Origin of the sequence: Flavobacterium mesophilum (assembly GCF_039581405.1) — a bacterium.
Lineage (GTDB): Bacteria > Bacteroidota > Bacteroidia > Flavobacteriales > Flavobacteriaceae > Flavobacterium.
This window is the reverse complement of the sequence record NZ_JBCPXZ010000003.1, coordinates 115,344-173,014: the sequence shown is the minus strand read 5'-3', so window position 1 is coordinate 173,014 and position 57,671 is coordinate 115,344. Positions and strand designations below refer to the sequence as shown.

Here is a 57,671-nt window from a genome sequence, read left to right as displayed (position 1 = left end):
TATACTTGCAAAGATTTTTCCATATAAAAAGCCAGAAGGTAATTTAAACGTTGATATAAATACGTTAAGAGGTAAGTATCAAATTTGGGATTTATTTTCTGCGGTTTTGATATTTATATTAATTCCAGGAATAACATATTTAATAGGTTCGCTGTTTTCGATTATTTTTTATTCGACTAAAGTGAACAATCCTGAAATTATATATCATATTGGTACAAGTAGGTTAATGTGGTATATGCCAGCATTAGTTTTGTCTTTTGGATTAATTAGAATTCCAATGACGTTAATTTATAAACTTATTTTTAAAGAAGACTATAATCAATTTATGTTGTATTCAGATTTAAAAACGGGTGTTGATGGTATGCGAGTATTAAATTATATGACTTGGATATCAGGAATAGGATCGGTTTTGCTTTTGATTTTACTATCCGATTATTCGGTTGATATTTATAAAGAAAAGATTGTATTAAATGATTTTTTAACTTTTTCAGATAAGTCATATTCATTGTCTGAAATACAGTCTATAAATTATATTCAGCCTATAAATCCAAATACACAACAACCTGAAAAAGAATCATATTTTATTAGATTTAATGACGGTGGGCATTGGGATACAGCTAGAGGTCTTGAAGATGATAATAATAGACAGAGTGAAATCATTAATTTTTTATCTGAAAAAACAGGATTAAAAATTAACGAGTTGCAAAAGAATCCAGAATAATAAAATAATTATCCTTAGGGTTTTGGAAACCTTGCAGGAAAGAAATAAGAATAAAAAAACTTAGAACCTAAGCCTCTCAGAAGCTTAGCAACTTTAAAGAAAATGACTGAAAAAAGAAGAGACCTTGTATTATCAGGATTAGAACCTTTGATTATTACGCCAGAAAGCGTTTTTGTAAACGTTGGAGAGCGTACGAATGTAACGGGTTCGCGAAAATTCCTTCGATTGATCAAGGAAGAGAAGTATGACGAGGCACTTGATATTGCAAGACAGCAGGTAGAAGGAGGAGCGCAAATCATCGATATTAATATGGATGAGGGAATGTTGGATGGTGTAAATGCCATGACCAAATTCCTAAATTTAATTGCTGCAGAACCAGATATTTCGAGAGTGCCGATTATGATCGACAGTTCGAAATGGGAAATTATCGAAGCAGGTCTGAAAGTAGTACAAGGAAAAAGTGTTGTAAACTCGATTTCGTTAAAAGAAGGCGAAGAAGCTTTTATTCATCACGCTAAATTAATCAAACGTTACGGTGCGGCGGCTATTGTAATGGCTTTTGACGAAGTAGGTCAGGCTGATAATTACGATCGTCGTGTTGAAATTTGTGCGCGTTCTTATGATATTTTGGTCAACAAAGTAGGTTTCCCTCCGCAGGATATTATCTTCGATTTGAACATTTTCCCAGTGGCAACAGGAATGGAAGAACACCGCCTGAATGCATTGGACTTTTTTAGAGGAACAAAATGGGTTCGCGAGAACTTGCCACACGCACATATCAGCGGTGGTGTGAGTAACGTTTCGTTTTCGTTTAGAGGAAATGACGTTGTTCGTGAAGCAATGCACTCGGTATTTTTATACCACGCAATTAAAGAAGGAATGACGATGGGAATCGTAAATCCGGAGATGTTGACGATTTACGATGATATTCCGAAAGACTTATTAGAGCACGTTGAAGACGTAATTTTAGATAGACGTGATGATGCTACGGAAAGACTTTTGGATTTTGCAGAAAATGTAAAAGGAGAAGTAAAAAGCGACGAAAAAGCGGTTCAGGAATGGCGTTTAGGATCGGTTCAGGATCGTATTACGCATTCATTGGTAAAAGGAATCGATGCTTTTATTGAAGAAGATGTTGAGGAAGCACGTTTAGCAGCAACAAAACCAATTGAAGTTATCGAGATCAATTTAATGGCCGGAATGAATGTCGTTGGAGATTTGTTCGGAAGCGGAAAAATGTTCTTGCCTCAGGTAGTTAAATCGGCTCGTGTAATGAAAAAAGCAGTTGCTTATTTATTGCCATTTATTGAAGCAAGTAAACAAGCTGGCGACAAACAAGGAAACGGAAAAATCCTGATGGCGACTGTAAAAGGTGACGTTCACGATATTGGAAAAAACATCGTTTCGGTAGTTTTGGCTTGTAACAATTACGAGATTGTAGATTTAGGTGTAATGGTTGCTCCAGAGAAAATCATTGCAGCAGCTATCGAACATGAAGTAGATATTATCGGATTAAGCGGATTGATCACGCCTTCGCTTGACGAAATGGTGTATTTGGCCAAAGAATTAGACAAGCAAAATATTAAAATCCCGATTATGATTGGTGGGGCAACGACTTCACGCGCGCATACAGCTGTGAAAATTGCACCTCAATACAGAGAAACTGTAATTCACGTAAACGATGCTTCGAGAGCCGTTACGGTTGCAGGAAATCTTTTAGATCATAATCGAAAAATATATGCTGCAGACATTCGTGCAGAATACGATTCTTTTAGAGAAACGTTTTTAAATCGTTCAAGAGATAAAAACTTCTTAACGATTGAAGATGCGCGTAAAAATAAATTACCATTGGATTGGAGCGAATATACTCCAGTGAAACCAAAAGTAATCGGCGCACAAACTATAGAAGTAGAATTGGATGTTTTGGTTCCATACATCGACTGGACGCCATTCTTCCAAACTTGGGAATTGTACGGGAAATATCCAGCGATTTTAACGGATGAGGTTGTGGGTGAACAAGCGACTTCTGTTTTTAATGATGCTCAGGCAATGCTGAAAGTTATTTTAGAAGAGAAAAAACTAAAAGCAAAAGGTATTTACGGAATTTTCCCTGCGAATCAGGTAAATGATGATGATATCGAATTGCGTGATGAAAACGGAAAAGTTTTAGAGAAATTCTTAACGCTTCGTCAGCAGTCACAAAAAACGAAAGGCGCACCAAATATCGCTTTAGCCGATTTTATTCTGCCAAAAGAAAGCGGAATAGAGGATTATATGGGAGCTTTCTGTGTAACCACTGGTTTTGGTGTAGACGAATGGGCTGCAGAATACGAAAAGAATTTAGACGATTATAATTCGATTATGGTTAAAGCGCTTGCGGATCGTTTTGCTGAGGCTTTCGCCGAATATCTTCACGAGAGAGTACGTAAAGATTTCTGGGGCTATGATTCTGAAGAATCTTTAACTAATGAAGAATTAATTAAAGAGAATTATAAAGGAATTCGTCCCGCTCCAGGTTATCCAGCTTGCCCAGATCACTTAGAAAAACCAACGATTTGGAAACTTTTGGATGTTGAAAAACAAACAGGAGTGAAGTTGACAGAAAGTATGGCGATGTGGCCAGCTTCATCGGTTTCAGGATATTATTTCGGGAATCCAAAAAGTAGATATTTCGGATTAGGAAAAATAAAAGAAGATCAAGTTACAGATTACGCAAAACGCAGAAATGTACCGCTTGATTACGCAATGAAATGGTTAAATCCTAATATAGCGGATTAATTTGGTTGATGGTTTTTGGTTGATAGTTGATGGATTGACCAGCAAGACTAACAACCATCAACTGACAACAAACAACTAAAACAAAAATGGAATACAGTAAATTGGATGTGTGGCTGGAGGCGAGGAAGTTGGTGAATTTGTTGTATGATTTTTCAAAACTGTTTCCAAAAGAAGAATTGTTTGGATTGACGAATCAAATGCGAAGAGCATCAATTTCAGTACCTTCAAATATCGCAGAAGGGTGTGGAAGACAGACGTCAAAAGAAACAATACATTTTCTTCATATTTCAAGAGGCTCGCTATATGAATTGGAAACTCAATTTTATTTGGCCTTTGATCAAAAATATATTGAAGAAAATAATTTTAACATCGCACTTGCACAGATTGAAACCTGCAAGAAGTTATTAAATGGATTTATTAATTATTATAAAAAGATAATGTAGTTGAAGTTGTGATTGTAAAGTTCCACAAGAACCATCAACCATCAACCATCAACCATCAACCAAAAATAAATGAAAGTAACAGAACATATAGAAAACGCCAAAGGAAAAACATTATTCTCATTTGAAATTATTCCGCCTCAAAAGGGGAAAAGCATTCAAGAATTATACGATAATATTGATCCGTTGATGGAGTTTAATCCGCCGTTTATTGATGTAACGACTTCTCGTGAAGAGTACATTTATATTGACAAAGGGAATGGACTTTTGGATAAAAAACTAACTCGTATGCGTCCGGGAACGCTTGGAATTTGCGCTTCTATAAAACACAAATACAATGTGGACACAGTGCCGCATTTGCTTTGCGGTGGTTTTACAAAAGAAGAAACTGAGTACGTGCTGGTTGACTGTCATTATTTAGGAATCAACAATGTAATGGCACTTCGTGGAGATGCCATGAAAGACGAGCAGTCTTTTGTGCCGAAAGCAGGTGGAAATCATTATGCAATTGATTTGGTAAAACAAATTAAAGATTTAAACTCTGGACAATATCTGCATGAAGTAATCGATACTGATAACAGAGCCGATTTTTGTATTGGAGTTGCAGGTTATCCGGAGAAACATTTAGAATCTCCTTCTTTGCAATCCGATTTAAAAAGATTAAAAGAAAAAGTAGATGCAGGAGCTGATTATGTAGTAACGCAGATGTTTTTTGATAATGCTAAATATTTTGCTTTCGTAGAAAAAGCGAGAGAAATGGGCATCACGATTCCGATTATTCCTGGAATTAAACCAATTGCAGTTCAAAGACATTTACAAGTATTGCCACAAATTTTCAGAATCGATTTACCAGAAGATTTAATAGATGCAGTTGACAAATGCAAAAATAACGCTGAAATCAAACAAGTCGGAATCGAGTGGGCGATTCAGCAGTCATTAGAATTAAAAGCGGCCGGAGTTCCGTTTTTACACTATTATTCAATGGGGAAATCTGAGAATATCCGTCAGATTGCTAGTCAGGTTTTTTAATGACACACGCATAGAACTTTGTCAAAGTTTTAAACTTTGACAAAGTTCTTCACGTTTTGTTTGTAAATTGGAATTTGGATTTTTTTTAAATTTGGAATTTAAATCTTGTTATCATGAAAAATGAAGAATTACAAGCCATTGCCTCTCAATTAAAACATCCATCAGGAGAAAAAGGAATCGAAATGGGAAATATGATGAACGAAACGAACATCAATATGACCAAACATTCCATTCAAAATCTAAATATTTCGGCAGCAAATAAAATTCTAGAATTAGGTCACGGAAACGCAGGCCACGTAGAATTTCTTTTCGAACAGGCAGATAACCTAAAATATTACGGACTTGAAATGTCGGAATTGATGTTTCAGGAAGCGCGCCAGATCAACAGAAATTTTGTTTCTCAAAAACAGGCATTCTTTTCGCTTTATGACGGAAATAAAATTCCTTTTGAAGATGAATCTTTCGATAAAATTTTCACAGTTAATACCATTTATTTTTGGCAAAAGCCAGAAGAGTTGCTTTCAGAAATCTACAGAGTTTTAAAACCAAACGGAAATTTTTGTCTGACATTTGCTGAAGAAGATTTTATGAAAACGTTGCCCTTTACTCAATTTGAGTTTGAGCTTTACAGCACTGAAAAAGCAAAGAATTTGATTGAGAAAACCACTTTTAAAATTGTTTATACCGAAATGCAGACCGAAAAAGTGAAAAGCAAAACTGGAGAACTTGTCGATAGAGCTTTTACCACATTTGTTCTCGAAAAATAATAAAAGAAAGAGTATTAGTTTTAGTACTCTTTTTTATTTAATTTTAATTCCAGTCTCTAATGCCTTTTTACAAATAATGGAAGTCAAAAAAATTAATTTTATACAAAGTTACAGCAGTATTTTAATGCTTCTTGGCGGTATTATTATCGGCAGTATTTTTGGTTTAATTTTCAAAGAAAAAGTTGAGGTTATAAAACCTTTAGGAGATATTTTTCTGAATTTGCTTTTCACAGCAATTATTCCGTTGATTTTCTTTACAATCGGTTCTTCAATTGCAAATTTGGAACAGAAAGAAAAGTTAGGGAAACTGTTTTTTATTATGGTTTTGGTTTTTCTTTCAACGATTCTTATTTCTGCAATCGTAATGATTTTTGCCGTTTATCTTTTTCCAATTCACCAAGATATTGCTGTTGCGAAAGTTCCGTTTGAAAATATTCAATCTGGATCTGTCGGCGATCAAATTGCTAAGTTGGTTACGACAAATGATTTCTTCGAATTATTGTCCAGAAAAAGCATGTTGGCACTGATAATATTCTCGTTTTTAATTGGTTTTGCGACTTTACAATCAGGAGAAAAAGGAAATGCTTTCAAGAGTTTTCTGGATTCTGGAAATGAAGTCATGAAGCAATTGCTGAATATCATCATGAAATTTGCTCCAATAGGTTTAGGAGCTTATTTTGCGTATCAAGTTGGTATTTTCGGGCCACAATTATTTGGCGTTTATGCAAAACCTATGGCGGTTTATTATGCAGCTTGTGTGTTTTATTTCTTTACATTTTTCAGTTTGTATGCGATTGTTGCTGGTGGAAAAAGAGCTTTCAAGGTTTTTTGGAGCAATAATATTACGCCATCTTTAACTGCAATTGGGACTTGTAGCAGTATCGCAACCATTCCTGCAAATCTAGATGCTGCACAAAAAATGGGAATTCCAGCACATGTCCGAAATCTAGTAATTCCGCTTGGAGCGCCTTTGCATAAAGATGGTTCGAGCATGTCATCTATTTTAAAAATTACTTTTCTGTTTGCCATGTTTGGAAAAGATTTTACAGAACCTTCAACGATTCTTCTCGCCTTAGGAATTACCATAATTGTTTCGATTGTCGAAGGCGGAATTCCGAACGGCGGTTATATTGGAGAAGTTTTGGCCATTACCGTTTATGGTTTTCCGATGGAGCAAGCTTTGCCGGTTGCGATGATTTTAGGTACTTTGGTTGATCCAATTGCCACTTTACTGAATGCAAATGGTGATGTAATTTCATCGATGTTAGTCTCTAGATTTTCTGAGAAAACGAAATGGTAGACAATTTTGATTTATAACGAAATCTTTGGTAGATAATAGATTTAAATACATCGATTCTTTCTTGGGATTAGTATAAAACTTTAAGCCGTTATTTTATTATAAAGTAGTTTTACCGAGACAAAAACATTTGGTTTTGAATCGTAAAGCTGTCTTATTTATAATTTTATTTTTTCTTGTATTAAAAATACAGGCACAATTGTGTACCGGAAGTTTAGGTGATCCTGTTGTAAAACTTGATTTCGGAACAGGAACGGCTTCACATGGAACTGCACTTGGAACAAGCATTACGAGTTATAATTGGACCACTGCAGACTTTCCAAATGATGGTTCTTATACCATCGAAAAAACAACGAATACGCCAGGGACTTGGTGGACAACGACTGACCATACTGGCGGTGGTTATATGATGGTGGTAAATGCAAGCCTTTCTACAACCGATTACTTTTATAAAAATACTGTCACTGATCTTTGTCCTGATACAACATACGAGTTTGCAGCGTGGATTATGAATCTGTTGCGTTCAAATGATACTAGCCCGCCAAATATTACTTTTACGATTGAATCAACTTCTGGAACTATTTTAGGAACCTATAATACTGGAGATATCGGCTTAAGTTCAAGCGCGGTTTGGAAACAATATGGTTTCTTTTTCACCACTCCAGCTGATATTTCTACCGTTGTTATCAGAATGCGAAATAACAAAGCGGGTGCAGCACCCGGAAATGATATCGCCTTGGACGACATTACTTTTCGCGCCTGCGGTCCAACAGTTACTTCATCTGTTCAAAATAATACCAATACTAGTTTAACAATTTGTCAAGGTGATTCTCAAAGTTATACTTTGACAGGAACCGTTTCTTCAGGTTATTCGAATCCGGCGTATCAATGGCAAGTAAGCAATGATAATGGAACGACCTGGTCTGATATTTCTGGAGCAAATTCATTAACGTATTCTTTTGTCCCAAATGCCGCAGTTGGCACCTATTTATATCGCATGGCGGTTGCGCAAAGCGTGAATATTTCCTCGGCTTCTTGTAGGGTCGTATCAAATACTATCAGCTTTAAAGTAAATGAAAGCACCGTAGTTCCAACTTTCACTACTGTGCAGCCCACATGCGATGTGCCAACTGGAACTATAACTATTACTTCAACAGCAAATACTACTTACAGTATTGATGGGACAAATTATCAGGCATCGGGAATATTTTCTGGTTTGGCTGGTGGCGATTATAATGTTACAGCAAAATTAAGTTCAGGTTGCGCGTCAACGCCTGCTATAGCACATATTAATTCTGTTGCTTCATCAAGTGCAACACCATCATATTCAGTTATTCAACCTGTGATTTGTTCAAATCCTTTGGGTACAATTACGATTACAAGTTCAGATTATGAATACAGCTTTGATAATGGATCGACTTGGTCAACAAATAATGTGAAATCAGGTTTGGAGGCTGGCGATTATCTAATAAAAACCAGAAATAGCTCAGGTTGCGAAACAACAGCAGTTTCTGTTGCTGTTTTAGTGCCACCAGGCTATCCGCCAACGCCGACCGTTTCTATTATTCAGCCCGATTGTTTGTCCTCGACGGGAACAATTACAATTTCTGATTCGGCGTCATCATATAGTTTTGATAATGGGGCAACTTGGATCAATTCAAATTCAAAAAATAATTTAATAGCGGGAATTTATAAAGTTCTTATAAAGAATAATTTAGGCTGTGTTTCTTTACTGCCGAATGAAGCCGAAATCAAGGCTTACATTAATACGGAGCCACTTCCTTCAGCAACAAGTCCGCAGGCTTTTTGTGTACAACAAAATGCAAGCTTGCAAAACATTTCAATCAGTGGGCAAAATATAAAATGGTATGATGCGCTGGTAAATGGAAATCTTTTGTCAGATGCTACAATCTTAGAAAACAAAACTTATTACGCATCGCAAACAGTTAATATCTGTGAAAGCGAGCGAATTCCAATTATTATAAATATTCAAGATACACCAGCTCCAACAGGAGATTCAAATCAAAATTTTTGTACTTCTCAAAAACCGACAATCGGAAATTTAATTGTTGAAGGAACAAATGTTGTTTGGTATGACAATATAGTCAATGGTGCTATTTTATCGGCATCAACAAGTTTGGTAAATGGGGCAACTTATTATGCTTCGCAGACCCTCAATAGTTGCGAAAGTGTAAATCGTTTGGCAGTTTCGGTTTCTATAGTTGCTCCAAGTTTACCATTAAATGATGTTGCTGCAAATGTTTGCGATGAAATAAATGATGGAACAGAAGTCATAAATCTCGCAGATTACAATTCACAATTAGTAACATGTACTTCTTGTGTTTTCAATTATTATACAACATTGGCTGGCGCCGAAAATCAAACTTTAACCGATCAAATTACAGCCGTTTCCAATTATAATTTATTGGCTGGAACAACTACAATTTATGTGAGAATTGATTCTTCGGATAAGTGTTTTCAAGTAGCAGAATTGAAATTGACTTTGGTAAATGTCCCCGTAATTTCAATTTCAGATGTGGTTTCATTGTGCCAAAATAAAGATGTTGAAGTTCACGCAGGAGTTGGTTTCGACAGCTATTTATGGTCGAATGGAGCTATTTCAGAATCAATTGTAATTACAGAAGCTGGATCTTATTCAATAACTGTGACTCAAAATCATGGAAATGTTGTTTGTACTTCAACAAAAGATTTTGAAGTAAAACTCTCGAATAGTGCCACAATTCAGAATCTTGCCATTCAGGATTGGACGGATTCAGAAAATGTGATTGAAGTTCAGTTGGCAGATATGAGCCTTGGAAATTATGAATATTCAATTGATGGAACGTCTTATCAGGACAGCAATATTTTTTCAGGTTTAGAAACGGGCGATTATGTGGTATATGTGCGCGATAAAAATGGCTGTGGTATTGTAAATCAAGAGGTATTTCTACTCAATTATCCCAAGTTTTTTACTCCGAATCAAGACGGTTTTAATGATACTTGGGGAATAAAATTCTCTGAAACTGAACCAACAATCAATACTAAGATATTTGATCGTTATGGCAAGTTTTTAAAAGAATTAAATGCATACACTACTTGGGACGGTACTTACAATGGAAAAGAGCTTCCGGCTTCCGATTATTGGTTTGTGGTTACACGCGCCAATGGGAAAATTTATAAAGGGCATTTTAGTATGAAGAGATAGGGTTTTTTGGCTTTTTTTATCAGAAGAATCGAGATTATTCCTTAAATTCGAGAAAACATTTTAACGCAGAAAAAATGAACTCAGCATTACAAAATGATCTTAACAATTTTGAGAATATTTTAGAAAAAACAAAACAACAAGGGATTGATTTTTTGAATAACCTTGATACTATTCCCACTTCAAATAAAAATACAATTGATCCCAAAAGCATCTTAAATGAATTTGGTTTAGGCTCGATTGAAGTTTTAAAAGAATTCAATGAACGATTAGCTCCATTAATGGTTTCATCTTCTGGACCTCGTTATTTAGGCTTTGTAACTGGAGGTTCTACACCGGCATCTATTGTAGGTGATTGGCTGGCTTCGGTTTATGACCAAAATACGCAGGCGGTGAAAGCGCAAGGAGGTGTGTCGGCATTGATTGAATTTGAAACTATTAATTTGCTTTTGCAATTGCTGGATTTGCCAGATTCATTTCTTGGCGGATTTGTAACGGGAGCAACAATGTCGAATTTTACCTCTTTAGGTGTCGCCAGACAGTGGTTTGGAAAGCAATTAGGAAAAGATTTTGCTAAAAACGGAATCTCAGAAAACATCCATATTCTTACTGCAACGCCACATTCTTCTTCAATTAAATGCTTGTCTATGCTTGGAATTGGAAGCCAAAATTACACAACTTTAAAAACAATGGAAGGCAATCGTGAAGCCATTGATATTGCAGATTTAGAAGAAAATATTAAAAAATTAGAAGGCAAACCTTTTATCCTGATTTCAAGTGCCGGAACTGTAAATACCGCAGATTTTGACGATTTTGATGCTATTGCTTCGCTAAAAGAAAAGTATAATTTTTGGTGGCATATTGATGCGGCTTTTGGCGGTTTTGCGGCAGTTTCAGAAAAATTCAAACATTTGGTTGAAGGTTGGGAAGGAGCAGACAGCATTACAATTGATTGCCACAAATGGCTGAATGTTCCTTATGAAAGTGCTTTTTATTTGATCAAAAAAGAACATGTTAATTTACAGATTGAAACATTTCAGAATTCAAATGCGCCTTATTTAGGAAACCCGCTGGAGAATTTTAATTATCTAAATGTTCTTCCTGAGAATTCACGTCGTTTGAGAGCGCTTCCAGCTTGGTTTTCGCTTAAAGCTTATGGAAAAGATGGTTTTAAAGATATTGTAGAGAACAGTGCAGCATTGGCAATGCATTTTGCAAATTGCTTAATTGAAACTGGAAGTTTTGAATTGCTGGCTCCAATCAGGCTGAATAATGTTTGTTTTACTTTAAAAGGAAATCATAATCAAGATAAAGTAAGCGAGTTTTTGACGATTTTGAATGATAAAGGGAAAGTTTTTATGACGCCAACAGTTTATGAAGGCCGAAAAGGAATTAGGGCTTCCTTTGTGAATTGGCGCACAACAGAAGAAGACGTGAAAATTATTATAGAAGAATTAAAGGCGTCAATTCTAGACTTAGAAATATAATTGAATGTGAACTGAAATATAAAAGAGCCTGCTAACTACAAACAGGCTCTTTACTAACACAAAAAAAAACAAAAAACAAGAATCGAAAGGTTGATTAACGTATGAAATTATGACGTTTCCGGATGCAAATATAATACTATTTATATCAAGTCTAAATAAAAATAGTTAAAAATAATCAATAAAATGTTAATCGTTTGAATACGAGTTGATAAGAAATGCTTGAAATAGTGGAAAAAGAAAAGCCTATTTATTCTCTTTAGAATAAATAGGCTTTGTTCGTATAGATAGTAAAGATTTTATTTGGTAATTTCTCTAAAAACAGCTTCCAGATTTTTGTTCTTCTGATTTAATTGAAGTGTTTTTAAGCCATTTTCATTAGCAAAATCAAATATTGCCGGACGCATATCCTTTTCGGTTACAAAAGTAAGCTCCCATGTCATGTCATGGGTGTTTACGTATGAAGTAATGTTTTCGAGTCTAGCCAAAAGTTGTTGTTCAACTTGGTAATCAAACTCAACTTCAATTACTTGCTCTTTTGTATCGGCAACTAAATGATCTAATTTATTGTCGGCAACTATTTGTCCTTTGTCAATAATTATGACACGATCGCAAATCGCTTCAACTTCTTGCATGATATGTGTTGATAAAAAAACGGTTTTGTCTTTCCCGACATTTTTAATCACATTTCGAATTTCCATTAACTGATTCGGATCCAGACCGGTAGTTGGTTCGTCCAAAATTAAAACATCAGGATTATGTAGTAAGGCATTCGCAAGTCCAACGCGCTGGCGGTATCCTTTTGACAATTGGCTTATCTTTTTATGGCTTTCCGGTGTCAGTCCTGTCAGTTGAATAACCTCTTCAATTCTTGATTTAGGAACATTATAGACATCGGCATTAAAAGCCAAATATTCACGAACATACAAATCCAAATACAACGGATTATGCTCAGGCAAATATCCAATTGAGCGCTGCACTTCTTTAGCGTTTGTCATGACATCATGGCTATTTACAAGGGCTGAACCGCTATCGGCAAGTAAATAAGTGGTCAAAATTTTCATTAATGTAGATTTTCCGGCTCCGTTTGGGCCAAGAAATCCCACGATTTCTCCTTTCTCAATTTTAAAAGAAATTTCATTTAAAGCTTTTTGCGCTCCGTAACTTTTTGAAATACTGTTTACTTCTATCGACATGGACATTTTATTTCCTGCAAAAGTAACGAGAAATAGTTTCGATTGCTACAATTTGTCTTTTAAAGTATTTATAAAAAAAATCGAAAGGCCTGAATTCACGGCATTGTTGTTGTTAAAGGAAACATAAATTTTAAAATAAACCCAAATCATGAAAAAAATTTTAGTGATGGCTGCTTTAGCTATCTGCAGTTTTGCAAACGCACAAAAAGGTACAATCTTAGTTGGTGGAAACATTGGTTATACTTCTGAAAAATCGGAATACCAATTCAGCGAAACAAAAACAAGCACTTTTAGCTTTTCTCCAAAAGTAGGATACCAGTTTAATGACAACTGGACTGTAGGGGGAGAATTTACTGTTGCTTCGTCTAACGATGACAACGGAAACATTGAGTACAAAGATAATAGCTTTAAATTAGGTGCATTTGTACGTTATTCTGTGCCATTGAGCCAAACTTTCTCTGTTTTCGCAGATATGGGAGCAGGTTTCCAAAACTTAAAAAATAAAACTTACGGTCCTGGAAATGCTTATTCAAAAGATAAAGCTGACGGAATGTATGTAGGTGTTACTCCAGCTCTTTTCATCAATATGAAAAAAGGTTTCGGATTAAACTTCAGTATTGGTGGTTTAGGATACGAGACTTTAAGCTTTGATAATAACGGAGCAGATTACAGCAAATTCTACTTCAACTTTGGTCAAACATTTAACATTGGAGTTTCTAAAAACTTCTAATCTTAAAGTTTATATTCAATTTCAGAAAGCACTCCAATTTGGAGTGCTTTTTTTGTTTTGTAAGATTTAAAAAGTTTGTAATGTATTGTTTTTTAGTGTTTTTGTTAAAAAAATAGTGGAAAATCTTATTGGCATCTTTCTTGTTAAATTGATTCTAAAATTTAACAAATATCACTTATGAAAAAAATTCTAGTTATTGTTGCGCTGGCAATGTCCAGTTTTGCAAATGCCCAAAAAGGGTCGGTTTTGGTTATGGGAAGTTTTGGTTATAATTCTATAAAAAGATCAAATATCCCGGGTGATAATAAGTATAATACTTTTAGTTTTTCGCCAAAAGTTGGATATCAATTTCATGAAAACTGGACGACCGGTATTGAAAGCGGAATGTCGATCGTAAAAGATGAGGTTCCAAATTCGTATTATAATAAAACAAATGCTTTTACTATTGGAGGTTTTTTGCGTTATACTAAAACTTTAAATCAGACTTTTTCAGCTTATGCTGATTTGGGTTTGGGTTATCAAAATACAAAATCAACTTACAACAATGAAGTAGTCAATGTAAATAGAATTGATAAAGGAAATGGATTTTACACGCATCTTACGCCAGCAATTTTTATTAATGTTCATAATGGTTTTGGCTTGAATTTTAATATTGGAGGGATTGAATATGGAAGCTTGAATTATGATGGCGATAGTGGATCAAATAGTGCGAAAAATTTTAATATTACCTTTGGACAAGCTTTTTCTGTGGGGATATCAAAGAATTTTTAATATCGAAATCATATAAATATAAAAGCACTCCATTTGGAGTGCTTTTTTGTTGGATAAAATCTATTGAAAATAAAAACTTCTCGACTAGCCCCGATAGAAGCGGCATCCTTTTTCTGGCTTCTTTAGCCAGGAAAAGATACAGCGGATAGCGGGACTGAACTTGTTTTGAAAACAAGAATTTCTGCTTCTAAATTTTCACGAATTAATTTAAGCACAACAATTTGTGAAAATTTGTGAAATTCGTGGCGAACAAAACAGTTAATATTTTAAATCAAATTAATCTGTGACCTATTTTTATTCAATATTATCCTAAAATAAAATGTATTTTTGGACTGAAATCTAAAATCAGAAATCTGCAATTAAAATGAACTGGGAGCAACTTTTATCATTAAAACGACAAGGCGATACAAGCAAAAGATTACGTGTAGAACAAGATGACACGCGATTGGGTTTTGAGGTCGATTATGACCGAATCATATTTTCGTCGGCATTTAGAAGTTTACAGGATAAAACACAGGTTATTCCGCTTTCAAAAACAGATTTCGTGCATACGCGTTTGACGCACAGTTTGGAAGTTTCTGTTGTAGGACGTTCGCTTGGACGTTTGGTTGGGAAAAAGATTATTGAAAAATATCCTTATTTAAAAGAAGTCCATGGGTATCATATGAATGATTTTGGGGCAATTGTTGCGGCCGCATCTTTAGCACACGACATTGGAAATCCACCTTTTGGACATTCAGGTGAAAAAGCAATTGGAGAATATTTTTCAAGCGGAAAAGGTTTAAAATACAAAGACAAACTTACTGCAAAACAATGGCAGGATTTGATTGATTTTGAAGGAAATGCCAATGGTTTTTCAGTGCTTACGGCAAGTCGTCCAGGAATCGAAGGCGGACTTAGAATTTCGTACGCAACGCTTGGTGCTTTTATGAAATATCCAAAAGAGAGTCTTCCAAAAAAGCCTACAAACAAGATTTCGGATAAAAAATACGGCTTCTTTCAATCGGATAAATTATTTTTTGAAGAAGTGGCTCAGGATATGGGTTTGATTGCTAATAAGGAAGATGGCGATATTGGTTTTGAAAGACATCCGCTAGCGTATTTGGTTGAAGCTGCAGATGATATTTGTTACACAATTATTGATTTTGAAGACGGAATCAATTTAGGTTTGGTTTCTGAAGATTATGCTCTGGAATATTTAATCAAACTGGTAAAGGATAATATTGGTGTTGCCAAATATAAATTGTTAGAAACAAAAGAAGACCGAATTAGTTATTTGCGTGCTTTGGCAATTGGCGCTTTGATCAATGATGCAGTTGATGTTTTTATTGAAAATGAAGAAGCGATTTTGGCTGGTGATTTCCCTTTTGCGTTGACTGACAAAAGTAAATACAAAGCGCAGATGAACGATATTATCAAATTAAGTATCGAAAAAATTTATCAGAGCCGTGAAGTTATTGAGAAAGAAATTGTGGGTTACCAAATCATCCAGACTTTATTGGATAAATTCATAACAGCATTTAATAACAAATATGAAGGAACAGCATCAAATTACGATAAGCTGATTCTGAAAATGCTTCCTGAAAAACATCATTTAGAAAAAGGTAATTTATACGAGCGTTTGCTTCATATTTGTCACTATGTTTCGCTATTGACAGATGGAAATGCCTTAGAATTATATGAGATGATCAGCGGTCGAAAAAAACGCTAATTCAATTATTGGAAAGCGTAAACTAAACCAACGCCAAGAACTTGACGTAACTGCATTCTTGGTCCATCGTTAACTTGTGTTTTTGCGCCAGTTGTTGGGTCGATAACATCTTTTTTGGTTTTGATATCGTCGTCATAAACAAGATGGATGCCGATATTAGCTTTCACATAAGCATTTACGACAAGATCTAATTTAGTGTCATAGTCGACATCGACATTTCCAAATTTATTTAAATAATCGGTATATAAGCTTAGACGGTTTTCGTAGAATACATTTTTGTAAATTTCACTTTTCATGTAACCTGTGAAAAGAATACCAAATTCGGCTTTTACTTTCTGGCCTTCTTCCACCAGAATTTTATTGTTTGGATCAGCAGGATCAGTGATATAAACGGCTTTTTTAACCCCAAATGCTCCTTGATTTGCTAAATCTTGGTCTAAAACCAAAGTAGTTTTTAACGTAATTGGTGAGAAATAAAAGGTTCTATTTTTCTTTTTGTTTGAATTCTCAGCTCCGGCTCCAAGGAAAATATAAGCTGGTGCAAATGGTTTAGAAATTGCTACATCTCGGTTTGGATAATTGTAACCGTTTGTAAACTGTGTGTTGAAATTTAATTTTGAAGAATAATACCAGTTTGAAATCGTATCTTTTCTAAAACCGTAAGTAGAGTTGAACTGCAAGGCGTCATCGGTTTTTCTTAATTCAATTCCGTCTTGTTTATTTAAACCGTATTTTACGATAAGTTCGTTAACCCATTTATGATTTCGCTTGATGTATGTTCGCCCAAATTCGCCTTTAAAAAGTCCTGAAATTGAGCTGGTTCCCCCCGCACTCCAGTTTACAAAAGCAATCTCTGAAATGTCAAAACCAAGCTGATTTTTTTTAGTCCAATAGGTCGGCAATTTTGGAAGTTGCGATGGATCTAAAGTAGTTTGGATGATCTGGGCAAAGTTATTTGACGTACTCAGTAGCAATAACAGCAAAAGGGTAGAACGCAATAATTTCATTAGGCTAATTTTTGGTTTTTTTGGTTGTGCAAAATAATTATTTTGGACCGTTAGAAAAAAGATTTACCAAACTTTTAACGTCTATTTTACACAAATGTTGTAGCTGAGACACGCTTCCATGCTCAATAAAATGGTCAGGAATTCCTAAAATTTCAACATTTTTTTTGAAATTTTGTGATGCTGCATATTCTAAAACAGCACTTCCGAAACCGCCATTTTTCACCCCATCTTCTATTGTAATTACGCCCTCAAATGATGAAAATATATGGTTTAATGTGTTGATGTCTAAAGGTTTGATGAAGCTAAAGTTATAGTGGGCAAATTTGTCTGCGTTGTTGCATTGTTTCAGAGCCTCAATAACATTATTTCCAATCGTTCCGGTCGAAAGCACAGCAATTTTCGTACCATCTTTTAAGCATTTTGCCGGACCAATTTCAATTTTTTCATAATGTCCGAAATTTTCTACTTCCCAATTTGGCAGAACACCTCGCCCGCGCGGATATCGAATTGCGATTGGATGATTCAAGCCTAATTGCGCTGTGTATAGTATATTTTGAAGTTCAATTTCGTTGAGTGGTGCATGAATAATCATGTTTGGAATTGCTCTTAAATAAGCAATATCAAAAACACCATGATGCGTCGCGCCATCTTCGCCAACTAAACCTGCTCGGTCTAAACAAAATATGACTGGCAAATTTTGTAAAGCCACATCATGAATAACTTGGTCGTATGCTCGTTGTAAAAAAGTCGAGTAAATATTGCAAAATACAATCATTCCTTGAGTCGCCATTCCTGCAGAAAGCGTTACAGCGTGTTGTTCAGCAATTCCAACATCAAAAGCGCGTTCTGGCAATTCATCCATCATGAATTTTAATGAGCTTCCAGATGGCATTGCGGGCGTGATTCCGATTATTTTTTCATTCTTTTTAGCTAAATCTAAAATGGTCAAGCCAAAAACGTCCTGATATTTTGGAGGAAGATTTTCTTCTGATTTAAAATGAATTTCGCCAGTCGAAGCATCAAATTTTCCAGGCGCATGATATTTGACCTGATTTTCTTCTGCTTGTTGCAAACCTTTTCCTTTTGTGGTTACAATATGAAGGAATTTTGGGCCTTTTATCTTTTTTAAGCGATTTAATTCTTTGATTAATTTTGGAAAATCATGCCCGTCAATTGGTCCGGAATAATCAAAATTCAGGGATTTGATGATGTTATTCTGCTTCGGATTTTTTCCGTTTTTAACTGCAGTCAAGTATTTTTTCAAAGCCCCAACGCTCGGATCAATCCCGATTGCGTTATCGTTCAAAATAACCAAGATATTCGCATCTGTAACTCCGGCGTGATTTAAACCTTCAAAAGCCATTCCGCTTGCAATGGACGCGTCGCCAATTACGGCAATATGTTCTTTTTTAAAATCGCCTTTTAGTTTAGAAGCAATCGCCATTCCGAGTGCCGCAGAAATAGAAGTAGAAGAGTGGCCTACCCCAAAAGTATCATAAATGCTTTCGCTTCTTTTCGGAAATCCAGAAACGCCATCTATTTGTCTGTTTGTGTGGAAATTTTCTCGTCTTTCGGTTAAAATTTTGTGTCCGTAAGCTTGATGTCCAACATCCCAAACCAATAAATCATCAGGCGTATTAAAAACATAATGCAAAGCAATTGTCAATTCTACAACGCCCAAACTTGCACCCAAATGACCTTCTTTTACAGAAACAATATCAATGATAAAATCTCGTAATTCTTTTGCCAGTTGTGGCAATTGACTTTCGTCTAGTAAACGTAAATCGGCTGGATTGTATATGTTTGAAAGTAAATCGCTTTTCATTGTAAGGTAAAAAGCAAATTTACGGTTTTAAATTTAATTTTGTTGTGACGATCTATTCTAATGTAATTGGCAAAGAATATTGCCTTGTGATTTTTTTTCCATTTGATGTCCCAGGTTCCCATTTCGGACATAATTTTAAAACTCTAACAATTTCGTTTTCTATAGTTTTATCAACTTCTGGATCAGATTGAAGATAAGATACAGATCCGTTTCGTTCTACTGCAAACGAAAGTCTGATTTTTGTGCTATTCGAACCTTGAGGCATTTTAAATTCTTTTCCAAAAAAAGTATAAAATTGGTCAATACCGCCAGGGAAATCGGCATTGGTTTCAATAGCGACTCCACCGTTATAAACGGGTTCTTCAGAAACTTGATTTTTCTTATTTTTTGAAGATGCGTCTGTTGTTTTGTTACTGGTTGCTTTTTCTTTTGGCATCACAAATTTAACTTGATCCGTTTTTGGAGGCGGAGGCGGAGGTGGTACCTTGTGCAAAGTATCTTTTGGATCATATTTTGGAGTAGGAGCGCTTCCTACAATAACTTGTTGCATTTTTGAAGTGTCTTCAACAACTTCAACAGCTTCAATTTTTTTCTTTTTGCCCTCTTTATCGGCACAACTAAATAAAGTTGTTCCCATAGTGATAAACAGCGCTAATAAAAATATTTTGTGGTAATGCATTTGTGTATATAAAATTTTACTTGGAATTTGAATTGTGATGGTATCTAATTGTGATTTTCGAAATCTGCCACAGATTTTCTCGTTTTGATTTTGGGTGAAAAAATGCTGAATTTCTTCTGGAAGCATTTGCGTAAAATCAATAACCGTTTTAGAACAACTCGCACAAAAACGACCATTTTCATTTGGCGTCATTTTGTCCCAGTTTTCGTGGCAAGGTTCCGGAATGGTTATTTTGTGTTTCATTTTTTATTGCTTAAATGGAATTTCTAAAGTATAAGTAGATCGAACAACTCGGTCTTTTTGTTTGCCAGGATTCCAATTTGGTGCTTTTTCTAAAACTCCGATAATATCTTTTTTGCTTGCAGAAGTTGTATTTTTAAGGATATTAAAATTACTAAGACTTCCATCGCCTTCAATTACAAATAAAATCGATATTTCTCCTTGTTTTGCAGTAGTTAGATTTTTTGAAAAATAAGAATAGAATCTTTTCATTCCTTTTTTTGCAGTAGGTAAAACATCTAAATGACTTGGGTCATGAACAATTCCATAAATTCCGTATTCCCTAGGTTTGGCGTTTAGTGTGTCCCTATTAATTGCAGGAAGTCCTGTAAGAACTTGTGGTTCAGGTTTGATATCTTCTACAATTTCAACCTTGTCAATTTTTTGTTTATTTCCGTCTTTATCTTGACAGCTAAATAATGTTGTTCCCATCGCTATAAAAAGCGCTAATAAAAACATTTTTCGATAATGGATTTGGCTATATACTATTTGAGACGGAATCTGAATATTTATCTCACTTAATTGTTCACTTTTGAATCTTCCACAAACATTTTTATTTGAAATAAAATAATGCTGAATTTCATCTGGTAGCATCGACGTAAAATCAACCACGGTTTTTGTACAGCTGAGGCAAAATCGTCCATTTTCATTTGGCGTCATTTTATCCCAGTTTTCGTGGCATGGCTCAGGAATGGTAATTTTCAGATTTTTTTCCATATTCAAATTTCAGAATTTAAATGTAATAAAAATAATGTGTAAAGTTTTACTTTTGCACTTATGGAAAATCCTTTCACCGACGAATATTTTATGAAAAAAGCACTGCAGGAAGCAGAAGAAGCCTATTTAAAAGGTGAAATTCCTGTTGGAGCTGTAATTGTGGTTGCTGATAAAGTTATTGCAAGAAGCCACAATTTAACCGAATTATTAAATGACGTGACCGCTCACGCCGAAATGCAATCGATAACTGCGGCGGCAAATTTTTTGGGTGGAAAATATTTGAAAGATTGCACGCTTTATGTCACTTTAGAGCCTTGTCAAATGTGTGCTGGAGCTTTGTATTGGAGCCAGATTTCGAAAATTGTTTTTGGCGCGCGCGATGAACAACGCGGATTCCTAAATATGGGAACAAAACTGCATCCCAAAACTACAGTTGTTTCGGGTGTAATGGCAAATGAAGCTGCCGATTTAATGAGACGTTTTTTTCTGGAAAGACGTAAGTAGTTAAAACAAATAGCCTCCCAGATAAAAACAAATAAATATCATAAAGGAATTAAAACAAACAATATTGTAAAAGGTGTTTTGCGAAAAACCTTTTTCCGAAAGCATTATTTTTAGGCTTATTCCTAATGAAAAAAGTAGGATAATAAATGAGTAAAATGAAATTCCGTTGATGCCTAATCCGCTAGAAAGTAAGTCGGTATAGTCTTTTTTGTCAGACTTTACAGTTGTTACAAATTTAAACAATAAGGAAGTTTCAATTGAAATGTTGCCTTCTTCAATAAATTCTTTTGTTGTAGAAAAGGTATATCCTTTTTGTGTAAAATAATGATAAGAAACCTTTTCTTTTGATTTTCCAGAAGTTCGAACTAAGTACTGGGTTATTATATCATTTGTCTTTGAAGAAGGCAAAACATAATAATCTGCAAAAGCGATCAGAATAAAAAATGATACTGCACCCAACAGATAAATAATGATCTTTTTGTTTTTTACAATAAATTCATTTTCAGTAGAATATGCATTCGAATTGTTTGACATTCTTTTTTAAATTTAGAAGTATGAATATAGCATTTTAAAAATTTGTTTTTTGCAAAACTTCAACAAAAGTTAAAAATCAATAGTAAAGAAAATTCTTCTTAAAACGACACAAAAAATATTTTATATTTACTACAATATAACTATGATTTGTTAGTTATGGTTTTAACAGTCAAATGTTAAAATGTTCTCTGATTTTTTAAATTTTGTAACCCATTAACTCTAAATAAAAGTGAAAGCAAAAGGATTAGTTTTCGTGTTTTTTGTGTTTTTTATTTTTCAATCTTGCGGCAGAAAATCAGCAGCCGATTTTAATTCTGATTTTTCATTATTTAAAGAGTATATAGTCAGTTTCACGGGAGGAATAGTCTCGTCGGAATCTGATATAAGGGTGGTTTTGGCTTTTGATAAAAAAGAATGGAAAGCCAATCAAGAATTAGACAGCGATTTATTTGATATTTCGCCAAGCGTTGACGGAAAAGTGGTGGCACTTTCACCAAATACAATTGCATTTATTCCAGAAAAAAAGTTGAAACCCGGCACCGAATATCAGGTGACTTTGAAATTGGATAAATTGATTACACTCCCAAAAGAGAAAGAAAAGACACTTTCCGAATTCAATTTTACTGTCAAAACCATTAAGCAGGATTTTACGATTAATACGGCAGATATTCAGTCGTACAGCAAGGAATATCAATATTTGAACTGTGTTTTGAAAACAGCTGATAATATTGATATTGAAACGGCAAAAAAGTTAGTTGAAGCCAAACAAAAAGGGAATAATCTTAAAATTAAGTTTGATAACAGTCCAGCTTCGGGCAAGGAATTTCATTTTATCATTGATAGCATTCAGCGTTTTTCTGAAGTTTCAAATCTGGAAATTTTATATGATGGAAGCGATTTTGATATTGAACAAAAAGGGCAAATCGATTTTCCGATTACCAATATAAATGAGTTTAAAATTGTAAAAGTTGAAGTCCCAGAGGGAAGCAATCAATCGGTTTTGATAAATTTTTCTGAACCGTTAGAAAAAGGACAAGATTTTAAAGGTTTGGTTTCGATTCAGAATACTAATAATCTAAAATTTTCTACTGATGGAAATTTGTTGAAAGTGTATTTTAATAATGAAAAAGAAGCTCCTGCCAAAAAAGAAGAAGTTATTCCGGTTGAAGAAACGGCAGTTTCACTTGTAGATTCAACTGTGGCTATAGTTGATAGTGCTGCGGCGGTAGTTTCGGAGCCAGTTGAAGTGGTTCAAGAGGAAGAAGCTGAACCGGAACCAGAACAAATTACGGTTGGTGATTTATTGATAGAAGTTTTTCAAGGAATTGAAAGCCAGTATGGCAAAAAAATGGATGCAAATTATTCGGAGAAAATTTCTTTTGATCAAATAAAACCAAGCGTTCGTTTTATTAAAAACGGAACAATTCTGCCAAGTTCAAACAATTTGAAATTGAATTTTGAAGCCGTAAACTTAAAAGCTGTTGATGTAAAGGTTTATAAAATTTATAAAAATAATATTCTGCAGTTTTTGCAATACAACGAATTGAATGGAGGCCAAAATCTCAAGAAGGTCGCCCAGCCTGTCGCAAAAACAACGCTAAATTTGGTTGAAAGCAAATTAACGAATCCAAGTAAATGGAATACTTTTGCATTGGATTTATCCAAAATTATAAAACCAGAACCAGGAGCAATTTATAGAGTTGAATTTGAATACAAAAAGAAATATTCGCTTTATAAATGTGAAACATCCGATGGCGATCAAGACGAAAGTGAAGACGAGGAAGAAGTTGATGAAAATGATGTAAACTATAGCGGAAACTCGTACGACGACTACTATTATGATGATTATGAGTGGAGAGAAAGCCAAGATCCTTGCTCGAATTCCTATTTTTATAATGCAAAAATTGCGACCAATATTTTAGCTTCAGATTTAGGAGTTATTGCCAAAAGAGGAGAAAATAAATCGTATTTATTTGCCGTAAATAATATCGTTACGACAGAACCAGTTTCGAATGCGAGAGTTGATTTGTATAATTTCCAACAACAAAAAATTGCTACAGAAGCGACAAGCAGTGAAGGTGTCGCGTCTTTTCAATTGAATAAATTCGCCTATTTTGCAATTGTTACTTTAGGCGATCAATCGACCTATGTGAAATTAGATGACGGACTTTCATTGTCGGTAAGTAATTTTGACGTTGCGGGTGAGACTTTACAAAAAGGCTTAAAAGGATTTATTTACGGAGAAAGAGGTGTTTGGCGTCCGGGGGATAATTTGTATTTGTCATTTATTTTGAATGATGTGGCAAATAAACTTCCGAAATCACATCCGATTAAATTCAGATTAAACGATCCAAACGGAAAAACGGTTTATCAAACAGTTCAGAAAACAAACGAACTGAATCATTATGCTTTTACAGTTCCAACAAATCAAGATGCGCCAACAGGAAACTGGGAAGCGATGGTAAGCGTTGGAGGCGCAAAATTTTATAAAAGTATCAAGATTGAAACGATAAAACCTAATCGTTTAAAAATCAAAAATAAATTTACAAGAACGACACTTTCATCATCGTATCCAAATACAGATAATTTAGAAGTGACTTGGCTTCATGGCGCAATTGCGAAGAATTTGAATGTTGAAATGCAAGCCAAATTTTCGCAACAAACGACAACTTTTAAAGGTTTTGAAAAATATACGTTTGATGATTTAGTTCGTCAATTCAGCACAGAGGAGATTAATGTTTTCTCAGGGAAATTAAATGAAAGCGGAAAAGCTTCTCTGAATATTCAGCCTAAATTACAAGGTCAGGCGCCTGGTATGTTGCGCGCTTCGTTTATTACAAAAGTATATGAAGAAGGTGGAGATTTTAGTACTGATGTTGTGGCAACGACGTATTCTCCATATAAAACATATGTCGGAATCAAATCGCCTGAGCTTAATAAATACAACATGCTTGAAACCAGAACAGATAATCGTTTTGATATTGTTACGGTTGATGAAAATGGAAGACCAAAATCGGTAAGAAATTTGGAAGTAAAAGTATTTAAAGTAGATTGGCGTTGGTGGTGGGATTCTTCAAGCGATAATTTGTCAAATTACAATTCTTCTAACGCAACGACTTCGTATAAAACATTTATAGTAAATACAGATTCAAGCGGAAAAGGAAGCATTCATTTTGCATTAACCGATGAAGAGTGGGGACGTTATTTGATTCGTGTTTCGGATGGTACAGACGGTCATGCAACAGCTCTGACCGTAAATATTGACTGGCCAATTTGGTCTGGAAAAACAAGAAACAGAGATGCTTCAACCGCAAATATGTTGGTGTTTTCTACCGACAAGAAAAATTATGCTGTTGGAGAAAAAGCACAGATTTCTTTCCCTTCAAGCGAAGGCGGACGCGCGTTGATTTCAATAGAAAACGGCTCAAAAGTAGTGCAAACGCTTTGGGCAAAAACCAAAAATGGAGAAACCAAAGTTGAGGTTCCAATTACGGGAGCAATGGCGCCAAACGTGTATTTCAATATAACATTATTGCAACCTCATGCTTCAACCAAAAACGATTCGCCAATTCGTATGTACGGAATCGTGCCAATTGAAGTGGTAGATAAAAACACCATTTTGGCACCAACTCTTACTATGCCAGATGTATTAAAACCTGAACAAGCTTTCACAGTAAAAGTAGGTGAAAAATCAGGAAAAGAAATGACCTACACCATTGCAGTTGTTGATGAAGGACTTTTGGATTTAACTCGTTTTAAAACTCCAAATGCTTGGGACAGTTTTTATGTTCGTGAAGCTTTAGGCGTAAAGACGTGGGACGTTTATGATGATGTAATTGGCGCTTATGGCGGAAAAATAAATCAGATTTTCAGTATTGGAGGTGATCAGGATTTAGGAGGCGGAAAAGCTAAAAAAGCAAACCGATTTAAACCAGTTGTATTATACTATGGGCCATTTAAATTAGAAAAAGGACAAACTAAATCGCATCAATTAAAATTGCCAAAATACATTGGTTCAGTTCGAACAATGGTCGTAGCAGGTGATGCTAATACAAGCGCTTACGGAAGTGTTGAAAAGGCAACTCCAGTTAAAAGTCCATTGATGGTTTTGGCTTCGTTGCCGAGAAAAATTTCGCCTTCAGAAAAAGTAACGCTCCCAATAACAGTATTTGCAACTGAAAATAAAATCAAAAATGTTTCAATTCAGGTAAAAACCAGCAACGGACTGAAAGTAATGGGAAGTGCGGTTCAAACATTGAATTTTGCACAGCCAGACGAGAAAATGGCGTATTTTAATTTGGTTGTCGGATCTGCGACCGGAATTGCAAAAGTTCAGGTAATTGCAACATCAGGAAGTGAGAAGTCAGTTTATGATGTTGAAATTGATATGACCAATCCGAATCCAGTTACGAGTACTTTTACAGATGTTGTTTTGACTCCAAATAGTTCAAAAACAATTTCATGGAAAACATTCGGAATTGCAGGAAGCAACAAAGCGAGATTAGAAGTTTCGTCAATGCCGTCTATGAACTTAAATGGAAGAATGCAATTCTTGATTCAATATCCTCATGGATGTGTAGAGCAAACGACTTCGTCGGTTTTCCCGCAATTGTATTTAGGTGATGTGGCTGATATTGATGCGAAACGCAAAAGCCTGATTCAGAAAAATGTGACGGCAGGAATTGCAAGATTGGGCAATTTCCAATTATCAAATGGAGGTCTGCCTTACTGGCAAGGAAATGCAATTGCAGATGATTGGGGAACTTCTTATGCAGGACATTTCTTGATTGAAGCAGAGAAAAAAGGATATGTATTGCCAATTAATTTCAAATCGAAATGGCTTTCCTATCAACAAAAAGAAGCGAAGCAATGGCGTTTTGAACCGAAATACGGAAATGATTTAGCTCAGGCATATCGTCTATATACTTTGGCTTTAGCCGGAAATGCAGATTTATCGTCAATGAATCGATTAAGAGAAACAAAAGGTATTTCAAATGAAAGTATGCTTCGTTTGGCGGCGGCTTATGTTTTAGCAGGTCAAAAATCGGCAGGACAAAGTTTATTCTTAAAGACAAGTATTGACGGAAGTTCAGACGGCTACAGCTATTACTATTATGGCTCAAGCGAAAGAAATAGAGCAATGGCTTTGGAAACGATGCTTCTTTTGGATCAAAAGCAAAAAGCCTTTGTGACAGCAACGAAATTGGCTAAAGAAATGTCGGCTAATCAATGGATGAGCACGCAGACAACGGCTTATTGTTTGTATGCGATGTCGAAATTTGCAGTGAGCAACGGTCCAAGAGGAATCAATATTCAGTTTAGTAAAAATGGAAAAGGAGAAACCATAAACACAGGAAAATCTGTTGCAGATCGCAGTTTGTCTGTTGCTTCTGGAACAAACAGTATTACGCTGAAAAACAATAAAGCGAATACAGTCTATGTTCGTGTATTAAATACTGGAATTTTGCCAATCGGACAAGAAAATGCAGTTCAAAGCGATGTTACGGCTTCTATTGTTTTCAAAAACAGAAAAGGAAGCGTAATCAATGTTTCAAAAATCAATCAAGGAACTGAATTCGTGGCTGAGGTTACCATTAAAAACCAAAGAGGAGAAAGTGTTCAAAACGTAGCTCTATCGCAAATTCTACCTTCAGGATTCGAAATTGTGAACACGCGTTTCACCGATTATGGAGATGCAGTAAACAACATTGCAGATTATATTGATATCCGCGACGACAGAACGAATTTCTATTTCGGAATGAAAGCCAGAGAAACCAAAGTTTTCCGTATTCTGCTGAACGCATCGTATTTAGGAAATTATTACCTGCCAGGATTACAATGTGAAGCGATGTACGATAATACATTCTTAGCAAGAACAAAAGGATTTTGGGTTGAGGTTGTGAAATAATTTAATGGATCACTGATTTTACGGATTAAACAGGTTCGCACGGATTTTTTAAAATTATGCTGCGTAAATCCGTTTAATCCGTAAAATCTGTGAGATCTGCGAGAGAAAAAACTTTGCGAACTTAGTGTTTTACTTAGCGCATTTGCGGTTAAAAAAAAACAAGCATTGAAAAATAAATTAAAGGCGTTTCTTCAACGCATTGTAAATTGGATAAAAAAGAATAAAATAAAATCAGCAATTGCATTTCTGCTCTTGCTGATTTACTATTTTTCGATACCTCGAACATTATTCCAAGAACCATATTCAACCGTAATAGAAAGCAAAGAAGGAGAATTGCTCGGCGCTAAAATTGCTCGTGACGGACAATGGCGTTTTCCGGCACAAGACAGCGTTCCGGATAAGTTCAAGAAATGCATTGTTTATTTTGAAGATGAATATTTCTATAAACATCCGGGCTTTAATCCCGGCGCAATGGTTAATGCTTTTAAACAAAATAGAAAAGCTGGCAAAGTGGTTCGAGGAGGAAGTACGCTAACGCAACAAGTAATTCGATTATCTCGAAAAGGGAAGAACAGAACCTATTTCGAAAAAATAATAGAAATTATTCTTGCGACAAGATTAGAATTAGGGTATTCTAAAAATGAAATTCTTGAAATGTATGCAGCGCACGCGCCATTTGGAGGGAACGTTGTAGGATTAGAAATGGCTTCATGGCGTTATTTTGGAGTTCAATCAAATCAGCTTTCATGGGCAGAAAATGCTGTTTTAGCTGTCTTGCCGAATGCGCCAAGTTTAATTTATCCAGGAAAAAATCAAATTAAGCTATTAAATAAACGTAACCGACTTTTATTAAAACTCCATCAGGAAGGTATAATCGACAAGCAGACGTACGAACTTTCGATAGAAGAGCCATTGCCACAAAAACCGTATGATTTACCTCAAATCGCACCGCATTTGCTTCAGAGAGTGGCTAAAAACGAAGAAGGAACAAGAGTTAAAACCACAATTGATTACGCACTACAAAACAGAGTCAATCAAATTGCGAGATATTACTACAATCAATACAAACAGAATGAAGTTCATAATCTGGCGATTTTGGTCATTGATGTTCAGAGCAGGAATGTAATGAGTTATGTTGGAAATTCTCCAGCAGATTCAGACCATCAAAAGGATGTAGATATTATTGATGCACCAAGAAGTACTGGAAGTATCTTAAAACCACTTTTGTACGGAGCAATGCTTGATGATGGCGAATTACTGCCGAATACTTTAGTTGCTGACATTCCAACGCAAATTTCGGGTTATACACCGCAAAACTTTAATCTTACTTTTGACGGAGCTGTTACTGCACATCGTGCGTTGTCACGTTCGTTAAATATCCCTGCCGTTTTAATGTTGCAGGATTTTAGCGTAAATAAATTTTATGAAGAACTGCAGAAATTCAAATTAAGAAATATTAATAAAACACCCGACCACTATGGTTTATCATTGATTTTAGGGGGGGCAGAAAGTAATTTGTGGGATTTATGCCGAACGTATGCTAATCTGTCTTCTACGGTCAATTATTACACTAAAAATAAAGGACAATATAGAACCAACGAATTCACAGAACTGAATTATAAAAACGATTTTAAACCCGATTTTGGTTCAGAAACCAATCAAAAGAATATTTTGGGTGCAGGATCAATTTGGCTGACTTATAACGCAATGGAAGAAGTCAACAGGCCAGAAGGAGACGAAGCTTGGAAGTTTTACGACAGTTCGCTTAAAATCGCTTGGAAAACCGGTACCAGTTTCGGAAACAGAGATGCGTGGGCGATTGGCACCAATTCTCGATATGTAGTTGGGGTTTGGGTTGGAAATGCAACAGGCGAGGGAAGACCAACTCTAACGGGAGTTACCAGCGCCGCGCCAATTTTATTTGATGTTTTTAATTTATTGCCAAGACAAAGATGGTTTGATACACCATATAATGATTTGGCTGAGGTTGAGGTTTGCCGATTAAGCGGTTATCTAGCAAAAGATAATTGTCCAAAAATCAAACAATGGGTTCCTAAAAAAGGGAAATCGACCAAGGTTTGTCCGTATCATAGAACCGTTCATTTAGACAAAACGGAGCAGTTTCAGGTTAATAGCAGTTGTGAAAGTGTAGATAATATTGTAACTAAAAATTGGTTTGTACTGCCTCCTGTAATGGCATGGTATTATAAAAGCCAGCATATTGAATATCTGCCGTTACCACCGTTTAAAGAAGGCTGCGAAGGAACACAAACCACAACAATGGATTTTATTTATCCAAAAGCAAATAGCAAAATCTATTTAACGAAGGATTTTAACAGCAACGTACAGCCTGTTATTTTAAAAGTAGCTTATTCTGAAAGAGATAAAGAGTTATTCTGGTATGTTGATGATGTGTACAAAGCTACAACCAAAACGTTTCATGAATTACCAATCACTCCAACAACCGGAACGCATTATATTACAGTCGTTGATGCTTCTGGAAATGAAATTAGGAGAAAAATTGAAATAGTTCGTGAATAATTTTTCCGCCACGAATTCACGAATTGATTTTATAATTCGTGAATTCGTGGCGGAAAAAAAATAAAAAAGGCACAAAAAAACCGCCAATCTTTCGAAAGGCGGTTTTTGTTTTTATTCTGAAATAACATTTCCTTTTTTGTCGTAGAAATGGTATTCTAAGTACGTGTAAGCGTCACGAGGTATGATTTTCACCCATTTCTTATGTTCAAAAAACCATTTTGAACGTAATGATGGAAAACCTTTGCTGAGGTATGCAGCCACAAATGGGTGTGTATTAAGCACAACCTTATTGTGGGTTTTTAAAAGTCTTTCTAAATCAGCGGTGATCTTATCAATGATCAAAATTGGAGCTTCAATTTCGCCATTGTGTTTGTTAGGATCTTCCTCTCTGGTTTTGATATTCACTTCTGGTCTTACGCGCTGTCTTGTAATTTGGACCAAACCAAACTTACTCGGCGGTAATATTTTATGCTTTGCTTTATCGTCGCTCATTTCTTCTCGCAAGAAGTCGAACAAAACTTTCCTGTTTTCTGGATTAGACATATCGATAAAATCAACTACGATTATGCCGCCCATATCACGAAGACGAAGTTGTCTTGCGATTTCTGCTGCGGCAATCATATTTACTTCCATGGCTGTATCTTCCTGGTTGGTTGCTTTGTTTGAACGGTTCCCGCTATTGACGTCTATAACGTGCAATGCTTCAGTGTGTTCAATGATAAGATAAGCACCTTTACTCATGGAAACAGTTCGGCCAAAAGAAGTTTTGATTTGTCTCTCTATATTGTATTTCTCAAAAATCGGAGTGTCATTTGATTGATAAAACTTGACAATTGATTGTTTTGAAGGCGCAATTTCTTGCAGATATTCCTTCGTTTGATGGTACAACTCTTCATCATCTATTTGAATACCGCTGAAGGTATCGTTGAATACATCTCTTAATATTGAAGAAGCTCTATTGAGCTCTCCTAATACTTTTGATGGATGATGAGCAGTTGGTAATTTTTTACACATTGCAGACCATCTGCCAAGCAGGTTCTGCAAATCTTTTTCTAATTCGGCTACGTTTTTGCCTTCGGCTACTGTACGAACAATAACACCAAATCCTTTAGGTTTGATCGATAGAACAAGTTTTTTTAGACGATCCTTTTCTTTTTTATCTTCTATTTTTTGAGAAATAGAAACACGATCAGAAAAAGGAACTAGAACGATAAATCTTCCGGCAAGAGAAAGCTCAGCACTTATTCTTGGTCCTTTGGTCGATATAGGTTCTTTAACTACTTGAACTAAGACAGATTGATTGGCACTTAAAATATCAGTAATGATGCCATCTTTGTCAATCTCTTTTTCAAACTGAAAGGTTTTTAGGGAGAAATCTTTTAATTTACCTGCGCTTACAAGTTTTATGAATTTCAGCTGAGAAGCTAGATTTGGACCCAAATCATGATAATGTAAAAAGGCATCTTTTTCAAAGCCTACATTTACAAAAGCGGCATTAAGTCCAGCAACTGGTTTTCTGATTTTGGCAATAAAAATATCACCAACCTGAAAGTTGCTTTTCTCTTCTTCTTTGTGTAATTCAATTAGTTTTCCATCTTTTAATAAGGCAAAATCTACTGCTTCAGAACTAGATCTAATGATTAATTCTTTATTCACACTGTAAATTTTTATCTGTTTTTTCAGAAAATAGAAAAAAGAGAAAAGAAATAGACTTATAAAAATCTAAAATCTGGAATCTAAAATCTAAAATCTTATCTACAGATGGATTAAACAATTATTTTAACAGGTATTAACCCGGAGGGAAAAGTTAAATCTCAATTTTTAATTCCAAATTCCAATCGAACCGTTTTATTGGCTTCTTAATTTTTGGATTTTGGATTTTATTTTTTGGAATTTTTGAAATTTCCCAAATTTCAATGAACGTTTAAAAAGAAAAAAGTAGTTTAAAACTACTTTTTCTTTTTGTGGCGGTTAGCTCTCGCTCTTTTTTTACGTTTGTGAGTAGCTACCTTATGTCTCTTTCTTTTTTTACCACTTGGCATATCGTGTCAGATTTTATGTTAATTAATAGTATTATTTTGCTTCGTTGTTCGTTTTTACTCCTTCTACAAAAACTTTTGCAGGTTTAAACGCAGGGATGTTGTGTGCTGGAATTTTGATAGTAGTATTTTTAGAAATATTTCTACCAGTTTTTTCAGCTCTTGTTTTAACGATAAAGCTTCCGAAACCTCTTAGGTAAACATTGTCTCCTGTTTCTAATGAAGTTTTAACTTCTTCCATAAAAGTTTCTACTGTTGCTTGAACATCTCCTTTTTCAAGACCTAGTTTCTCTGAAATTTTCGCTACGATATCTGCTTTCGTCATTTTCTTTCCTATTTTATTTTATAAATGATGTACTATTTTTTTGAGTTTGCAAATATAGGAATTAAAAAAATAATTAATCAAGCTAAATCGTTAAATTTTAATTACATAAACATTTACTTTTGTTTTCTAAGTATTTTCAGATGGATTTTTATAACATATTGATAAATTGGTATTTACAAAATAAACGCGATTTGCCGTGGCGTAAAACAGCCGATCCGTACGTGATTTGGCTCTCAGAAATAATGCTTCAGCAGACTAGAGTCGCGCAAGGAATGCCTTACTTTTTTGCATTTACGAAGGAATTTCCTACCGTTTTTGATTTGGCAAATGCCTCAGAAGAGCAAGTTTTGAAACTTTGGCAGGGATTAGGATACTATTCTCGTGCTCGAAATTTGCATAAAACGGCTCAATATGTTGCAAATGAGCTAAACGGTGTTTTTCCTGAAAACTATAAAAGTTTATTAAAATTAAAAGGCGTAGGGGAATATACTGCTGCCGCAATTGCTTCTTTCTCTTATAATGAGGCAGTTCCGGTTGTTGATGGAAATGTCTTTCGAGTGCTTTCGCGCTATTTTGATATTGAATCGGATATTGCCTTGCCAGCCACAAAAAAAGAATTTGCTGAATTGGCTTTTGAATTAATGCCAAAAGACAATCCTGCGATCTTTAATCAAGCTATAATGGAATTTGGTGCTTTGCAGTGCGTACCTAAGAGTCCGAATTGTTTGGTATGTGATTTTAATACAAGTTGTGCGGCTTTACAGAAAAAGAAAGTTTCAGTTTTGCCTGTCAAATCAAAAAAGACTAAAGTGACGAATCGCTTCTTTAATTACTTGGTTTTAGAAGATGCTTTGGGAAATACTTTAATTCAAAAAAGAACCGAAAAGGGAATTTGGCATAATTTATATGAATTTCCGCTATTGGAAACTGATGATATTGTGGGTTTTGAAGTGATTTCCAAAGCCGTTCAAAATGATATTTTTTCGTCCTATACTATTATAGGTATAGAAGAATGTGCTGAAACTGCTGTTTTGCACAAACTTTCGCATCAACATCTTCATATTCAGTTCTGGAAGGTCAGAATTAGTGAAGTAATTGAGAATGGTTTGAGTTACAGTGAGTTAAAAAATAATCCGTTTCCAATTGTGATATATAATTTTATTGAAAAGCAAGAATTAAATTGCTAAAAAAATGTATCTTTGGGAGAAATACTACCAAAAACTATGAACGGAACACTAAATAAAGTTATGCTAATTGGCCATTTAGGCGATGATGTAAAGATGCATTATTTTGACGGAGGGAATTGCATCGGGCGGTTTCAATTGGCTACAAATGAAGTTTATATTAATAAAACCACCAATGAAAAAATAACTTCAACAGAGTGGCATAATCTAGTTGTGCGCAATAAAGCTGCCGAAATTTGCGAGAAATATTTATCCAAAGGAGATAAAATTTATGTCGAAGGCCGAATTAAATCGCGCCAATGGCAAGCAGAAGATGGCACCACAAAATATACTACAGAAATTCAGGTGACGGAGTTTACTTTCTTGACTACCAAAAAAGAAACCGGAAATCATAAGCCAAATCAAGAGCAGGAATCAGCAAAAAATGCTACCTTTGATGCATCTAATGAAGGTTTGCCTATAAACGACTTGCCTTTTTGATTGTTTAACTAATCTTTTTTAATTTGGACCCAGAGCCCAGTTTACTTTTATCTACTACTTTAGACATCAATTTAATTATTGGTTTTGTCGGAATATTTATTTTGCTGTTTTTATCAGCGATTGTTTCTGGTGCCGAAGTTGCGCTTTTTTCATTATCACAAAAAGATATCGATGAAACTTTGCACGAAAACCTTTCCAAAGGAAAAATCATTTCCAACCTTTTGGATAAACCTAAAAAATTGCTTGCAACGCTTTTAGTTGCGAATAATTTTCTAAATATCGGTGTTGTTATTCTGTTCTCTTTTATTGGTCGAGATATATTTTCACATATTACTTCACCCGCTTTTAAATTCTTTTTAGAAGTTGTTCTAGTTACTTTTCTGATTTTATTATTTGCTGAAGTTTTGCCGAAAGTTTATGCGAGCCGAAACAATATAAAATTCGCTAAACGTGTTGCTTATCCTATTGCTTTTTTAGACAAATTACTTTCACCTATAAGTTTGCCAATGCGTGCTGTTACCTTATATTTGCAACGTAAATTGGGAAAACAGAAGAATAATTTTTCAATAAATCAAATTTCGCAAGCATTAGAACTGACAGATTCTGAAGGTACATCGACTGAAGAACAGAAAATTCTGGAAGGAATTGTCTCTTTCGGAAATACAGATACAAAGCAAGTTATGAGTCCGAGGATTGATGTTTTTGCTTTGGAAATTTCAGAAACATTTGCAGAAATTTATCCGAAAATTATTGAAAGTGGTTTTTCGAGAATTCCGATTTATAGAGATAATATAGATCAAATTGAAGGTGTTTTGTTCGTAAAAGATTTACTGCCTCATATTGATAAAGAGGAATTTGATTGGACAGCCTTGATGCGAGAAGCGTTTTTTGTTCCTGAGAATAAAAAATTGGACAATTTATTAAAGGATTTCCAAAGTCTTAAAAGCCATTTGGCGATTGTGGTTGATGAATATGGTGGCACTTCTGGATTAGTTTCTTTAGAAGATGTAATTGAAGAAATAGTAGGGGATATCAGCGATGAGTTTGATGATGAAAATGTGAATTTCTCGCAGATAGATGAAAAGAATTTTCTTTTTGAAGGAAAAATAAATCTGAAAGATTTTTACAGAATAGTGGATGTGGATGAAGATGTTTTTGACACGCGAAAAGGCGAAGCCGAAACATTAGCCGGATTTATTCTGGAAATCTTAGGGAATTTCCCGAAAAAAGATCAAAAAATAGCTTTTGAAAATTGCGTTTTTACCATAGAAACAGTAGATAAAAAGCGTGTAAAACAAATAAAAGTAACGATAGATTAAAATGTTAAAAAAGATAATTTCAACGGCAGTAATTTTACTGACTCTAACTTTGGTAAGCTGTAAAGATGATGTTTTGCCAAAACCGGCAAGTTTTCTGCGTTTGGATTATCCGGAAGCAAAATACGTTCATTTTGAAAATAATTGTCCGTTTGCTTTTGATATGAATGAAACGGCAATCATTAAAGGCGAAAAAGATTGTGGTTTTTCAATTACCTATCCAAAAATGAAAGCTACGATTTATTTGACATATAAACCTGTTCACGGAGACATCAATAAATTGCTGAAAGATGCTCAAAAACTTACGTACGAGCACGTAATTAAAGCCGATGATATTCTAGAACAACCCTATTTAAATGCTGAAAGAAAGGTTTATGGAATGTTTTATCAAGTGGATGGAAATGCCGCTACAAACTCACAATTTTACGTTACAGATAGTACAAAACACTTTATAACAGGCTCAATGTATTTTTATGCAAAACCTAATTTTGATTCAGTTATGCCGGCAGCTAGTTATATTAAAAACGACATGCAAAGGTTAATGGAAACTTTGAAGTGGAAATAAATAAAAAAGGAATCTATTTTAGATTCCTTTTTTATTTGTATCCTTGTGTTCGTGGGCTAGCAAAGGATTATATTATTTAATTTAAAAATCTTATGCAATTAAAAATAAATTTTTTTAGTCAACTTAAAATGTTGACTGATTTTATTGTTATGTCTGTTATATGTTCAATTGCAATTTTGGGAATAGTGGAAGCATGTGAGCCTAATGTTGTTCCTTTTTTTCTGATACCTTATTCTTTATTGTTTTTTTTTCCGCCAATTATTCTTCATTTAAATTATTTTGAAAAAAATAAGAATATAATTTTTGAAATAAGAAAAAATGAAATTGTAAAAATTAAAAATAAAGAGATTTTAGAAGTGAGGAATAACGACATAAAAGAAATTGTTTTTTTTACTTCTTTTACAAGAAATACAGGTACTTCTCGGTTAACATACAGTTCCTATTATTATGCGAAAATTGAACTTTTAGATGGAAATTATTTTGTGATTACTTCTTTGGTTTCTAGTAAGATAGATGAGATGTTAAAAGAGAATATGAATGACGTTAAAATAAAGACAGAAAAAGTTTTTTATCCTATGATTTAATTTTAATTCTATTTGTGACAAGGCAATAATTAAAAAATGGCGTTACGTTAGCCCAGATTTTGCAATTTGTGCTAACGATCAGTAGATCTGCGCGATCGGATGTAGTATAATAGCCAAATTACGCAGACTAAAATTAGAAAAGTATAAAATCCTTTGGTCTGATTTCCATTAAAGAACAATTTGCTTATGATCCAAATAGTGCCTTTGAAGATTATTTCATTCATAAAATAAATAAATAATAATCCTGCAATTGCATAAATAAATATTTTGCCAATTTTTCTCATTTATAATAGGGTCTGTCTTAGAGATTTTCGATTAAAAGCATTTTGCTTATGCATTTGCCCAACTTCTCAGTTAGTAGCTTGGCATAAGACAGATGTTGTTTAACACCCACCTTGACCTTTTATTTTTATAATTTGCTTAAATTTATTTTTCTGTACTATTTCTAATGTTCCTTTAAAATCGCAAGATTCATCTTTTTGATTATACAATTCAAAATTTATTATTGTTTTGAAATCATTTCCAATGAAGACGTCGATAAATTTTTTTTCTGAAATCTGTTTACTTTCGATAGTGTCTTTTTTTAAATAGACCTCTTTGCCATTTATTTTAATTATTGCAAAATCGGTTATATTAGAAACGAATATATCTTTGGGTAATGATTTGTTTAGAGAGTCATATCCAAAAACTATAACTACATCCATCAATAGTGTCAGGAATTGCTTCAAAATAGTCTAGATTGATTTTTTCAGAATTCGTTAAGCTTTCAGTAGGTTTTATAACTGTATCAGTAGAATTTTCTTTTTTACAAGAAAAAAGACAAATAGAAAAAATTACAATCAATATTGTGTTTTTCATGATTTAATAAGATATCAAATTAGTTTCTAAAAGTTCAGGCTAAAGAGAGAGGGTGTATTTTTTTTCTGCTTAAAAAGTATAATTTGCTGAAACGTCTAATTTTTTTAAAAAATACAATTTCATTGATAGGTTTGTCTGCGAACAACAAGTTTTCCTTGATAATAGCTATGTAATTATTGTTTTTATTGTCAATTACGAGGTATAATTCGTAAAATGTTTCGGGGGCATAAATAATTCCTTCTTTATCTAATTTTGAAAAATTATATGATTGATCATTTTTAAATAAAATTAGTTTGAATAAATTATTTGAATTTATTGCTTTTTTTAATTGCGATAAAATTTTCTCATTCTCGATTTCATTAATTGATTTAAGATAGTAAATCTGCTTAATGTTTTTCTCTGCGATATTCTCTTTGATGAAAAAACGAATTTTATTTAAGTTTTTATTTCTATTGTAAAATTCTAAATCGGTCATAACTAATTTCAATTTTGAAAATAAAGGTAATAAAAAAGGCACCTAAGATAAGTGCCATTTTTGTGTTAGAATTCTAATTTAAGACTTAAATTTCGAAACCTTATATGTTTTTCCGTCTCCAGTTCCTTGAACAACTGTTGTCAAAGAATTTTCATTTTGAATCGTTTTGTCAAAAGTTACAGTGGCTGTTTTTTTGTCGAAATCCACTGTGGCTTTTTCTACACCGTCAAGATTTGATAATTCTTTTTCTATTGTTTTAGCGCATCCCATCGCGCAAGTCATTCCTTCGATTTCAAAACTTGCTGTCTGTACATTTTCAGGAGCAATTGCTTTGTGTTCTTTGGCAACTATTTCTTCTTTTTTGAAATTAGCTAGATTTTTATCTTCTTCTTTTTTACAGCTTACCAAAACCAAACCAGCGATGGCAAGTGATGCTATTATTTTAGTGAATTTCATATATGTAGTTTTAAATTGTCAATATGTTTGTTGCAAAATTAATAAAAACCGAGAGGTCAGTCCGCAAAATTATTACAAATTTGCAGTAAAATACAATTTATGGACACAAAACAGTTAAAGTGGATATACTTGGCGATTCTTTCCTTGATCTGGGGAAGTTCCTTTATTTTGATAAAAAAAGGATTAGTTGGTCTAACTGCGATTCAAGTTGGTTCTTTCCGAATTATTTTCGCAGCGCTGTTTCTATTGATTGTAGGATTTAAAAGCCTGAAAAAAATCTCCCACCGTCAGTGGAAATATGTCGCCATTACTTCGCTTTTCGGAACTTTTATGCCGGCTTATCTTTTTGCAATTGCAGAAACGCAGGTAAATAGTTCTATTGTCGCTATTTTGAATTCGCTAACGCCTTTAAATACTTTGATTTTAGGAATTATAGCATTTGGGATTCAGTTTCAAAAGCGACAAGTTTTAGGGGTTTTTGTAGGGCTTGTGGGATGTTTGCTTTTAGTTTTGAATGGTGATTCGACGAGTGGCACTCAGAATTACATCTATGTTTTGTTGGTTGTTATTGCGACTTTAAGTTATGCCATCAATGTAAATTTAATCAAGAAATATTTGCACGATCTCAATTCAGTTAGTATTACGACAGGAAATTTTACGGTTTTATTTTTGCCTGCTTTGATTATTTTGAGCACAACCGATATTAGTTCTAAAATTCAGTTAGTAGAAACACAGCATTCCATATTTTTTGTAATGATTCTAGGTGTTTTGGGAACTGGAATTGCGAATATTTTGTTCTTCAAATTAATCCAAATGTCTTCTCCAGTATTTGCGACATCAGTAACGTATTTGATTCCGATAGTGGCTTTTTTCTGGGGATTATTAGACAATGAATTTCTAACGCCAATTCAGTTTTTTGGAGCGTTTGTCATTTTGATTGGCGTTTATCTTTCGGCTAAGAAATAAAAAAAGCTTTGTCAAAGTTTCAAACTTTGACAAAGCCTATGGATAAAAAACTTAGCATCTTAGTAGCTTAGTCCCTTAGTATCTTTCTATAAAAAATCTGCATCAGAAACGCCTTCGTTTATTTTAATGTCAGACATTTTGATGTCCAATTCAAAACCAACATTCTGAACTAGATTAAAAGGAACTTTCACGCCTTTTACTTCTTTGTAATCATTGAAATTGGTGATTTGCGTCATCGATTTTCCGCCTTGTTCGCGAACTTTAGATTCTGCAACTTTTAATCCAGATTTAATATCGTAGAAATACGTTGTTTTTCCGTCCTTAATCGCATAAGCGTCGCTTCCGTTGATTGGTTCAATACCGTCAACTTTCAAGTCGGTTCTTTTTACCAATTGTAATTCCTCAAATGGAGCTGCATTAGCTTTCATGTCTTTTAGGTCATCGCCTTCTAGATTTTTGCGTTGTCCTTGTTGTTCAATATAAGCGCCTTTTTCATTCACAACCTGTTTCATCAAATTCATAGTTCCCATTGAAAGTGAAACCAACATTTTTCCTTTAGAATCTAATTTTGAAGTAAAAGTCAATGGAGTAGGAGCTTGTGGAATTGTCGTGCTTCCGTTCATGAAAAGTGTTTTTACAGAAGTAACGGCTTTTTCACCTCCAATTGCTTTGATGTAATTTTCAAAAACTGTTTTCGCAGTAACACTTGCAGGAGCTTCTTTTTTGGTGGCTGGTTTTTCAACTGGATTTCCATATTTGTCGAAATAGTAAATCGGAATTTGAGTTTTTTCCAAGCCAGCAATCACGTCAGATCCTTTTCCAGCAATAACAATTCGCATATTGTCAAGCAAGAAATATTTGTTTGCTACACGGTAAATGTCATCAGCGGTTACATTGTTTATGGTCTGAATGTATTTTTCGTAGAAATCAGCAGGAAGTTTTTCTGTTTCAATGTTCAAAGCATAACGTGCAACAGCTTGTGGTTTCTCAACTTGCATTACAAAACGGCCGATATATCCCGCTTTTACATTTTTCAAAACATCATCAGATACTTTTTCCGTTCTGATTCTTTTGATTTCTTTGATAAATTGAACAACTGCACTATCTGTGACTGTATTTCGAACGGCAGATGAAGCTTTGAATTTTGTTACATATTTTCCGCTTCCAATGCTTGAATTTGCACCATATGTCCACGCGTGTTGTTCACGCAAATTCATGTTCAAGTAACTGTTGAAATCCCCTCCTAAAATTTGATTTGCAATTACCGCAGGGAAAAAATCAGGATCGCTCATTCTTAAATTCACGGTGTTTACCAATGAAATTTCAGACTGAACTGCATTTGGAACATCTACAAAATCAATTTGAAGTTTAGATGCATTTTCTGGATTCGGATACGTGTTTTTTGGAGCCGCTTGTTTTTTCCATCCGCCAAAAAGCTTTTCAACTGCTGGTTTTACATCTTTGAATTTTACATCTCCAATGATTACTAAATAAGCATTTTCAGGAACGAAATACGTGTTGTAATTTGCTTGAACATCAGCAAGTGTTACATTTTTTACTGTTTCTTCAGAAAGATATTCTCCTGATGGGTGATTTTTGCCAAAAGCCAAAACATCAACGACACGATTGGCGATTGCAGGAACGCTTTTTTCCTCTGCTTTTAAGCCTTCAAGTAGTTTTGCTTTTTCTTTGTCAAATTCAGTTTGAGTGAAATTTGGCTGTAAAGCACCTTCTGCCAAAAGTTCTAAAACGCGTCCAGAATATTTAGAAAGCGAGCTTGCAAAAGCGCCTTGCGAAGTAAAATTGATGTTTGCGCCATAAAAATCAATTTCTTCGTTAAAAGCTTCTTTGGTTGTTTTTTTGGTTCCGTTTCCAATTAAGCTGCTCGTTAAATCATCAACACCTTTTTTATTTCCTTCGGTAAAAGGAGCATTGTCTAGTGTCAAATTGAAGCTAACTCTTGGTAATTTATGGTTTTCAACAACTAAAACTTTCATGCCGTTTGCCAACACAAAAGTTTGTGGCTTTTTAATGTTGACTACTGGGGCGTTTCCTGGTTTTGGTTGTGGACGATCTTGTGCTATCATAATTCCGCTTAGGAAAAAAAGGATTAAAAAAAGATATATTTTTTTCATGATTCGATACTTCTTAGTTTTGTGATTTTGCAGTTGGAATGTAATCTAAAATCAAACGTTGGTTCGGATTTAAATATTTCTTCGCAACTTCTCGGATTTCTTCTCTGGTAATAGAATGGTAGATATCAATTTCAGTATTGATCAAATTTACATCTCCATAAAGCAAGTAATAAGAAGCAAGATTTTCTGCAATTCCTTCTACGCTTGAATTGGCGTTCACAAAATTATTATCGAATTTATTCTGTAATTTCTCGTAATCTTTCTCGGAAATCAAATCGGTTTGGATTTTTACGATTTCTTCATCCATTTCTTTTAGAATGTCTGCTGTGGTGTTTGGGGCCATTGGCAAGCCATATAAAATATAGGTTCCGTAATCTTCTTGACTAAAACCAACTGCACCAATTTGAAGTGCCATTTTTTTGTCGTCAACTATTTTTTTGTAAAGTTTAGAGCTTTTTCCGTCACTTAAGTACGAAGAAATTAAATCTAAAACTCTCGCATCTCTGGTTTTCATCGAAGGCGTTCTGTAGGCAGCAACAACCATCGGAATTTGGATATTTGGATCTTCGTAGGTTGCTTTTATAGTTTGTGTTATTGGTTCTTCCGTAAAAGTCTGTTTTTTCAGCACTTCGCCTTTCGGAATTGGTCCAAAATATTTCTGAACCCATTCTTTAGTTTTTGTTTTGTCGAAATCTCCAGCAACTACTAAAACTGCATTGTTCGGGGTATAGAATTTTTTATTAAATGCCTGAAATTCCTCAAGAGTTGCGGCATCCAAATCCTTCATAGATCCAATAGTTGTCCAGCGATACGGATGGTTTTTGAAAATATTCTTTTTGACCTCTGGAAGAATATTTCCGTATGGCTGATTGTCATAACGCATTCTTTTTTCTTCTTTTACAACTTCATTTTGCGTATCAACTCCAATCTTATTGATAATAGGATGCATCAATCTTTCAGATTCCATCCATAAACCTAATTCTAAATTGTTTGATGGAAAAACTTCATAATAATACGTTCTGTCGTCAGAAGTATTGGCGTTGTTTACGCCTCCGTTTGCCGTAACGATTTTCATCCATTCGCCACGTTTTATGTTTTGAGTACCTTCAAATAATAAATGTTCGAAGAAATGTGCAAAACCAGTTCGGTCAGGGCGCTCGTCTTTTGAGCCAACATGATACATAACAGAAGTAATAACCACAGGCGCCGATGGATCGTTATGCAGAATTACATGCATTCCGTTGTCCAAATTATATTCTTCAAAAGCCACCTTTTGAGCATGAGCTACTCCGCCAAGCATTAGTGCTGCACTTAACATCATTATCGAATTTTTCATATAAGATTAATAAATTTATGATACCTAAAAATAAATAGGTAGCTAAAAGTTGATTATAGTTACTTCAAAAATAGTATTTTTTACGTAGTATTTGAAGATTTATGCATTTATCACTTGTAATTAACAGAAAATTACTTATGTTTTTGATTTTAAAATTGTTTAAAAGACTTGGAAAACAGCGATTAAACATGAAAAAAATATTTTTGCTTTTAGGGATTGCGTAGTAAATTATTAGTTGTATATTTGCAACCTTAAAAATCAATAAATCAATTTGATATGTATGCAATCGTAGAGATAGCAGGGCAACAATTTAAAGTAAGCAAAGACTTAAAGGTTTATGTTCACCGTTTAGCTAACGAAGAAGGTTCAAAAGTTTCTTTTGACAAAGTTCTTTTGTTAGATGACAATGGAAATGTAACTTTAGGCGCCCCAGCTATAGAAGGTGCTTCAGTAGAAGCTAAAGTGTTACAACACTTAAAAGGTGATAAAGTTATCGTTTTCAAAAAGAAAAGGAGAAAAGGATACAAAAAAAGAAATGGTCACAGACAATATCTTACTCAAATTGTAATTGAAGGTATTACTGCAGCAGGAGGAACTAAAAAAGCAGCAGCTAAAAAAGCGGTTGTAGCTGAAGAAGCAGCAACTGAAGAAGTTGAAGCTCCAAAAGCAAAAAAAGCAGCTCCAAAAGCAAAAAAAGAGACTACTAAAGAATAATAACAATATTTAAACTCATACGTCATGGCTCACAAGAAAGGTGTCGGTAGTTCGAAGAATGGTAGAGAATCAGAATCAAAACGTCTAGGCGTTAAGATTTATGGTGGTCAAGCTGCTATTGCTGGTAACATCATCGTTAGACAAAGAGGTTCTAAACACAATCCAGGTGAAAATGTTTACATCAGTAAAGATCACACACTACACGCAAGAGTAGCTGGAGTTGTTAAGTTCCAAAAGAAAAGAGATAACAAATCTTATGTTTCTATTATCCCATTCGAGGCATAATAATCACAAAAGATTACTTTTTATAAAAAACCCGTTCATTATTGAACGGGTTTTTTGTTTTCTACATATTCCGGAGAATGTCATTGCTAGGAACGAAGCAAGTAGTTCCGTGCAGTATGTTTTTGATTTTCTGTTGTGCTTCTTAGTTTGTCATCCTGAGGAATGAAGGATCACATTAGTAGTTCCGCAGTAGTTAAGCTGCGGTGAATTCCGCGTGCGATTCTTTGTTCCTCAAGATGACAAACTGTTGTTTAAATTAATAAGTAATAAAAAAACCTTTGTCAAAGTTTTAAGCTTTAACAAAGGTTAATCAGTATCGATAAATTGGGATTTGGAATTTTTAAATTGAAATTTAATTATTCAGTATCCTTTGTTTCTTCTAAATCTTGGGTTTTCTTGCCGACTTTTATTTTTGGATTATCCTGCGTTCCAGTAACCGTAAGCGGAATTCCGAAGATGCCTAAAGGAGGCAATCCTAAACGCATTTTTAAGTTCAGTTTTCCGTCTAAGCTTGTTGTGCCTTCAATTCTTGGTCTGAAGCCTGCAAATTTGAATTTGAAGCGTTCTACGGTCATGATATTGTTTTTGATTGTGGTTTTAATATCTACTTTTGAGACGTCAGGATTTTTCATGGACTCCGAATTGGTTTCCTTGCTGACTGCGCTGAACATTTTCAATCCTCTAACTTTTACATCTTTTACAGAAAGCGTTCCGCCGCCAACAAGTGAAGGATAAACGGGTTCCATGTTTCCATTCAAACGGCCTTTTAATTGATAATCCAAAGAGACAATTCCTTGCGCTTTTTCAGCAGCGCTGGCCATTTTTCTGAAAACTTCAACTTCATTATAAGCTCTTTTGATGTCAAAATCTGTTGCTTTTATGGCGTAGTCGAAATTTGCTTTTTGAGGCGTTATTGCTTGGTAATTGGCATTCATTGTAACATTGCAGCCAATTAAATTGAAGCCTGTATTCTGCATCGTCAATTTGCCATTTTTCATATTTAAATGTCCAGTTGCATTTTGCAGATTTAATTTGTCAAAATTAACTTTTTGAGCATTTGCAGTAAACTGCAGATTCAAGTTTGACGGAATGATAATCACTCCGGTTTGTTTTGTTTCGGTTTGTTTCGTTTCAGTTTTAGGTGCCGAATTTTCTTTCACAGAGGCGTTTGGATCTGTATTAGACATGAATTCGTCAACATTGATGTATTTTGAAGAAGAGGTAAAAGCGCCTTTTAAAATGCCTGTATTTGTTGTAGCATAATTAAACACATTCTGTAAATATCCATTCATTCTAAAATCGGATTGCCCGTATGATGCCAAAAAGTTATTGAAGGACATTTTATCTTGATTGATCTTAAAAATACCTTCTTTAATGATGAATTTTTTAGGAAGATATTCAGATGAAATGCCAATATTTCTTAGCTCAAGTGTTCCTTTGTTATGAAGCTTGCTGTAATTGCCTTTTTCAGCATCGCTTTGTTTTCCTTTTAAAACAACATCGGCTTTTACAAAACCATCTAGGTCAAGTCCTTTTTGCGAAAAAACTTTGTAGATTTTATTTACGTCTAATTCTCCTTTGGCTTTTATATCGTAGGCTAAATCATTGAAATTGCTCAAATCAGCATCGACAAAAACAGGTTTTCCTTCAAAAGTAAACTGCGCAGGTTTTAGCTTTACTTTTAAATCATCATAAGTTCCTTTTTGATTGTTGATTTGAGATTTTACAACAATATTTGTAATTGGATTTGGGTAGTATTTAGTTTTTAAATATCCATTTTCCAAATTAATGCTTCCGTTCGTAACTGGAAAAAGTTTGTTTTTTTGATCAAACTTTCCATCGGCTTTTATATCAGATACCAAACTTCCTTTTAGTTCTAAATCAGGAATTCCAAGTGCTTTTGTTAGCTTTTCAAGATCAATTTTTGCTTTAAAATCGGCATTGATATCTGGTGTGTTTACTCCTTTTACGTAGAATTTGGATTTTAAATAATCCTGATTGATATTTAAGGATATATTTTTAGCGTCAATAATTGCCAAATCAGGGTTTAGTGATGGAACTCTTGTTTTAACATCCAAATTTAAATTTGAAACCGGAAACGCGCTTTTGTTGTAATTTACAAAACCACTGTCGATTTTTACGTCCAAATCAAGTTCCGGGGCAATATTTTGCGAAGCAATATAATCGCCTTTTAATGTTAGTAAAAGATTGGTGTTTCCTTTCAATTCGGTTTTAGAAAGCCATGTGATGTATTTTGGCGGAAACGCTGTAAAGACATCATATAAGTTGCTGTTGTTTGATTTTATAACAAAATCCATGTTGTAGCCATCTTTCAAAAAGTCAAATTTCCCTTTAAAATCTACAATAAGTTGATTGATTTTCAAGTTGTTTTGTTGGAAGAAAAACGATAACGAATTCACATTTACTTTCGTAATCAAGTCGGCATCAACCTTTTTGTTCATTAAGTAAGGTTCATCTTCATAAATCACATTCAATTTTTCGATTTTGGCCTTCGAATATAAATCAAAAACAGATTGATTTAAATCTCCTTTTCCTAAATAATTAAATCCAAACGCATCCAAATGAACTTTAGTCGATTGATCGTCATAAATTAATTTGCTGTTTAGAATTTGAATACGTTCCAGTTTTAAAGCGGTTTCGGTGCTGTCTTGCGGTTTTGAAGAGGCTTTAGATTTGTAAATGTTGTAATTTGCTTCACCGTTTGCATTGACTTTTACGTTGATAAACGAATCTGATAAATAGATCTGGTCAATCTTTACCGTTTTGCTGAAAACCAAACTCGCAACATTTATTCCGAATGAAACTTCTTTTGCTGTGATGAATTTTTCATTAGCATAAGGCGCAGATCCATTCAGATTTAAGTCGCTTAAAGTCAGAGTAAGTGATGGGAAATGATGGAAAAACGAGACCGAAACATCAGAATAATTCAGTTCTGCGCTCAATTTTTCATTTGCTGTTTTCTTAATTTGTTCTTTAATCTTATCTGCAAAAATAATCGGAGTCAAAAAAAGCAGTGCTAAAATAACCACGAAAGTTATTCCAAGATATTTTGCAGTTTTTAATAAAATGGATTTGGTTTTGCTTTTGGACATGATAAAATATTTAGATTAGAAAAAATGATGAAAAACATGGATTTTATTTATCCATGAACAGTTTCGTTTTTACCATAATTGGTAATAATCGAACCTTCGTATTCAATCCATTCTTTCCAGCGTTTGTCAATGTTGATATTGTCTTGGTATTTTCGGGCAAATCCTAAAAATGTGGTATAATGCCCTGCTTCAGAAATCATCAAATCACGATAAAATTTAGCCAATTTTTCATCTTTAATGTTTTCAGAAAGTACTTTAAAACGTTCACAGCTTCTTGCCTCGATCATTGCCGAGAATAATAAGCGATCGCAAAGTGCGTCTCGACGACTGCCATCTTTTTTCATGAATTTAAAAAGTTCATTTACGTAATGATCTTTTCTTTCGCGTCCAAGAGTAAGTCCGCGTTCTTTTATGATGTTATGAACCATTTGAAAATGCTCCAATTCTTCTCTGGCAATTTCAAGCATTTCAGTTACTAATTCCTCTAATTCAGAGTTATAAGTAACAATGCTAATGGCATTTGAAGCGGCTTTTTGTTCGCACCAAGCGTGATCCGTTAAAATTTCTTCGATGTTTGATTCGACTATGTTTACCCAGCGTGGGTCTGTGGCTAATTTTAATCCTAACATGACAGCGGTAATTTTATATGCTGCAAAATTAGTCTTTTTTTACCACCAAAAGTCAGGAAATATGGTGCAAAAACGTTCAAAAAAGCATTATTTTGTAAAATGAAACCAAATAAAATGGAACAGCAAAAAAAACTTTTAATTATTGGCTTTGTGTGGCCTGAGCCAAATTCTTCGGCCGCGGGTGGGCGAATGATGCAGTTGATTTCGATTTTTAAGCAAAGCGGATTCGAAATTACTTTTGCCAGCGCAGCACAGGATAGTGATTTTATGGTTGATTTGTCTGAATTTGGAGTGACCAAAAAGAGCATCGAACTCAATTCTTCGAGTTTTGATGATTTTGTTTTGGAATTAAATCCAGACGTTGTTTTGTTTGATCGCTTTATGATTGAAGAGCAGTTTGGATGGCGCGTGATTGAGAAATGTCCAAAGGCAATCCGAATTTTGGATACAGAAGATTTACATTGTTTGAGAACTTCTAGGCAAAAAGCTTTTAAAGAAAACCGAACTTTTGAAATTCAAGATTTATTATCTGAAGAAGTGGCAAAACGAGAAATAGCAAGTATTTTAAGATGTGATTTGTCTCTGATTATTTCTGATTTTGAAATGAATGTTCTGAAAAATGTTTTCAAAATCAATGAAGAATTGCTTTTTTATCTTCCATTTTTGGTTGATGAAATGAAAGAAGGAGAGCTTTCGGAATTGCCTTCTTTTGAAGAAAGGAAAAACTTTGTTTTCATTGGGAATTTTCTTCATGAACCAAATTGGAATACCGTTCAATATCTAAAAGAAGCAATTTGGCCTTCTATAAAAAAAGATTTTCCAGAAGCTGTTTTAGAAGTTTATGGCGCGTATCCTTCGCAAAAAGTACTGCAATTGCATCAGCCTAAAAATGGTTTTTATATCATGGGAAGGGCGGAAGATGCTAATGAAATTGTGAAAAAATCAAGAGTTGTTTTGGCGCCAATTCGTTTTGGGGCCGGTTTAAAAGGAAAATTATTAGAAGCCATGCAATGCGGAACTCCGAGTGTGACCACTTCAGTTGGTTCTGAAGCTATGCATGAAAATTTACCTTGGAATGGTTTTATTGAAGATAATCCTGCGGAATTTTCTAAAAAAGCAATTACACTTTATCAAGATGAAAATCTTTGGAAACAATCTCAAAAAAACGGAATCGCAATTATCAATAAATGTTATCAAAAAAGTGCTTATGCTGAAAAATTGATTGCATTGACAAACTCACTTTTGGCGGATTCTGAAAATCATCGTCTACATAATTTTATGGGAAATTTGCTGCAACATCATGCCTATAAAAGCACAATGTACATGTCAAAATGGATTGAGGAGAAGAATAAAAATTAAGCCTGCATTTTTCCAAAACCTACTGTTTCGCGATACATCTGTGGTGAAACATCAGCATTGGTTTTAAAGAAACGGCTGAAATAATGTTCGTCATCATAACCCAATTCGTATGCAATTTCTTTGACTGTTTTGTTGGTGAGGTATAATTCTCTTTTGGCTTCGATAATAATTCGTTCCGAAATTAAATCGGTCAACGTTTTGTTGAAATAATTCTTAGATAATTTGGCCAAAGTTTTAGGAGAAATATTTAGTAAATCAGCATAATTTCCTGCCGAATGTTTGGTTTTGAAATTCAGTTCAATAGCGTCTTTTAAGTTTTGAAGAATAATAGGTTCTTTAGAATCTGGAACCGATTTCATTTCCTCTAATTGCTCTGTTTTTAACCTTGAAGCTGTAATTAAAAAGATTTTTAAATACGAAATAAGCAGTTCATATTGCGCTAATTCTGCATTCTGAATCTCCGTTTTCATTTGGTCAATAACCATATTAAAAGTTAGGGAAGCTTGCTCTGTAACTTTTACATAAGGAGGCTGGTAAATATTGTTGAATAGAACGCCATTGCAAGAAACTTCTTTTTGATGCATGTGGATGCAATAAAAATCAGGGTGGAAATGAATCGCAATCCCTTCAATTCGCTCGCTCACACAAAGCATAAATGGCTGATACGGCGAAAAGGCAAGAAGTGAGTTTTCTTCAAAATGATGTTCTGCAAAATCAGCTTTTACTTTGCCTTTTCCTTTGGTTACCCAAATTAAAGAGTAATAATTGTTGCGCTGTAAATGATCAAAATGGCTGTTATCATCAAAAGAAAGAATCTTAAAAGCTAAATTGCCATTCTGCGGATTTGTTAAAGTAAAAACATTTTGCGAACTCATGATTTATTTCATTTTTAGAAAATATAAAGATAGTCATCAAATAAATTCACAACTATCTTTATAAATTGATTTTTGTTATAATGATTGCGTAAATCTTGATTAAACTGTTGGAAAGTCAATTTCAGTATTTGCCACATTATTGAAGTAATTTGTCAGAACGTTTAATGCTACATGACCAATAATTTCTGCAATTTCAGCCTCAGAAATTCCTGCGTTTTTAGCTTTGTTTACATCTTCGTCATTTACTAAACCATTTTTGCTGATTAAAGTTTTAGCCAACTGTAAAATTGCTTCTGTTTTAGCATCATCAGAATTTCCTAATCTTGCCGCTTTTAAAACTGCCGGATCTGCTTTAATTAATTTTTCTCCAATGAAAGTATGAGCTGCTAAACAGTAATCACAAGAATTGCTTTCTGAAACTGCCAGAGCTATTAATTCGCCAGTTTTTGCACTTAATTTTCCGTGGCTTAATGCACCACTTAAATTTAGATAGCCTTCAAGAACTGCTGGAGAATTTCCCATTGTTCTCATCATGTTTGGAACAACGCTTAATTTTGCTTGTACAGCGTTGAATAAATCTTTAGTTTTTCCTGTTACTTCTTCTGGGTTTAAAGCTGTTAATCGTGCCATTTTATTTGATATTTAATTGTTATTATTTGTTGTTGTCTTTTGACATTACAAAGTTGTAACGATTACAAATCTTAGAACATGGAGGATTGACGCTATGTGATGGATAATTTTCCCTAATGATTTTGGGAAATAAAAAATCCGTCAATTACAATTTGTAATAGGGATTAACAACAATTTTATCCTGTAGGGATTACATATCGGTAGAAAAACGGTTGCATTAAATAATTTGTCCCGTTAGGGACTACACATTCCGGAGAATTGGTGTAGTCCCTAACGGGACAATAAAAACGATCGGAAATTTTTTCTACCAATATGTAATCCCTACGGGATATTATTTTAGGATTCCTTCAACAGCTTGAATAGTCGTAGCATGATAACCAGATTTTGCTTTTTCAAAAACCTGTTTTGCCCAAACTTTTCCTTCTGGCGTTTTAACCATTTCTTTATAAAGCATCATTACAGATCCAGTTCTACTGATTCCAATTAAAAATTGCTCAATTGCAGGATAAGCCGGTTTATATTGATGACGCAATGCCTGAACAAACCACTGGCGTTTGATGATAAAATTGCCACCTTTTGTAAAGTTGAATTCTTTGTCAATGGCGTCCATTTCAGCAACTGTAATATCAGCCGGAAGATGATCTATAAAGTGTTGTTTTTCTGCTGTAGTTGTGATTTTTTTGCTTAATCCAGCAACGCCAGTTTCTCTCCAGCTTTTTTGGATAGCGTCAATCGCATCAAAATCAGGAGAACTAACTGGAAGAATGTTTGATGGGATTCCTGGTTTGTAAATCCAGTTTTCCAATTGAATTTTATCTGCCAAAGCTTTATCGTCTTTGATTAAATTTTCATTCAAATATTTAACGAAATCCTCTGTTGTAATTGATTGGAAAGCATGAGAATCAAAGTAATTTTTAATAAACGGATCAAATTTGTCACGTCCAACGGCATTTTCAATAACTCTCAAAAATGCATATCCTTTTACGTAAGGAATCTGGCTGATTCCGTCGTCAGGATTTCTTCCAGTCAAACTAACTTTTAATCTGGTATCTGGATTTGTATCCCCGAATTCAGCGACATTGTCCGTTAATTCTTTATTGGTGATAACGTTTTGCATTTCAAATTCTTTCTTTCCAAAAATAGCTTCTCCAATTCTGTGTTCTACATAAGTTGTAAAACCTTCGTTTAACCAAATGTCATCCCAAGTAGCATTTGTAACTAAGTTTCCGCTCCAGCTGTGTCCTAATTCATGTGCTAATAAACTTGTTAGCGAACGATCTCCTGCAATTACACCAGGAGTCAAGAAAGTAAGGTTTGGATTTTCCATTCCTCCATAAGGAAAACTTGGTGGCAAAACTAAAACGTCATAACGTTCCCAACGGTAAGGTCCGTATAATTTTTCAGCAGCATTAACCATATTTCCAAGTTCAGCAAATTCCCAAGCTGATTTTTTCAACATTGATGGTTCTGCGTAAACTCCAGTTCTTTTGTCTATAGCTTGAAATTCAATATCTCCAACAGCAATAGCCATTAAATAAGACGGAATTGCTTTGTCTTGTTTGAAAGTATAAACTCCAGTGTCATTTTTCTTCTGCGGATTTACAGCACTCATTACGGCTAATAAATCTTTAGGAACCGTGACCTTTGCATTATAAGTAAAACGAACTCCTGGCGAATCCTGACACGGAATCCAAGTACGAGACCAGATGCTTTCTCCTTGAGAGAATAAAAATGGTTTCTTTTTGTCTGCAGTTTGTTCTGGCTTCAACCATTGTAAAGCAACAGCATCTTTCGTTGTGTTGTAATAAATGTTTACTTTAGTTGTGTTTGGTTCGATAGTTACGTGAAGCGGTTTTCCGTGAAATTCAGTGTCTTTTCCAAGTTCAAATTTGGTTTCTTTTTCGTCATCACCTAAAGTTACTTTTATAATGTTTAGAGTGTTTTCGTCGAAAATAATTTCGTTTCCTTTGCTGATGTTATCGATGGCCCAAGATGCTTTTCCTGAAATAGTCTGTGTGTCAAAATCGACTTTAATGTCTAGATCAAGATGTTTTGCAACAGCAAGTTCTGGTTTAGAATAGCTGTGTTCATCAACAACAGCAGTTGTTTTTTCGGTTTGTTCTTTTTTCTGGCAAGCAATCGCTGTAAGAAATAAAGCAACGAGGATTAGTTTCTTCATATTGTGAGGTATTGAATTTGAAGATGAAAATTAAACAAAAAATCCCGTTTTGAATAAACAAAACGGGATTTAATTATAAAATTAACAAAGATTACGCCAACATTGTAACTGGGCTTTCGATGTATTGTTTTAATGTTTGTAAGAACTGAGCTCCAGTTGCACCGTCAATTGTTCTGTGGTCACAAGCTAATGATAACATCATCGTGTTTCCAACTACGATTTGACCGTTTTTAACTACTGGTTTCTCAACAATTGCACCTACAGAAAGGATTGCAGAGTTTGGTTGGTTGATAATTGAATTAAATTCAGTAATACCAAACATTCCTAGGTTAGAAACTGTAAATGTGCTTCCTTCCATTTCTTGTGGTCCCAATTTTTTGTTTTTAGCTCTACCAGCAAGATCTCTTACGCTTCCACCAATTTGAGATAAACTCATAGCATCTGTAAATTTCAATACAGGAACTACTAATCCGTCTTCAACAGCTACTGCAACACCAATGTTTACGTGGTGGTTGATGATGATAGCATCTTCTTTCCAAGTAGAGTTGATTTTTGGGTGTTTTTTCAATGCTAAAGCACAAGCTTTGATTACCATATCATTGAAAGATACCTTTGTATCAGGAACGCTATTGATAGCAGCTCTAGCTTGCATTGCTTCGTCCATACTTACTTCAATCACTAAGTTGTAGTGAGGAGCAGTAAATAAAGATTCAGATAAACGTTTTGCAATAATTTTACGCATTTGAGAGTTTTTGATCTCTTCTGTGTAAACTTCTCCAGCAGGAACAAATACTTTTGGAGCAGCAGGAGCAGATGCTTCTTGTTTAGCAGCGGGAGCAGAAGCAGCAGTTTGTGCTTGAGCAGATGGAGTAAAGTTTTCGATATCGCTTTTTACGATACGTCCGTTTTCTCCAGAACCTTTAACCTGAGATAATTGAATTCCTTTGTCAGAAGCAATTTTCTTAGCTAAAGGAGAAGCTAAAATTCTTCCTCCGTTAGAATTGTCAGCTACAGTTTCAGTTGCTTTTTCAGCAGCAGGCGCAGCTTTTGTTTCTTCAGCAGCAGGAGCGCTTGCAGGTGCAGCACCTCCGGCAGTATAATTTTCAGCAATTCCAGAAATGTCAGTTCCAGCAGGCCCAATGATAGCTAATAAGCTGTCAACAGGAGCAGTGTTTCCTTCTTGAATTCCGATGTATAATAATGTACCAGCATTGAAAGACTCAAACTCCATAGTAGCTTTGTCTGTTTCAATTTCTGCTAAAATATCACCTTCAGCTACAGCGTCGCCAACTTTTTTCAACCAGCTAGCTACTGTACCTTCAGTCATAGTATCGCTCAAACGAGGCATAGTTACAACTACAACTCCTTTTGGCAATTCAGCCGCTGCTTTTGCAGGAGCTGCAGTTTCAGTTTTTGCTTCAGTAGCAGGAGCGTCCGCTTTTGGAGCTTCAGCAGCAGGAGCATCACCACCAGCTAAAAGAGCAGAAATATCTTCTCCTTCGTTACCGATGATTGCTAATAATGAATCAACTGGAGCAGTTTCTCCAGCTTGAATTCCGATATGTAAAAGAGTTCCTTCGTTAAAAGATTCGAACTCCATTGTTGCTTTATCTGTTTCAATTTCAGCAAGGATATCTCCTTCGCTAATTTTGTCGCCTACTTTTTTTAACCAAGTCGCTACCGTTCCTTCCGTCATAGTATCGCTCAAACGAGGCATTGTTACTTTAATCGCCATGATGTTATAGTTTATGAGGTGTAAATGGATAGTCTTCTTGTGCGTATACTACATCGTATAATTGTTGTAAGTCTGGGTATGGAGATTCTTCAGCGAATTTCGCACACTCTTCAACCAAGTCTTTAACTCTTTGGTCGATTACTTCGATTTCTTCTTCTGTAGCATATTTTTGATCCAAGATTACATCAAGAACTTGTGTAATTGGGTCAATTTTTTTGTATTCTTCAACCTCTTCTTTAGAACGGTATAATTGTGCATCAGACATAGAGTGTCCTCTGTAACGGTATGTTTTCATTTCAAGGAAAGTTGGTCCGTCTCCACGACGCGCTCTTTCAATAGCTTCGTGCATAGCTTCAGCAACTTTAACTGGATTCATTCCGTCAACAGGTCCGCAAGGCATTTCGTATCCTAAACCTAATTTCCAAATGTCAGTGTGGTTTGCAGTTCTTTCTACAGAAGTTCCCATTGCGTAACCGTTGTTTTCAACGATAAATACAACCGGAAGTTTCCATAACATAGCCATGTTGAAGGCTTCGTGTAAAGAACCTTGTCTAGCAGCACCGTCACCAAAATAAGTCATAGTAACACCGCCAGTGTTGAAATATTTGTCTGCAAAAGCAATACCAGCTCCTACAGGAATTTGAGCTCCTACGATTCCGTGTCCTCCGTAAAAACCATGCTCTTTAGAGAAAATGTGCATAGAACCTCCCATACCTTTAGAAGTTCCAGTCGCTTTTCCTAAAAGCTCTGCCATTACATTTCTTGGATCAACGCCCATACCAATTGGCTGAACGTGGTTTCTGTAAGCAGTAATCATTTTGTCTTTAGTCAGGTCCATAGCGTGAAGTGCTCCCGCTAATACAGCTTCCTGACCATTATATAGGTGTAAAAAACCTCTAACTTTTTGTTGAATGTATAATGCTGCAAGTTTGTCTTCAAACTTTCTCCAAAGTAGCATGTCTTCGTACCACTTTAAATACACCTCTTTTGTAACTTCTTTCATCTGAATTCTTTCTTTTGCTAAAGTTTGTTTGTGTTATCAATTGTTGCCTATAACGCAAAATAGTTTCCTCCCACAAATTTGCGCCCGAAAGGTCGGGATGCAAAAATAAGACATTACATTTAAGAACTAAAATTTAAACGCTACTTTTTGGCTTTTTTTTACAAGAACTTTTTATCGAACATAAAAGGAAGCAAATTTTTAAGGGATGCCGATTTGTAAACTTCGCCAATTTCGCCCATAAAATAGATTTCTATAGGGGTGTCTTGCTTAATTTCGTACTCTGCAATTGATTGACGACAAGAACCGCACGGTGGAATAGGAGCAGTGGTTTGATTTGTATCAGAAGCTGCTGAAATGGCAATTTTTAGAATTTTGGCTTCGGGATATGCGCTTCCTGCGTAGAAAATAGCAGTTCTTTCGGCGCATAATCCTGATGGATAAGCTGCATTTTCTTGATTTGAGCCTAAAATTATTTTTCCGTTATCTAGAAGCAACGCTGCTCCAACTCTAAATTGAGAATAAGGGGCATAAGCTTTTTTACGAATTTCAATTGCCTGATTCATTAAATCCTGTACATCTTGAGAAAGCTCATTGATGCTGTCGTAAATTGTAAAGGATGATGTAATGCTTATTTCTTTCATTGTTTTTATGGGAAAAAAAATCCAAATTTCTAAAAATAGAAATTTGGATTGTTATTGTTTTTTATTTAGATCGTTTAATATTCTTCATATTTGTCTCCAAAGTTAAACGTTAAAGAAAAACGAAGTGTGTTTTCTAACGGATTTTTAACTTTTGAAGTTGAGAATAAGTACGAAACATCAACTTTTACGATGTTGTATTTGAAACCAGCGCCTAAAGAAAAGAATTGTCTTGCTCCTTTTTGCGGGCTTTCATGAAAATATCCTGCACGAAATGCAAAAGAATCTTGGTACATATATTCTCCAGCTAGGCTATAAGTAACCTCTTTTATTTCTTCGCTAAATCCGCCTGGAGCATCTCCAAAAGATTTAAACATTCCTTGGAACCAACCTATATCATTGTATTTGTTGTAGGCAATTGTGCTTTGTTCCTGTGCGCTTTCTCCTGGGTCTGTAAAATCACCATCTCCGTTTAAATCTACCGCCTCTTGTTGTCCTGGAGGAGTAGGCACAAGTAATTTTGTAAATTCAAGACTAACTGCAAATTTGTTGTAGTCGTCAAGAATAAAATCAAATCCTCCCCCTAAACGCATGTTAGCAGGCAAAAAGTTTTGGCTTAAATCATCATTGTCGTAACTGATTTTTGGTCCCATATTCTGAAAATTGAAACCTGCTCTCCATCTACCGTTAAAATTAGTATAAGCGATTTCTTCAGATTGGTAAAATCCGGCAACATCAACAGCAAACGATGTTCCAGCAGTGGCATCTACATCTTCTGAGGCAACTTTTAAATTAGAGCGAATATATCTTGCTCCAACAGCCATCGAAAAGGTTTCGCTTAATTTTTGTGAATATGATCCATCTAATGCAAATTCATTAGGTGATACAATATTTGGAACTTCGTTTGGGTCGCCAGTTCTTCTTAGCTCGATGTCTCCAAACCCGAAATAGCGAAAACTTCCTGCAAAAGCGCTTCGGTCGCTAAATTTATTGTAATACGTTAATTGTCCAAGTGAAATGTCATTGGCCAAATCTGTTAAATAAGGGGTATAGCTGATAGAAAGTCCTTGTGCATCTGTAGAAAATGCATATTTAGCAGGATTCCATTGCTGAGAGAAAACGTCAGACGATGTAGCTACACCCTGGTCTGCTAGACCTGCGGCTCTTGCGTCAGCGGCTACTAATAAAAAGGGAACACCAGTGGTTATTGGTCGATCCTGGGCTTTTGCGTAGGATATAATTAAAAGGCAAATTAATAAAAGTGATATTTTTTTCATTTATGGGACTAATGTTTTTGGTGGTTTTGGTGGTGCAAATATATATATTATTATAAGATGACAAGCTTTTCGTACTTTTCTGCTTTTTTATTTGTTAAATTTGATTTGACTGTCAGTTTATAAATGTAAACTCCCTTGCCTATTCTATCTCCATAATCGTCTTTTCCGTCCCAAGTAATTTCTCTTGAAAGAAATCCTTCAGTTGTGATGATTTGGTTTGTCGTCCAGACTACTTTTCCTGTAATAGTCATGACTTGTACCTGAACTTCTAATGGTTCATAAGGCCTGTTGTGCGAAAACCAAAATTGGGTGTAGGTTGAAAAGGGATTTGGATAATTAAGAACGTGGGTTAAAGATAGTGATTCATCTCCAACGACAACAAATTGTATTTCACT

General features: G+C 34.7%; 46 protein-coding genes (2 of these 46 cut by a window edge). 23 read left to right on the top strand and 23 right to left on the bottom strand.

The genetic code is table 11. The features are described from left to right. From AAYQ19_RS09695 to AAYQ19_RS09660, 8 genes are all read left to right on the top strand, one after another. Window positions 1-721, top strand: partial view of a hypothetical protein gene (locus tag AAYQ19_RS09695; protein ID WP_343536024.1) — the 3' portion only. Its footprint begins 47 nt before the window's first position; only the last 721 of its 768 coding nucleotides appear in the window; the start codon falls outside the window, past its left edge; it ends in the stop codon at window positions 719-721. Window positions 722-823: 102 nt separating this feature from the next. Continuing rightward, window positions 824-3,499, top strand: a complete 2,676-nt coding sequence (gene metH, locus AAYQ19_RS09690; RefSeq protein ID WP_343536023.1) for a methionine synthase — start codon at window positions 824-826, stop codon at window positions 3,497-3,499. 86 nt (window positions 3,500-3,585) lie between these two features. After that, window positions 3,586-3,942 carry a four helix bundle protein gene (locus AAYQ19_RS09685; RefSeq protein ID WP_343536022.1) on the top strand — a complete coding sequence of 119 codons (357 nt, stop codon included), beginning with the start codon at window positions 3,586-3,588 and terminating at the stop codon, window positions 3,940-3,942. 69 nt (window positions 3,943-4,011) lie between these two features. Continuing rightward, window positions 4,012-4,968 (top strand): methylenetetrahydrofolate reductase [NAD(P)H], encoded by a 957-nt coding sequence (gene metF, locus AAYQ19_RS09680; RefSeq protein ID WP_223707384.1) that lies wholly within the window; start codon window positions 4,012-4,014, stop codon window positions 4,966-4,968. A 113-nt stretch (window positions 4,969-5,081) separates the two neighbouring features. Beyond that, entirely contained in the window at window positions 5,082-5,735 is a 654-nt protein-coding gene (locus tag AAYQ19_RS09675) for a class I SAM-dependent methyltransferase (RefSeq protein WP_343536021.1), read from the top strand. Window positions 5,736-5,811: 76 nt separating this feature from the next. Beyond that, window positions 5,812-7,035 (top strand): dicarboxylate/amino acid:cation symporter, encoded by a 1,224-nt coding sequence (locus tag AAYQ19_RS09670; RefSeq protein WP_343536020.1) that lies wholly within the window; start codon window positions 5,812-5,814, stop codon window positions 7,033-7,035. A gap of 133 nt (window positions 7,036-7,168) precedes the next feature. Continuing rightward, window positions 7,169-10,237 carry a T9SS type B sorting domain-containing protein gene (locus AAYQ19_RS09665; RefSeq protein ID WP_343536019.1) on the top strand — a complete coding sequence of 1,023 codons (3,069 nt, stop codon included), beginning with the start codon at window positions 7,169-7,171 and terminating at the stop codon, window positions 10,235-10,237. Between the two features lie 74 nt (window positions 10,238-10,311). Then, window positions 10,312-11,721: a pyridoxal phosphate-dependent decarboxylase family protein gene (locus AAYQ19_RS09660; RefSeq protein ID WP_343536018.1), complete on the top strand. Its 1,410-nt coding sequence runs from the start codon at window positions 10,312-10,314 to the stop codon at window positions 11,719-11,721. A 296-nt stretch (window positions 11,722-12,017) separates the two neighbouring features. On the opposite strand, the gene gldA is transcribed toward AAYQ19_RS09660, so the two are convergent. Next, window positions 12,018-12,914, bottom strand: a complete 897-nt coding sequence (gene gldA / locus AAYQ19_RS09655; RefSeq protein ID WP_343536017.1) for a gliding motility-associated ABC transporter ATP-binding subunit GldA — start codon at window positions 12,912-12,914, stop codon at window positions 12,018-12,020. A 148-nt stretch (window positions 12,915-13,062) separates the two neighbouring features. Here gldA and AAYQ19_RS09650 point away from each other — a divergent pair, with 148 nt between their 5' ends. The 3 genes from AAYQ19_RS09650 (at window position 13,063) to AAYQ19_RS09640 (ending at window position 16,126) form a co-directional block, all read left to right on the top strand. Continuing rightward, on the top strand, window positions 13,063-13,644 hold the full coding sequence (locus AAYQ19_RS09650; RefSeq protein ID WP_343536016.1) for an outer membrane beta-barrel protein: 582 nt from the start codon (window positions 13,063-13,065) through the stop codon (window positions 13,642-13,644). A gap of 177 nt (window positions 13,645-13,821) precedes the next feature. Continuing rightward, the gene (locus AAYQ19_RS09645) at window positions 13,822-14,415 is read left to right on the top strand and encodes an outer membrane beta-barrel protein (protein ID WP_343536015.1); all 594 of its coding nucleotides are present in this window, start codon (window positions 13,822-13,824) and stop codon (window positions 14,413-14,415) included. 364 nt (window positions 14,416-14,779) lie between these two features. Beyond that, window positions 14,780-16,126, top strand: a complete 1,347-nt coding sequence (locus AAYQ19_RS09640) for a deoxyguanosinetriphosphate triphosphohydrolase (RefSeq protein WP_343536014.1) — start codon at window positions 14,780-14,782, stop codon at window positions 16,124-16,126. 5 nt (window positions 16,127-16,131) lie between these two features. Here the strand turns inward: AAYQ19_RS09640 and AAYQ19_RS09635 are convergent, their stop codons facing one another. From AAYQ19_RS09635 to AAYQ19_RS09620, 4 genes are read right to left on the bottom strand one after another with little or no spacing between them, the layout of a single operon-like run. Further along, the gene (locus AAYQ19_RS09635; protein ID WP_343536013.1) at window positions 16,132-17,133 is read right to left on the bottom strand and encodes a DUF3078 domain-containing protein; all 1,002 of its coding nucleotides are present in this window, start codon (window positions 17,131-17,133) and stop codon (window positions 16,132-16,134) included. Between the two features lie 37 nt (window positions 17,134-17,170). Beyond that, window positions 17,171-18,958, bottom strand: a complete 1,788-nt coding sequence (locus AAYQ19_RS09630; protein ID WP_343536012.1) for a 1-deoxy-D-xylulose-5-phosphate synthase — start codon at window positions 18,956-18,958, stop codon at window positions 17,171-17,173. Window positions 18,959-19,010: 52 nt separating this feature from the next. After that, a complete protein-coding gene (locus tag AAYQ19_RS09625; RefSeq protein ID WP_343536011.1) occupies window positions 19,011-19,880 on the bottom strand; it encodes an energy transducer TonB in 870 nt (289 codons plus the stop codon). Window positions 19,881-19,883: 3 nt separating this feature from the next. Beyond that, on the bottom strand, window positions 19,884-20,633 hold the full coding sequence (locus AAYQ19_RS09620; RefSeq protein ID WP_343536010.1) for a hypothetical protein: 750 nt from the start codon (window positions 20,631-20,633) through the stop codon (window positions 19,884-19,886). Window positions 20,634-20,693: 60 nt separating this feature from the next. Here AAYQ19_RS09620 and AAYQ19_RS09615 point away from each other — a divergent pair, with 60 nt between their 5' ends. Next, a complete protein-coding gene (locus AAYQ19_RS09615) occupies window positions 20,694-21,137 on the top strand; it encodes a nucleoside deaminase (RefSeq protein ID WP_343536009.1) in 444 nt (147 codons plus the stop codon). On the opposite strand, the gene AAYQ19_RS09610 is transcribed toward AAYQ19_RS09615, so the two are convergent. Then, window positions 21,138-21,671, bottom strand: a complete 534-nt coding sequence (locus AAYQ19_RS09610; RefSeq protein WP_343536008.1) for a hypothetical protein — start codon at window positions 21,669-21,671, stop codon at window positions 21,138-21,140. Between the two features lie 229 nt (window positions 21,672-21,900). On the opposite strand from AAYQ19_RS09610, the gene AAYQ19_RS09605 reads away from it, so the two are divergent. Continuing rightward, window positions 21,901-27,579 (top strand): alpha-2-macroglobulin family protein, encoded by a 5,679-nt coding sequence (locus AAYQ19_RS09605; RefSeq protein WP_343536007.1) that lies wholly within the window; start codon window positions 21,901-21,903, stop codon window positions 27,577-27,579. 165 nt (window positions 27,580-27,744) lie between these two features. Beyond that, a complete protein-coding gene (gene pbpC, locus AAYQ19_RS09600; protein ID WP_343536006.1) occupies window positions 27,745-30,120 on the top strand; it encodes a penicillin-binding protein 1C in 2,376 nt (791 codons plus the stop codon). Between the two features lie 111 nt (window positions 30,121-30,231). Here pbpC and AAYQ19_RS09595 read toward each other — a convergent pair whose 3' ends face one another. Beyond that, window positions 30,232-31,776, bottom strand: coding sequence for an Rne/Rng family ribonuclease (locus AAYQ19_RS09595; RefSeq protein ID WP_248729267.1), 1,545 nt, complete (start codon window positions 31,774-31,776; stop codon window positions 30,232-30,234). A gap of 417 nt (window positions 31,777-32,193) precedes the next feature. Next, a complete protein-coding gene (locus AAYQ19_RS09590) occupies window positions 32,194-32,484 on the bottom strand; it encodes an HU family DNA-binding protein (protein ID WP_007805026.1) in 291 nt (96 codons plus the stop codon). A gap of 140 nt (window positions 32,485-32,624) precedes the next feature. On the opposite strand from AAYQ19_RS09590, the gene mutY reads away from it, so the two are divergent. The 5 genes from mutY (at window position 32,625) to AAYQ19_RS09565 (ending at window position 36,613) form a co-directional block, all read left to right on the top strand. Further along, window positions 32,625-33,671 (top strand): A/G-specific adenine glycosylase, encoded by a 1,047-nt coding sequence (mutY, locus tag AAYQ19_RS09585; RefSeq protein ID WP_343536005.1) that lies wholly within the window; start codon window positions 32,625-32,627, stop codon window positions 33,669-33,671. 36 nt (window positions 33,672-33,707) lie between these two features. After that, window positions 33,708-34,148 carry a single-stranded DNA-binding protein gene (locus AAYQ19_RS09580; protein WP_343536004.1) on the top strand — a complete coding sequence of 147 codons (441 nt, stop codon included), beginning with the start codon at window positions 33,708-33,710 and terminating at the stop codon, window positions 34,146-34,148. A gap of 23 nt (window positions 34,149-34,171) precedes the next feature. Then, a complete protein-coding gene (locus tag AAYQ19_RS09575) occupies window positions 34,172-35,467 on the top strand; it encodes a gliding motility-associated protein GldE (protein WP_343536003.1) in 1,296 nt (431 codons plus the stop codon). A gap of 1 nt (window position 35,468) precedes the next feature. Then, entirely contained in the window at window positions 35,469-36,029 is a 561-nt protein-coding gene (gene gldD / locus AAYQ19_RS09570) for a gliding motility lipoprotein GldD (RefSeq protein WP_343536002.1), read from the top strand. A 92-nt stretch (window positions 36,030-36,121) separates the two neighbouring features. Further along, complete coding sequence (locus AAYQ19_RS09565) at window positions 36,122-36,613, top strand: PH domain-containing protein (protein WP_343536001.1); 492 nt, start codon at window positions 36,122-36,124, stop codon at window positions 36,611-36,613. 383 nt (window positions 36,614-36,996) lie between these two features. Here the strand turns inward: AAYQ19_RS09565 and AAYQ19_RS09560 are convergent, their stop codons facing one another. The 3 genes from AAYQ19_RS09560 to AAYQ19_RS09550 form a co-directional block, all read right to left on the bottom strand. After that, window positions 36,997-37,317, bottom strand: coding sequence for a hypothetical protein (locus AAYQ19_RS09560; RefSeq protein ID WP_343536000.1), 321 nt, complete (start codon window positions 37,315-37,317; stop codon window positions 36,997-36,999). Beyond that, entirely contained in the window at window positions 37,289-37,471 is a 183-nt protein-coding gene (locus AAYQ19_RS09555) for a hypothetical protein (protein ID WP_343535999.1), read from the bottom strand. The genes AAYQ19_RS09560 and AAYQ19_RS09555 overlap by 29 nt, the downstream gene beginning before the upstream one ends. Before the next feature lie 553 nt (window positions 37,472-38,024). Next, window positions 38,025-38,402, bottom strand: a complete 378-nt coding sequence (locus AAYQ19_RS09550) for a heavy-metal-associated domain-containing protein (RefSeq protein WP_343535998.1) — start codon at window positions 38,400-38,402, stop codon at window positions 38,025-38,027. 99 nt (window positions 38,403-38,501) lie between these two features. On the opposite strand from AAYQ19_RS09550, the gene AAYQ19_RS09545 reads away from it, so the two are divergent. Further along, entirely contained in the window at window positions 38,502-39,368 is an 867-nt protein-coding gene (locus tag AAYQ19_RS09545) for a DMT family transporter (RefSeq protein WP_343535997.1), read from the top strand. 86 nt (window positions 39,369-39,454) lie between these two features. On the opposite strand, the gene AAYQ19_RS09540 is transcribed toward AAYQ19_RS09545, so the two are convergent. Both AAYQ19_RS09540 and AAYQ19_RS09535 read right to left on the bottom strand, forming a co-directional pair. Beyond that, window positions 39,455-41,503, bottom strand: coding sequence for an insulinase family protein (locus tag AAYQ19_RS09540; RefSeq protein WP_343535996.1), 2,049 nt, complete (start codon window positions 41,501-41,503; stop codon window positions 39,455-39,457). A gap of 13 nt (window positions 41,504-41,516) precedes the next feature. Further along, the gene (locus AAYQ19_RS09535; protein WP_343535995.1) at window positions 41,517-42,839 is read right to left on the bottom strand and encodes a M16 family metallopeptidase; all 1,323 of its coding nucleotides are present in this window, start codon (window positions 42,837-42,839) and stop codon (window positions 41,517-41,519) included. A gap of 276 nt (window positions 42,840-43,115) precedes the next feature. Here AAYQ19_RS09535 and rplU point away from each other — a divergent pair, with 276 nt between their 5' ends. Next, window positions 43,116-43,553: a 50S ribosomal protein L21 gene (gene rplU, locus AAYQ19_RS09530; protein ID WP_026728576.1), complete on the top strand. Its 438-nt coding sequence runs from the start codon at window positions 43,116-43,118 to the stop codon at window positions 43,551-43,553. Window positions 43,554-43,577: 24 nt separating this feature from the next. Then, window positions 43,578-43,838: a 50S ribosomal protein L27 gene (rpmA, locus tag AAYQ19_RS09525; protein WP_012023622.1), complete on the top strand. Its 261-nt coding sequence runs from the start codon at window positions 43,578-43,580 to the stop codon at window positions 43,836-43,838. Window positions 43,839-44,194: 356 nt separating this feature from the next. On the opposite strand, the gene AAYQ19_RS09520 is transcribed toward rpmA, so the two are convergent. Continuing rightward, on the bottom strand, window positions 44,195-46,951 hold the full coding sequence (locus AAYQ19_RS09520; RefSeq protein WP_343535994.1) for an AsmA-like C-terminal region-containing protein: 2,757 nt from the start codon (window positions 46,949-46,951) through the stop codon (window positions 44,195-44,197). Between the two features lie 47 nt (window positions 46,952-46,998). Then, window positions 46,999-47,580, bottom strand: coding sequence for a MiaE family protein (locus AAYQ19_RS09515; protein WP_343535993.1), 582 nt, complete (start codon window positions 47,578-47,580; stop codon window positions 46,999-47,001). Between the two features lie 114 nt (window positions 47,581-47,694). Here AAYQ19_RS09515 and AAYQ19_RS09510 point away from each other — a divergent pair, with 114 nt between their 5' ends. Continuing rightward, a complete protein-coding gene (locus AAYQ19_RS09510; protein ID WP_343535992.1) occupies window positions 47,695-48,939 on the top strand; it encodes a glycosyltransferase in 1,245 nt (414 codons plus the stop codon). Here the strand turns inward: AAYQ19_RS09510 and AAYQ19_RS09505 are convergent. The 8 genes from AAYQ19_RS09505 to porU all read right to left on the bottom strand — a co-directional run. Then, window positions 48,936-49,814 (bottom strand): helix-turn-helix domain-containing protein, encoded by an 879-nt coding sequence (locus AAYQ19_RS09505; RefSeq protein ID WP_343535991.1) that lies wholly within the window; start codon window positions 49,812-49,814, stop codon window positions 48,936-48,938. The two genes, AAYQ19_RS09510 and AAYQ19_RS09505, sit on opposite strands and share 4 nt — an antisense overlap. 99 nt (window positions 49,815-49,913) lie before the next feature. Next, a complete protein-coding gene (locus AAYQ19_RS09500; protein ID WP_343535990.1) occupies window positions 49,914-50,444 on the bottom strand; it encodes a carboxymuconolactone decarboxylase family protein in 531 nt (176 codons plus the stop codon). Between the two features lie 331 nt (window positions 50,445-50,775). Next, entirely contained in the window at window positions 50,776-52,623 is a 1,848-nt protein-coding gene (locus AAYQ19_RS09495; RefSeq protein WP_343535989.1) for a hydrolase/aminopeptidase, read from the bottom strand. 91 nt (window positions 52,624-52,714) lie between these two features. Then, the gene (locus tag AAYQ19_RS09490) at window positions 52,715-54,358 is read right to left on the bottom strand and encodes a dihydrolipoamide acetyltransferase family protein (RefSeq protein ID WP_343535988.1); all 1,644 of its coding nucleotides are present in this window, start codon (window positions 54,356-54,358) and stop codon (window positions 52,715-52,717) included. A 4-nt stretch (window positions 54,359-54,362) separates the two neighbouring features. Beyond that, window positions 54,363-55,361 carry a pyruvate dehydrogenase (acetyl-transferring) E1 component subunit alpha gene (gene pdhA / locus AAYQ19_RS09485; RefSeq protein ID WP_026728681.1) on the bottom strand — a complete coding sequence of 333 codons (999 nt, stop codon included), beginning with the start codon at window positions 55,359-55,361 and terminating at the stop codon, window positions 54,363-54,365. 158 nt (window positions 55,362-55,519) lie between these two features. After that, entirely contained in the window at window positions 55,520-56,002 is a 483-nt protein-coding gene (cdd, locus tag AAYQ19_RS09480) for a cytidine deaminase (protein ID WP_343535987.1), read from the bottom strand. 74 nt (window positions 56,003-56,076) lie between these two features. Next, window positions 56,077-57,276: a type IX secretion system outer membrane channel protein PorV gene (porV, locus tag AAYQ19_RS09475; RefSeq protein ID WP_343535986.1), complete on the bottom strand. Its 1,200-nt coding sequence runs from the start codon at window positions 57,274-57,276 to the stop codon at window positions 56,077-56,079. Window positions 57,277-57,326: 50 nt separating this feature from the next. Next, window positions 57,327-57,671, bottom strand: partial view of a type IX secretion system sortase PorU gene (gene porU / locus AAYQ19_RS09470; protein ID WP_343535985.1) — the final stretch only. It continues 3,492 nt past the right edge of the window; the window shows 345 of its 3,837 coding nt (coding positions 3,493-3,837); its start codon lies beyond the right edge, outside the window; it ends in the stop codon at window positions 57,327-57,329.

What these genes read in the sequence shown, in the direction of transcription:
- metH (WP_343536023.1), top strand. Translation starts at nt 824, where the DNA reads ATGACTGAAAAAAGAAGAGACCTTGTATTATCAGGATTAGAACCTTTG.
- AAYQ19_RS09685 (WP_343536022.1), top strand. Translation starts at nt 3,586, where the DNA reads ATGGAATACAGTAAATTGGATGTGTGGCTGGAGGCGAGGAAGTTGGTG.
- metF (WP_223707384.1), top strand. Translation starts at nt 4,012, where the DNA reads ATGAAAGTAACAGAACATATAGAAAACGCCAAAGGAAAAACATTATTC.
- AAYQ19_RS09675 (WP_343536021.1), top strand. Translation starts at nt 5,082, where the DNA reads ATGAAAAATGAAGAATTACAAGCCATTGCCTCTCAATTAAAACATCCA.
- AAYQ19_RS09670 (WP_343536020.1), top strand. Translation starts at nt 5,812, where the DNA reads ATGGAAGTCAAAAAAATTAATTTTATACAAAGTTACAGCAGTATTTTA.
- AAYQ19_RS09660 (WP_343536018.1), top strand. Translation starts at nt 10,312, where the DNA reads ATGAACTCAGCATTACAAAATGATCTTAACAATTTTGAGAATATTTTA.
- gldA (WP_343536017.1), bottom strand. Translation starts at nt 12,914, where the DNA reads ATGTCGATAGAAGTAAACAGTATTTCAAAAAGTTACGGAGCGCAAAAA.
- AAYQ19_RS09650 (WP_343536016.1), top strand. Translation starts at nt 13,063, where the DNA reads ATGAAAAAAATTTTAGTGATGGCTGCTTTAGCTATCTGCAGTTTTGCA.
- AAYQ19_RS09645 (WP_343536015.1), top strand. Translation starts at nt 13,822, where the DNA reads ATGAAAAAAATTCTAGTTATTGTTGCGCTGGCAATGTCCAGTTTTGCA.
- AAYQ19_RS09640 (WP_343536014.1), top strand. Translation starts at nt 14,780, where the DNA reads ATGAACTGGGAGCAACTTTTATCATTAAAACGACAAGGCGATACAAGC.
- AAYQ19_RS09635 (WP_343536013.1), bottom strand. Translation starts at nt 17,133, where the DNA reads ATGAAATTATTGCGTTCTACCCTTTTGCTGTTATTGCTACTGAGTACG.
- AAYQ19_RS09630 (WP_343536012.1), bottom strand. Translation starts at nt 18,958, where the DNA reads ATGAAAAGCGATTTACTTTCAAACATATACAATCCAGCCGATTTACGT.
- AAYQ19_RS09625 (WP_343536011.1), bottom strand. Translation starts at nt 19,880, where the DNA reads ATGAAACACAAAATAACCATTCCGGAACCTTGCCACGAAAACTGGGAC.
- AAYQ19_RS09620 (WP_343536010.1), bottom strand. Translation starts at nt 20,633, where the DNA reads ATGGAAAAAAATCTGAAAATTACCATTCCTGAGCCATGCCACGAAAAC.
- AAYQ19_RS09615 (WP_343536009.1), top strand. Translation starts at nt 20,694, where the DNA reads ATGGAAAATCCTTTCACCGACGAATATTTTATGAAAAAAGCACTGCAG.
- AAYQ19_RS09610 (WP_343536008.1), bottom strand. Translation starts at nt 21,671, where the DNA reads ATGTCAAACAATTCGAATGCATATTCTACTGAAAATGAATTTATTGTA.
- AAYQ19_RS09590 (WP_007805026.1), bottom strand. Translation starts at nt 32,484, where the DNA reads ATGACGAAAGCAGATATCGTAGCGAAAATTTCAGAGAAACTAGGTCTT.
- mutY (WP_343536005.1), top strand. Translation starts at nt 32,625, where the DNA reads ATGGATTTTTATAACATATTGATAAATTGGTATTTACAAAATAAACGC.
- AAYQ19_RS09580 (WP_343536004.1), top strand. Translation starts at nt 33,708, where the DNA reads ATGAACGGAACACTAAATAAAGTTATGCTAATTGGCCATTTAGGCGAT.
- gldD (WP_343536002.1), top strand. Translation starts at nt 35,469, where the DNA reads ATGTTAAAAAAGATAATTTCAACGGCAGTAATTTTACTGACTCTAACT.
- AAYQ19_RS09565 (WP_343536001.1), top strand. Translation starts at nt 36,122, where the DNA reads ATGCAATTAAAAATAAATTTTTTTAGTCAACTTAAAATGTTGACTGAT.
- AAYQ19_RS09560 (WP_343536000.1), bottom strand. Translation starts at nt 37,317, where the DNA reads ATGGATGTAGTTATAGTTTTTGGATATGACTCTCTAAACAAATCATTA.
- AAYQ19_RS09555 (WP_343535999.1), bottom strand. Translation starts at nt 37,471, where the DNA reads ATGAAAAACACAATATTGATTGTAATTTTTTCTATTTGTCTTTTTTCT.
- AAYQ19_RS09550 (WP_343535998.1), bottom strand. Translation starts at nt 38,402, where the DNA reads ATGAAATTCACTAAAATAATAGCATCACTTGCCATCGCTGGTTTGGTT.
- AAYQ19_RS09545 (WP_343535997.1), top strand. Translation starts at nt 38,502, where the DNA reads ATGGACACAAAACAGTTAAAGTGGATATACTTGGCGATTCTTTCCTTG.
- AAYQ19_RS09540 (WP_343535996.1), bottom strand. Translation starts at nt 41,503, where the DNA reads ATGAAAAAAATATATCTTTTTTTAATCCTTTTTTTCCTAAGCGGAATT.
- AAYQ19_RS09535 (WP_343535995.1), bottom strand. Translation starts at nt 42,839, where the DNA reads ATGAAAAATTCGATAATGATGTTAAGTGCAGCACTAATGCTTGGCGGA.
- rplU (WP_026728576.1), top strand. Translation starts at nt 43,116, where the DNA reads ATGTATGCAATCGTAGAGATAGCAGGGCAACAATTTAAAGTAAGCAAA.
- rpmA (WP_012023622.1), top strand. Translation starts at nt 43,578, where the DNA reads ATGGCTCACAAGAAAGGTGTCGGTAGTTCGAAGAATGGTAGAGAATCA.
- AAYQ19_RS09520 (WP_343535994.1), bottom strand. Translation starts at nt 46,951, where the DNA reads ATGTCCAAAAGCAAAACCAAATCCATTTTATTAAAAACTGCAAAATAT.
- AAYQ19_RS09515 (WP_343535993.1), bottom strand. Translation starts at nt 47,580, where the DNA reads ATGTTAGGATTAAAATTAGCCACAGACCCACGCTGGGTAAACATAGTC.
- AAYQ19_RS09510 (WP_343535992.1), top strand. Translation starts at nt 47,695, where the DNA reads ATGGAACAGCAAAAAAAACTTTTAATTATTGGCTTTGTGTGGCCTGAG.
- AAYQ19_RS09505 (WP_343535991.1), bottom strand. Translation starts at nt 49,814, where the DNA reads ATGAGTTCGCAAAATGTTTTTACTTTAACAAATCCGCAGAATGGCAAT.
- AAYQ19_RS09500 (WP_343535990.1), bottom strand. Translation starts at nt 50,444, where the DNA reads ATGGCACGATTAACAGCTTTAAACCCAGAAGAAGTAACAGGAAAAACT.
- AAYQ19_RS09495 (WP_343535989.1), bottom strand. Translation starts at nt 52,623, where the DNA reads ATGAAGAAACTAATCCTCGTTGCTTTATTTCTTACAGCGATTGCTTGC.
- AAYQ19_RS09490 (WP_343535988.1), bottom strand. Translation starts at nt 54,358, where the DNA reads ATGGCGATTAAAGTAACAATGCCTCGTTTGAGCGATACTATGACGGAA.
- pdhA (WP_026728681.1), bottom strand. Translation starts at nt 55,361, where the DNA reads ATGAAAGAAGTTACAAAAGAGGTGTATTTAAAGTGGTACGAAGACATG.
- cdd (WP_343535987.1), bottom strand. Translation starts at nt 56,002, where the DNA reads ATGAAAGAAATAAGCATTACATCATCCTTTACAATTTACGACAGCATC.
- porV (WP_343535986.1), bottom strand. Translation starts at nt 57,276, where the DNA reads ATGAAAAAAATATCACTTTTATTAATTTGCCTTTTAATTATATCCTAC.